The organism is Streptomyces sp. NPDC107454 (genome assembly GCF_055582885.1).
The window spans coordinates 1-55412 of record NZ_JBVJPA010000033.1 but is presented as its reverse complement, the minus strand read 5'-3'; the positions used below and the strand labels follow the sequence as shown (position 1 = coordinate 55412).

At 69.1% G+C, this 55412-nt stretch carries 54 protein-coding genes, 1 tRNA gene and 9 pseudogenes (1 of these 64 running past the window's edge); 29 read left to right on the top strand and 35 right to left on the bottom strand.

Translation table 11 applies throughout. The annotated features are described in order from the left end of the window. Window positions 1-388 carry the beginning of an LLM class flavin-dependent oxidoreductase gene (locus tag ACZ69M_RS48690; RefSeq protein WP_470060137.1) on the bottom strand. It extends 476 nt beyond the left edge of the window, so 388 of the gene's 864 nt are visible here — the first part of the coding sequence; the start codon lies at window positions 386-388; its stop codon lies beyond the left edge, outside the window. A 417-nt stretch (window positions 389-805) separates the two neighbouring features. Between ACZ69M_RS48690 and ACZ69M_RS48685 the strand changes: the two are divergent. Beyond that, window positions 806-901, top strand: a pseudogene (locus ACZ69M_RS48685) (DUF6233 domain-containing protein); the annotation flags it as partial. 167 nt (window positions 902-1068) lie between these two features. Here the strand turns inward: ACZ69M_RS48685 and ACZ69M_RS48680 are convergent. After that, the gene (locus tag ACZ69M_RS48680; RefSeq protein WP_470060136.1) at window positions 1069-1467 is read right to left on the bottom strand and encodes a MerR family DNA-binding protein; all 399 of its coding nucleotides are present in this window, start codon (window positions 1465-1467) and stop codon (window positions 1069-1071) included. A gap of 557 nt (window positions 1468-2024) precedes the next feature. On the opposite strand from ACZ69M_RS48680, the gene ACZ69M_RS48675 reads away from it, so the two are divergent. After that, window positions 2025-2591: an alkylmercury lyase family protein gene (locus ACZ69M_RS48675; protein ID WP_470060152.1), complete on the top strand. Its 567-nt coding sequence runs from the start codon at window positions 2025-2027 to the stop codon at window positions 2589-2591. A gap of 210 nt (window positions 2592-2801) precedes the next feature. Here the strand turns inward: ACZ69M_RS48675 and ACZ69M_RS48670 are convergent. Continuing rightward, window positions 2802-3071, bottom strand: a pseudogene (locus tag ACZ69M_RS48670) (L-serine ammonia-lyase, iron-sulfur-dependent, subunit alpha); the annotation flags it as partial. On the opposite strand from ACZ69M_RS48670, the gene ACZ69M_RS48665 reads away from it, so the two are divergent. Continuing rightward, window positions 2998-3222, top strand: a complete 225-nt coding sequence (locus ACZ69M_RS48665) for a hypothetical protein (protein ID WP_470060154.1) — start codon at window positions 2998-3000, stop codon at window positions 3220-3222. The pseudogene ACZ69M_RS48670 and the gene ACZ69M_RS48665 overlap by 74 nt on opposite strands. A gap of 23 nt (window positions 3223-3245) precedes the next feature. Here ACZ69M_RS48665 and ACZ69M_RS48660 read toward each other — a convergent pair. The 6 genes and pseudogenes from ACZ69M_RS48660 to glyA all read right to left on the bottom strand — a co-directional run. After that, window positions 3246-3585, bottom strand: a pseudogene (locus ACZ69M_RS48660) (serine dehydratase beta chain); the annotation flags it as partial. A gap of 68 nt (window positions 3586-3653) precedes the next feature. Then, complete coding sequence (locus tag ACZ69M_RS48655; protein WP_470060151.1) at window positions 3654-4205, bottom strand: sarcosine oxidase subunit gamma; 552 nt, start codon at window positions 4203-4205, stop codon at window positions 3654-3656. An 82-nt stretch (window positions 4206-4287) separates the two neighbouring features. Continuing rightward, window positions 4288-7155, bottom strand: a complete 2868-nt coding sequence (locus ACZ69M_RS48650; protein WP_470060135.1) for a sarcosine oxidase subunit alpha family protein — start codon at window positions 7153-7155, stop codon at window positions 4288-4290. Beyond that, the gene (locus ACZ69M_RS48645) at window positions 7152-7451 is read right to left on the bottom strand and encodes a sarcosine oxidase subunit delta (RefSeq protein ID WP_352052631.1); all 300 of its coding nucleotides are present in this window, start codon (window positions 7449-7451) and stop codon (window positions 7152-7154) included. Before ACZ69M_RS48645 ends, ACZ69M_RS48650 begins: the two co-directional genes overlap by 4 nt. Before the next feature lie 10 nt (window positions 7452-7461). Further along, complete coding sequence (locus tag ACZ69M_RS48640; RefSeq protein ID WP_470060134.1) at window positions 7462-8682, bottom strand: sarcosine oxidase subunit beta family protein; 1221 nt, start codon at window positions 8680-8682, stop codon at window positions 7462-7464. Further along, window positions 8679-10010, bottom strand: a complete 1332-nt coding sequence (glyA, locus tag ACZ69M_RS48635; RefSeq protein WP_470060133.1) for a serine hydroxymethyltransferase — start codon at window positions 10008-10010, stop codon at window positions 8679-8681. The genes ACZ69M_RS48640 and glyA overlap by 4 nt, the downstream gene beginning before the upstream one ends. A gap of 96 nt (window positions 10011-10106) precedes the next feature. On the opposite strand from glyA, the gene ACZ69M_RS48630 reads away from it, so the two are divergent. Beyond that, a complete protein-coding gene (locus ACZ69M_RS48630; protein ID WP_470060132.1) occupies window positions 10107-10778 on the top strand; it encodes a GntR family transcriptional regulator in 672 nt (223 codons plus the stop codon). Window positions 10779-10814: 36 nt separating this feature from the next. On the opposite strand, the gene ACZ69M_RS48625 is transcribed toward ACZ69M_RS48630, so the two are convergent. Continuing rightward, entirely contained in the window at window positions 10815-11153 is a 339-nt protein-coding gene (locus ACZ69M_RS48625; protein WP_470060131.1) for a hypothetical protein, read from the bottom strand. A 96-nt stretch (window positions 11154-11249) separates the two neighbouring features. Here ACZ69M_RS48625 and ACZ69M_RS48620 point away from each other — a divergent pair, with 96 nt between their 5' ends. From ACZ69M_RS48620 to ACZ69M_RS48610, 3 genes are read left to right on the top strand one after another with little or no spacing between them, the layout of a single operon-like run. Next, entirely contained in the window at window positions 11250-12623 is a 1374-nt protein-coding gene (locus tag ACZ69M_RS48620; RefSeq protein ID WP_470060130.1) for an aldehyde dehydrogenase family protein, read from the top strand. 54 nt (window positions 12624-12677) lie between these two features. Continuing rightward, the gene (locus ACZ69M_RS48615) at window positions 12678-12902 is read left to right on the top strand and encodes a hypothetical protein (protein ID WP_470060129.1); all 225 of its coding nucleotides are present in this window, start codon (window positions 12678-12680) and stop codon (window positions 12900-12902) included. Further along, window positions 12902-13768 carry an oxidoreductase gene (locus ACZ69M_RS48610; protein WP_470060128.1) on the top strand — a complete coding sequence of 289 codons (867 nt, stop codon included), beginning with the start codon at window positions 12902-12904 and terminating at the stop codon, window positions 13766-13768. The genes ACZ69M_RS48615 and ACZ69M_RS48610 overlap by 1 nt, the downstream gene beginning before the upstream one ends. A gap of 261 nt (window positions 13769-14029) precedes the next feature. Here ACZ69M_RS48610 and ACZ69M_RS48605 read toward each other — a convergent pair. After that, window positions 14030-14104, bottom strand: a tRNA-Gln gene (locus ACZ69M_RS48605). A 418-nt stretch (window positions 14105-14522) separates the two neighbouring features. On the opposite strand from ACZ69M_RS48605, the gene ACZ69M_RS48600 reads away from it, so the two are divergent. Both ACZ69M_RS48600 and ACZ69M_RS48595 read left to right on the top strand, forming a co-directional pair. After that, complete coding sequence (locus tag ACZ69M_RS48600) at window positions 14523-14990, top strand: hypothetical protein (protein ID WP_470060127.1); 468 nt, start codon at window positions 14523-14525, stop codon at window positions 14988-14990. Between the two features lie 111 nt (window positions 14991-15101). Beyond that, window positions 15102-16871 (top strand): S8 family serine peptidase, encoded by a 1770-nt coding sequence (locus ACZ69M_RS48595; RefSeq protein WP_470060126.1) that lies wholly within the window; start codon window positions 15102-15104, stop codon window positions 16869-16871. Window positions 16872-17159: 288 nt separating this feature from the next. Here ACZ69M_RS48595 and ACZ69M_RS48590 read toward each other — a convergent pair whose 3' ends face one another. From ACZ69M_RS48590 to ACZ69M_RS48570, 5 genes and pseudogenes are all read right to left on the bottom strand, one after another. Further along, window positions 17160-17825, bottom strand: coding sequence for a dihydrofolate reductase family protein (locus ACZ69M_RS48590; RefSeq protein WP_470060125.1), 666 nt, complete (start codon window positions 17823-17825; stop codon window positions 17160-17162). After that, window positions 17825-18361, bottom strand: coding sequence for an SRPBCC family protein (locus ACZ69M_RS48585; RefSeq protein ID WP_470060150.1), 537 nt, complete (start codon window positions 18359-18361; stop codon window positions 17825-17827). The genes ACZ69M_RS48590 and ACZ69M_RS48585 overlap by 1 nt, the downstream gene beginning before the upstream one ends. After that, the gene (locus ACZ69M_RS48580; protein ID WP_470060124.1) at window positions 18345-18710 is read right to left on the bottom strand and encodes an ArsR/SmtB family transcription factor; all 366 of its coding nucleotides are present in this window, start codon (window positions 18708-18710) and stop codon (window positions 18345-18347) included. Before ACZ69M_RS48580 ends, ACZ69M_RS48585 begins: the two co-directional genes overlap by 17 nt. Window positions 18711-18889: 179 nt before the next feature. Beyond that, window positions 18890-19660 carry a DUF6368 family protein gene (locus tag ACZ69M_RS48575; protein ID WP_470060149.1) on the bottom strand — a complete coding sequence of 257 codons (771 nt, stop codon included), beginning with the start codon at window positions 19658-19660 and terminating at the stop codon, window positions 18890-18892. Between the two features lie 331 nt (window positions 19661-19991). Beyond that, window positions 19992-20516: pseudogene (locus tag ACZ69M_RS48570) on the bottom strand (methyltransferase domain-containing protein); the annotation flags it as partial. Between the two features lie 255 nt (window positions 20517-20771). Here ACZ69M_RS48570 and ACZ69M_RS48565 point away from each other — a divergent pair. Continuing rightward, the gene (locus ACZ69M_RS48565; protein WP_470060123.1) at window positions 20772-21794 is read left to right on the top strand and encodes an LLM class flavin-dependent oxidoreductase; all 1023 of its coding nucleotides are present in this window, start codon (window positions 20772-20774) and stop codon (window positions 21792-21794) included. Window positions 21795-22374: 580 nt separating this feature from the next. On the opposite strand, the gene ACZ69M_RS48560 is transcribed toward ACZ69M_RS48565, so the two are convergent. From ACZ69M_RS48560 to ACZ69M_RS48550, 3 genes are all read right to left on the bottom strand, one after another. Continuing rightward, window positions 22375-22803, bottom strand: a complete 429-nt coding sequence (locus tag ACZ69M_RS48560; RefSeq protein WP_470060122.1) for a hypothetical protein — start codon at window positions 22801-22803, stop codon at window positions 22375-22377. Window positions 22804-23075: 272 nt separating this feature from the next. Next, window positions 23076-23225: a hypothetical protein gene (locus ACZ69M_RS48555; RefSeq protein WP_470060121.1), complete on the bottom strand. Its 150-nt coding sequence runs from the start codon at window positions 23223-23225 to the stop codon at window positions 23076-23078. Between the two features lie 18 nt (window positions 23226-23243). Then, window positions 23244-23441: a hypothetical protein gene (locus ACZ69M_RS48550; RefSeq protein ID WP_470060120.1), complete on the bottom strand. Its 198-nt coding sequence runs from the start codon at window positions 23439-23441 to the stop codon at window positions 23244-23246. Window positions 23442-23829: 388 nt separating this feature from the next. On the opposite strand from ACZ69M_RS48550, the gene ACZ69M_RS48545 reads away from it, so the two are divergent. Both ACZ69M_RS48545 and ACZ69M_RS48540 read left to right on the top strand, forming a co-directional pair. Continuing rightward, on the top strand, window positions 23830-25569 hold the full coding sequence (locus ACZ69M_RS48545; protein ID WP_470060119.1) for an exo-alpha-sialidase: 1740 nt from the start codon (window positions 23830-23832) through the stop codon (window positions 25567-25569). Continuing rightward, window positions 25566-26699, top strand: a complete 1134-nt coding sequence (locus ACZ69M_RS48540) for a golvesin C-terminal-like domain-containing protein (protein WP_470060118.1) — start codon at window positions 25566-25568, stop codon at window positions 26697-26699. Before ACZ69M_RS48545 ends, ACZ69M_RS48540 begins: the two co-directional genes overlap by 4 nt. Before the next feature lie 574 nt (window positions 26700-27273). Here ACZ69M_RS48540 and ACZ69M_RS48535 read toward each other — a convergent pair. The 4 genes from ACZ69M_RS48535 to ACZ69M_RS48520 form a co-directional block, all read right to left on the bottom strand. Beyond that, the gene (locus tag ACZ69M_RS48535; RefSeq protein ID WP_470060117.1) at window positions 27274-28215 is read right to left on the bottom strand and encodes a phosphotransferase family protein; all 942 of its coding nucleotides are present in this window, start codon (window positions 28213-28215) and stop codon (window positions 27274-27276) included. 104 nt (window positions 28216-28319) lie between these two features. After that, window positions 28320-28928: a GNAT family N-acetyltransferase gene (locus ACZ69M_RS48530; RefSeq protein ID WP_470060116.1), complete on the bottom strand. Its 609-nt coding sequence runs from the start codon at window positions 28926-28928 to the stop codon at window positions 28320-28322. Window positions 28929-29421: 493 nt separating this feature from the next. After that, window positions 29422-30033, bottom strand: a complete 612-nt coding sequence (locus tag ACZ69M_RS48525; protein WP_470060115.1) for a hypothetical protein — start codon at window positions 30031-30033, stop codon at window positions 29422-29424. A 637-nt stretch (window positions 30034-30670) separates the two neighbouring features. Further along, on the bottom strand, window positions 30671-32098 hold the full coding sequence (locus ACZ69M_RS48520; protein WP_470060114.1) for an MFS transporter: 1428 nt from the start codon (window positions 32096-32098) through the stop codon (window positions 30671-30673). Between the two features lie 204 nt (window positions 32099-32302). Between ACZ69M_RS48520 and ACZ69M_RS48515 the strand changes: the two are divergent. Together ACZ69M_RS48515 and ACZ69M_RS48510 are read left to right on the top strand one after the other, a co-directional pair. Then, window positions 32303-32954, top strand: a pseudogene (locus ACZ69M_RS48515) (IS6 family transposase); the annotation flags it as partial. A 377-nt stretch (window positions 32955-33331) separates the two neighbouring features. After that, window positions 33332-34032, top strand: a pseudogene (locus ACZ69M_RS48510) (NF041680 family putative transposase); the annotation flags it as partial. On the opposite strand, the gene ACZ69M_RS48505 reads toward ACZ69M_RS48510, so the two are convergent. Together ACZ69M_RS48505 and ACZ69M_RS48500 are read right to left on the bottom strand one after the other, a co-directional pair. Further along, complete coding sequence (locus tag ACZ69M_RS48505; protein ID WP_470060153.1) at window positions 33938-34510, bottom strand: hypothetical protein; 573 nt, start codon at window positions 34508-34510, stop codon at window positions 33938-33940. The pseudogene ACZ69M_RS48510 and the gene ACZ69M_RS48505 sit on opposite strands and share 95 nt — an antisense overlap. A 117-nt stretch (window positions 34511-34627) precedes the next feature. Beyond that, on the bottom strand, window positions 34628-34861 hold the full coding sequence (locus tag ACZ69M_RS48500) for a hypothetical protein (protein WP_470060113.1): 234 nt from the start codon (window positions 34859-34861) through the stop codon (window positions 34628-34630). Window positions 34862-35568: 707 nt separating this feature from the next. On the opposite strand from ACZ69M_RS48500, the gene ACZ69M_RS48495 reads away from it, so the two are divergent. Both ACZ69M_RS48495 and ACZ69M_RS48490 read left to right on the top strand, forming a co-directional pair. After that, complete coding sequence (locus ACZ69M_RS48495) at window positions 35569-36300, top strand: DUF4142 domain-containing protein (protein ID WP_470060112.1); 732 nt, start codon at window positions 35569-35571, stop codon at window positions 36298-36300. A gap of 205 nt (window positions 36301-36505) precedes the next feature. Next, window positions 36506-36993 (top strand): annotated as a pseudogene (locus ACZ69M_RS48490) (IS5 family transposase); the annotation flags it as partial. 143 nt (window positions 36994-37136) lie between these two features. On the opposite strand, the gene ACZ69M_RS48485 reads toward ACZ69M_RS48490, so the two are convergent. Next, entirely contained in the window at window positions 37137-37268 is a 132-nt protein-coding gene (locus ACZ69M_RS48485) for a hypothetical protein (protein ID WP_470060111.1), read from the bottom strand. A gap of 1044 nt (window positions 37269-38312) precedes the next feature. Between ACZ69M_RS48485 and ACZ69M_RS48480 the strand changes: the two genes are divergently transcribed. The 3 genes from ACZ69M_RS48480 (at window position 38313) to ACZ69M_RS48470 (ending at window position 41635) form a co-directional block, all read left to right on the top strand. After that, the gene (locus ACZ69M_RS48480; RefSeq protein WP_470060110.1) at window positions 38313-38801 is read left to right on the top strand and encodes a hypothetical protein; all 489 of its coding nucleotides are present in this window, start codon (window positions 38313-38315) and stop codon (window positions 38799-38801) included. A 398-nt stretch (window positions 38802-39199) separates the two neighbouring features. Then, complete coding sequence (locus ACZ69M_RS48475; protein WP_470060109.1) at window positions 39200-39397, top strand: hypothetical protein; 198 nt, start codon at window positions 39200-39202, stop codon at window positions 39395-39397. Window positions 39398-39490: 93 nt separating this feature from the next. Further along, window positions 39491-41635 (top strand): GDSL-type esterase/lipase family protein, encoded by a 2145-nt coding sequence (locus tag ACZ69M_RS48470; RefSeq protein ID WP_470060108.1) that lies wholly within the window; start codon window positions 39491-39493, stop codon window positions 41633-41635. A 134-nt stretch (window positions 41636-41769) separates the two neighbouring features. Here ACZ69M_RS48470 and ACZ69M_RS48465 read toward each other — a convergent pair whose 3' ends face one another. Beyond that, window positions 41770-41952, bottom strand: coding sequence for a hypothetical protein (locus tag ACZ69M_RS48465; protein WP_470060107.1), 183 nt, complete (start codon window positions 41950-41952; stop codon window positions 41770-41772). 87 nt (window positions 41953-42039) lie between these two features. Here ACZ69M_RS48465 and ACZ69M_RS48460 point away from each other — a divergent pair, with 87 nt between their 5' ends. Together ACZ69M_RS48460 and ACZ69M_RS48455 are read left to right on the top strand one after the other, a co-directional pair. Next, window positions 42040-42201 carry a hypothetical protein gene (locus tag ACZ69M_RS48460; RefSeq protein ID WP_470060106.1) on the top strand — a complete coding sequence of 54 codons (162 nt, stop codon included), beginning with the start codon at window positions 42040-42042 and terminating at the stop codon, window positions 42199-42201. A gap of 227 nt (window positions 42202-42428) precedes the next feature. Further along, complete coding sequence (locus tag ACZ69M_RS48455; protein ID WP_470060105.1) at window positions 42429-43262, top strand: PIG-L family deacetylase; 834 nt, start codon at window positions 42429-42431, stop codon at window positions 43260-43262. Here ACZ69M_RS48455 and ACZ69M_RS48450 read toward each other — a convergent pair. The 3 genes from ACZ69M_RS48450 to ACZ69M_RS48440 form a co-directional block, all read right to left on the bottom strand. Next, the gene (locus ACZ69M_RS48450; protein WP_470060104.1) at window positions 43168-44352 is read right to left on the bottom strand and encodes a hydantoinase/carbamoylase family amidase; all 1185 of its coding nucleotides are present in this window, start codon (window positions 44350-44352) and stop codon (window positions 43168-43170) included. The two genes, ACZ69M_RS48455 and ACZ69M_RS48450, sit on opposite strands and share 95 nt — an antisense overlap. Window positions 44353-44421: 69 nt before the next feature. Then, window positions 44422-45042, bottom strand: coding sequence for a LysE family translocator (locus ACZ69M_RS48445; protein ID WP_470060103.1), 621 nt, complete (start codon window positions 45040-45042; stop codon window positions 44422-44424). A 134-nt stretch (window positions 45043-45176) separates the two neighbouring features. Further along, the gene (locus ACZ69M_RS48440) at window positions 45177-46298 is read right to left on the bottom strand and encodes a diaminopropionate ammonia-lyase (RefSeq protein WP_470060102.1); all 1122 of its coding nucleotides are present in this window, start codon (window positions 46296-46298) and stop codon (window positions 45177-45179) included. A 118-nt stretch (window positions 46299-46416) separates the two neighbouring features. Here ACZ69M_RS48440 and ACZ69M_RS48435 point away from each other — a divergent pair, with 118 nt between their 5' ends. From ACZ69M_RS48435 to ACZ69M_RS48425, 3 genes are all read left to right on the top strand, one after another. After that, entirely contained in the window at window positions 46417-47337 is a 921-nt protein-coding gene (locus ACZ69M_RS48435) for a LysR substrate-binding domain-containing protein (RefSeq protein WP_470060101.1), read from the top strand. A gap of 288 nt (window positions 47338-47625) precedes the next feature. Then, window positions 47626-47928, top strand: a complete 303-nt coding sequence (locus ACZ69M_RS48430; RefSeq protein WP_470060100.1) for a hypothetical protein — start codon at window positions 47626-47628, stop codon at window positions 47926-47928. Window positions 47929-48196: 268 nt separating this feature from the next. Beyond that, window positions 48197-48583: a hypothetical protein gene (locus ACZ69M_RS48425; RefSeq protein WP_470060099.1), complete on the top strand. Its 387-nt coding sequence runs from the start codon at window positions 48197-48199 to the stop codon at window positions 48581-48583. Window positions 48584-48627: 44 nt separating this feature from the next. Here ACZ69M_RS48425 and ACZ69M_RS48420 read toward each other — a convergent pair whose 3' ends face one another. Together ACZ69M_RS48420 and ACZ69M_RS48415 are read right to left on the bottom strand one after the other, a co-directional pair. Continuing rightward, complete coding sequence (locus ACZ69M_RS48420; RefSeq protein ID WP_470060098.1) at window positions 48628-49035, bottom strand: hypothetical protein; 408 nt, start codon at window positions 49033-49035, stop codon at window positions 48628-48630. Between the two features lie 392 nt (window positions 49036-49427). Further along, window positions 49428-49613 carry a hypothetical protein gene (locus ACZ69M_RS48415; protein ID WP_470060097.1) on the bottom strand — a complete coding sequence of 62 codons (186 nt, stop codon included), beginning with the start codon at window positions 49611-49613 and terminating at the stop codon, window positions 49428-49430. 147 nt (window positions 49614-49760) lie between these two features. Between ACZ69M_RS48415 and ACZ69M_RS48410 the strand changes: the two genes are divergently transcribed. From ACZ69M_RS48410 to ACZ69M_RS48400, 3 genes are all read left to right on the top strand, one after another. Continuing rightward, window positions 49761-50015, top strand: a complete 255-nt coding sequence (locus tag ACZ69M_RS48410) for a hypothetical protein (RefSeq protein WP_470060096.1) — start codon at window positions 49761-49763, stop codon at window positions 50013-50015. A 432-nt stretch (window positions 50016-50447) separates the two neighbouring features. Beyond that, window positions 50448-50642, top strand: a complete 195-nt coding sequence (locus ACZ69M_RS48405) for a hypothetical protein (RefSeq protein ID WP_470060095.1) — start codon at window positions 50448-50450, stop codon at window positions 50640-50642. Window positions 50643-51003: 361 nt separating this feature from the next. Next, window positions 51004-51693, top strand: a complete 690-nt coding sequence (locus ACZ69M_RS48400; protein WP_470060094.1) for a DUF4232 domain-containing protein — start codon at window positions 51004-51006, stop codon at window positions 51691-51693. Between the two features lie 42 nt (window positions 51694-51735). Here the strand turns inward: ACZ69M_RS48400 and ACZ69M_RS48395 are convergent. Further along, window positions 51736-51972, bottom strand: a pseudogene (locus ACZ69M_RS48395) (IS5/IS1182 family transposase); the annotation flags it as partial. 113 nt (window positions 51973-52085) lie between these two features. On the opposite strand from ACZ69M_RS48395, the pseudogene ACZ69M_RS48390 reads away from it, so the two are divergent. Further along, window positions 52086-52778 (top strand): annotated as a pseudogene (locus tag ACZ69M_RS48390) (IS5 family transposase); the annotation flags it as partial. Window positions 52779-52847: 69 nt separating this feature from the next. Here ACZ69M_RS48390 and ACZ69M_RS48385 read toward each other — a convergent pair. Then, window positions 52848-53753: a LysR family transcriptional regulator gene (locus ACZ69M_RS48385; protein WP_470060093.1), complete on the bottom strand. Its 906-nt coding sequence runs from the start codon at window positions 53751-53753 to the stop codon at window positions 52848-52850. Window positions 53754-53839: 86 nt separating this feature from the next. Between ACZ69M_RS48385 and ACZ69M_RS48380 the strand changes: the two genes are divergently transcribed. Continuing rightward, a complete protein-coding gene (locus ACZ69M_RS48380; protein ID WP_382125134.1) occupies window positions 53840-54289 on the top strand; it encodes an ester cyclase in 450 nt (149 codons plus the stop codon). Here the strand turns inward: ACZ69M_RS48380 and ACZ69M_RS48375 are convergent. Continuing rightward, the gene (locus ACZ69M_RS48375; RefSeq protein WP_470060092.1) at window positions 54219-55268 is read right to left on the bottom strand and encodes an IS701 family transposase; all 1050 of its coding nucleotides are present in this window, start codon (window positions 55266-55268) and stop codon (window positions 54219-54221) included. The two genes, ACZ69M_RS48380 and ACZ69M_RS48375, sit on opposite strands and share 71 nt — an antisense overlap. Window positions 55269-55412: the final 144 nt, after the last annotated feature.

Below are 55412 nucleotides of genomic sequence, written 5' to 3'. Positions count from 1 at the left end.
CCAGCCGCTCGGCGAGGAGACGTGGCTCGGCGGAGTCGCCGAAGCTGCGGTATTCATCCTCGACGGGACCGCCCAGGCCCGCGGCAAAGGTCACCCTGCCACCGCTGAGGTGGTCCAAGGTGGCCACCTGCCGGGCGAGTTGCTGCGGACGGTAACGAGGGACCGGCGTCAGCAGGGTGCCCAGTCGGATCCGGGAGGTCTCCAGCGCGGCCGCGGTCAGCAGCATCCAGGGGTCCCCGAAGGGACGCCCCTGGTGCTGTCGGTGCAGTACGTGGTCCCAGACGAAGAGCCCGTCCCAGCCTGCCTGTTCGGCGGCAGCCGCCACGGTCGCGACGTTACGCGGGTCGGCGAAGTCGCCGAAGTTGGGGATGTTGATGGAGAAGCGCATCCCAGCAGCATGCGCAGCCGGTCATGACGATGCAATCGGATTCGGATCCAGGCGTCACGGCAGTCCGCCGACGGGGCAGGACTACGCCGCTTCATCACGGCACCTGGGCCGCGGCTGGACTGGCAGGACTGACCCGTCAGGCTCGCGCGTCGCGAGCTGGGCCCGCCTGCTGCCTTTGAGGAGGCAGGACGGCAAGCGGACCGCGGCCTCGTCGGCCCTACACGCCGACAGACAGGGAAGAAGGAGCTCACGGTGAGTGGATGCCGTACGAGATGCCCTCGCTCTCGCTGGACGTCAGCCGCCGAGGCGGTCGCAGCGCCGGCCGAAGGGTGCTGGTCCCCTGCCCACCTTCACGCCCCCCGTCGACGAAATCGGGCTACGTCGTCCAGCTGAAGCGCGCACCGACCGGGCCCGAGCCCCCTGATCCACATGGCCGATCGCACCACGATCGAGGGCAGCTCTCATCCGATCCGGGCCGATGAAGCACGTGCCGCACTCGCGGACCCGCACATCACGGCGTGCCGGCAGCGCGTCGCGCCGGACACAGACCGGGCAGCCGCCGCGATCCTGCTGGGGTGCGCCCCTGGGGAGGTCTGCTACTGCCCGCGATGCCAGGGGCTCACGCGCCGCTATGGGCCCAAGGCCCAAGGTTCTCTGGCCTGCCTGTCCCAGGGGCTGCGTCAGCCGGCTGTGAGGATGCGGCAGATGTCTCCCTCGGCGCAGCTGGCGGGGTCGGTGGCGGAGGCGGTGCGGGTCAGTTCTCGCAGCATGGCGCGGGTCGCGTCCAGTTCGGCGATCCTTCGCTCGACGTCGGCCAGGTGCTGGTCGAGCAGTGCGGTGACGTGCGCGCACGGTGCCTGGCCACCGTCGCGGATTGCGAGGACGTCACGGATCTCGGCGAGGCTGAGGCCGGCCGCTTGGGCGGAGCGGACGAAGCCGACCCGGCTTGGGGCGTGGGCCGGGTAGTCGCGGTAGCCGCCCGGGGTGCGGGGCGGCGCCTCCAGGAGTCCGGCCTGCTCGTAGAAGCGCAGGGTCTTGGTAGTGGTGCCGGTGGCGGCGGCGAGGGCTCCGATGCGCATACCTTCACCGTAGCCCTTGACCTTCCAGTGTGGTGGAAGGTCTAGCGTGGGCCGCACGGCCTGGAGGTGCCACTGATGCGCGTGGAGATGTTGACGGTCGCGGATTGCCCGAACGGCCCGGTACTCAAGGAACGGCTGGCGCTCGCCCTGGCCGACCGAGCGGACGTGGAGCTGACCGTGCACGTGGTCCACGACCAGGCGGAGGCCGAACGGCGCGGCATGCGCGGCTCGCCGACGCTGCTGGTCGACGGTCGCGACCCGTTCGCCACCCCCGGTACTGCGGCCAGCGTGTCCTGCCGTCTCTACCGTGGCCTGGACGGCCGGATCGGCGGGGCACCATCCCTCGAGGAGCTGCGGCAAGCCCTCGACACGACAGCCCCAACCGCCCCAATCGCCACTACCGCCACTACCAGGCAGCAGGCCGCGCCGGACAGGGCCGCCTCGCCCCGATCGAAGGCGGCCTACGCGCGGTCCAGCAGGCCGTCCTGCGCTCCTTCGCCACCACCGGCACCGCACCCGGCGCGGGCGAGCTGGACTCGGCAGCCGAGCCCTTCGGCATGCCGGCCGCCCGGGTGCTCGCCGAGCTGGCCACCGAGGACTTCCTCACCCTGGACGACACCGGCCGCATCCAGGCCGCGTATCCGTTCTCCGCCACCCCCACCGAGCACGTCGTGCAGATCGCCGGCGGGCCGACGGTGTGGTCGATGTGCGCGATCGACGCGCTCGGCATACCGGTCATGCTCGACACCGACACCGTCATCACCTCCACCGACCCGGTCACCGGTGAACCCGTCCGCGTGGAGTTCACCGACGGGAAGACCAGGTGGCAGCCGGCCACCGCGGTGGTCTCCTACGGCGCCCGCCCCGGCACCGGCCCGGCCGCCGCCGTGTGCTGCGGCTACCTTCGTTTCTTCACCGCCCGGACCACGGCCGAGCAGTGGACCGGGCCGCAGGCCGACCTCAGCGGCGCCGTCCTGAGTCAGGCCGAGGCCGAACGCCTGGGTGCGGACATCTTCCGCCAGTTGCTGACCGCACCGGCGGTCCGTCCGGCGGCCGGAGCGACCTCGCGGACGGGCCCGGATGGAGACCAGGGGACACAGACACCCACGCCAGCGCATCTCTGACGCGTGGCTGAGTCCCCGCAGTCGGTCGCCGCCCGGGTGAGTGCGCGTACCAGCGGAGTCACGCGGTCGGTGCGCCAGATCAGGGCCCACTGGACGGGCGGGGCATCGTGGAGGGAGAGGTGGACGACATCGGTCTGCGCGTTGTACGAACCGCACGTAGTAGTGCAGTACGGCCGGGATGATGCCGGCCGCCCCGTTGGGCGGGGCGGTCACGATGCGGCCGCCGGAGGCGTTCTCCTCGTTGACGGCCAGGGCGAACAGATTCACCCAGTCCATGACCTGGAGGGGATCCCCGCCGTCGGTCTTCGCGTTCAGCCCCCGGAACAGGCCCGGTGCGCGGCGTGGCACGCGCAGGCCGCCGGGCAGCACCCCTTCGCGCCGGCATCCGCGCTCCACGGATGCTCGCATGACCGACCACAGGTGCAGCAGTCCCGACCGCACCTCGGCCTCGGGACGCCAGGCCTGCCCGTTGGCGAGCACGATGTCGCTGACGGCGAGGTCTTCCCGGGCGCGGAGCGCGAGCAGTTCGACCGCCGAGTCGAAGGGGAAGCGCACCCGTGTCGTGTCCGCGACGACGCGTGCGCTGCCGGTGGCGGCCTCGTCGACGACGAAGCCTCCGCCCATGGAGTAGTACGTCCGCTCGTCCAGCAGCCGGCCGTCGTCCGCGAAGGCATGGAACACCGTGCCGTTGGGGTGCGCGGGCAGGGACTTGCATCGGTGCAGCACGAGGTCGGCATCGCCGTCGAAACCGATGCGGTGCTTGCCCGCCAGAAGCAGTGCTGCCGGCCCGCACCTCCGCCACCCGGCCATCGGCCCGTCCGGTGTCCACGGTTGCCGGATCCTCGTCCTCCAGGCCGAGCACCACCGCCTTGTCCGAGCCGTGCCCGTGGCCCGTCGCACCGAGCGACCCGAACAGTTCGGCCCGCACTCGGCCGACGAAGGTCAGCAAACCCTCGTCGTCCAGGCGCTGGACGAAGCGCCGCGCCGCGCGCATCGGCCCCACCGTGTGGGATGAGGAGGGGCCGATGCCGACCGAGTACAGGTCGAACGCGCTCAGCGCCCTCAGGGCGCTTCCGGGCCGCGGTACTCACTCATCGCGTCGATGAGCCAGCGGGCCAGGTAGTCGGCGAACGAGGAGCGCGGCAAGAGCTGGTACGTGGGTGCGTCGTCGACCTGCCGGAGCAGTACCGCGACGGGGCCCACCGTGGTCGACACCGCCTGGCCCGGTGCGAAGGACCGGGGGTGCAGGTCCAGTGGGCAGCCCTTCTCCAGTACCTGCCGGGCCGTGGGGCCGCTCAGCTCCAGGGTGGTGCGGTTCGCCGAGACGTCCACGACCGAGCCCGGGTCGCCGCCGAGTGCCTCCCGCAGCTCTGCGGTCACGGCGGTCGCGTCGGACCGGGACAGCACGAGCCACTCGTCGGGGCCGAGCCAGAGGGCCGTGTGAGGGCCGGACGCGGTGGTGTGGCCGCATTGGAGCGGGAGCGGCGCCCCCAGGGCCTTCTCGATGCGGTCGGCCGCTTCGGACGCGGGATCGACACGCACGTTGACCATGCCGGTGAACGGCCGCTCGGCGAGCGTCACGCCGCGGGGGCCGGTGACGGTGGCGGCGCGCATCCGCTCCACCAGATGTGCCAGGGGGCTGGTGCGCTGGGCCACGGGGCCCGCGCCCGCGCCGAACGTCGGCTCAGTCGTCTCGTCAGCCATCTCGCTTGGTCCCTTCGGGGTCGTAGAGGACGAAGTCGGTCACCTCGACGGGCACCAGTTCCTCGCCCACCGGGGCGAGGAGGGTTTCGCCGATCCTTGCCCGTCCGTCGGAGACGAGGGCGAGGGCGAAGGGGCGGCCGAGGGCCGGGCTGCGGTAGCTGGAGGTGACGTGGCCGAGCATCGGCACGGGCACCGTCTCCAAGGCGACGTCCGGCGCGACGAGCTGGGTTCCCTCGGGCAGCCGGGTCGTGCGGTCGGCCGGCAGCAGGCCGACCAACTGCTTGCGGTCGGTGCGGGCGGTGTCGGCGCGGGAGTAGGACCGCTTGCCGATGAACTCCTTCTGCTTGGAGACCACCCAACTCATGCCCGCGTCCTGCGGGGTGACGGTGCCGTCGGTGTCCTGGCCGACGATGATGTAGCCCTTCTCGGCCCGCAGGACGTGCATGGTCTCGGTGCCGTACGGGGTGATGCCGTACGGCTGCCCGACCTCGTACACCTGCTCCCAGACGGCGCGGCCGTACCAGGCGGAGACGTTGATCTCGTAGGCGAGTTCGCCGGAGAAGGAGATCCGGCAGATGCGGGCGGGGACGCCGGAGGCCAGGGTGGTCTCGCGGAAGGCCATGAAGGGGAACGCCTCGGCGGACAGGTCGACGTCGGGCGCGAGCCCCGCGACGACCTCGCGCGCCCTCGGGCCTACGACGGCGATCGTCGCCCATTGTTCGGTCACCGAGGTGCAGTGGACGTCGAGTTCGGGCCACTCGGTCTGGAGCCACTCCTCCAGCCAGTCCAAGACCCCGGCGGCGCCGCCGGTCGTGGTGGTCATGAAGTAGCGGTTGTCGTCGAGGCGCAGGGTCACGCCGTCGTCGAAGATCATGCCGTCGGGCTTGCACATCACGCCGTAGCGGGCGAGGCCGGGCTTGAGCTTCTTGAAGGCGTTGGTGTAGACGCGGTTGAGGAACTCCCCCGCGTCCGCACCCCGGATCTCGATCTTGCCGAGGGTGGAGGCGTCCATGACTCCCACGCCTTCACGGGCCGCGCGGCACTCACGGGCCACGGCCGTGTCCATGTCCTCACCGGGCAGGGGGAAGTACCAGGGGCGCTTCCACTGCCCGACATCCTCGAACACAGCCCCCTGAGCGACATGCCAGCTGTGGATGGACGTGGTGCGCTCCGGATCGAACAACTCGCCGCGCTCACGCCCGGCCAGAGCGGCGAACGCCACCGGCGTGTACGGCGCCCGGTAGGCCGTCGTACCGATCTCCCCCGGTGACGCACCCGCGCCGAGCGCCTCGGCGATCACGCCGATCGCGTTGACACCGGACGTCTTGCCCTGGTCGTTGGCGGTGCCGAGCGAGGTGTAGCGCTTGACGTGCTCGACACCGCGCATGCCGGCGCCGGTGGAGCGCCAGACGTCGGCGACGGTGACATCGCGCTGGAGGTCGACGAAGTGGGTGTCCCAGGTGCCGGGTTCGCCGTCGGGGGCAGGCACCAGCCACAGCGCGCGGACCGGGCCGGAGCCTTGGTCATCGCTGGACGACGGTACGGAAACCGGGAACCCGGCCTCCGTCGCGGCCCGCGCACCGGCCCGCGCCCCCTGCGCCCGGCAGCCGTCGAGGTCGTACGTCCCGCGGGCCGCACCCACGACCTGCTGGTCCCGTACGGCGCCGTCGGGAACGAAGGCGACCAGGTCCTCGTCCCAGCGCAGCCGACCCTGGCGCTGGCTGTGCAGGTGCACCACCGGGCTCCAACCGCCCGACACGGCGAGGAGGTCGCAGTCGAACGCCTGGGAGATACCGGCGAGTTGGCCGTGCTCGTCGAGGGCCTGGACGGTGACTCCGGTGAGCCGGCCGTCGCCCGCGGTGTCGACCACCGCGCTGCCCGTCAGCACCCGCACCCCGGTCGCCACGGCGACCTCGGCGGCCCGATGGGACAGCTCGGCGCGCGCGTCCACGACGGCGGCGATCTCGATCCCGGCGGCGTGGAGGTCGGCGACCGTGTCATAGGCGCTGTCGTTGGTCGTGCTCACCACGGCCCGCGAGCCCGGAGCCACGGCGTACCGGTTGAGGTACGAGCGCACCGCCGCGGCGAGCATCACCCCGGGGCGGTCGTTGCCGGCGAAGACCAGCGGACGTTCGTGGGCGCCGGTCGCCAGGACCACCTGGCGGGCCCGAATGTGCCACAGACGCTGGCGCGAGACGCCTTCGGACGGGTCGGGGGCGTCGGCTCCGAGATGGTCGGTGCGCCGCTGGAGGGCCAGCACGTAGTTGTCGTCGTACGAGCCGAACGCCGTGGTGCGCTGGAGGACTACGGCCTCGGGGGCGGCGTCGAGTACCGCGTGGACCTCTGCGACCCACCGGAGGTCGCTCTCCGCACCGGAGAGCAGCGAACCGCCTGGCTCGGGCTGGTCGTCCAGGAGGATCACGCGGGCGCCGGAGCCGGCCGCAGCGGCGGCGGCCGCGAGGCCGGCCGGTCCGGCGCCGACGACCAGGACGTCGGTGTGGACGTACTTCTTGTCGTAGACGGCGGGGTCGGGGGTCGGGTCGAGCCGGCCCATCCCGGACAGAGTCGTGGCGGACAGACCGTCGTACAGCTCCACGGTCGTCGCCGGGAGCATGCCCTCCGCGCACGAACCGTCGAGCTGCACCAGGGCGTTGGGCTCCTCGACGCCCGCCGAGACGATGCCGCGCGGACGGCTTCGGTAGAGCGACGGGGCGACCTCGACGCACCCGTTCGCCAGCATCGCCGAGGCGACGGTGTCTCCGGGGTGCCCGGTCAGCTCCTGCCCATCGACGGTGAACCGCAGCACGCGGTCACGGTCGACACGGCCCCCCTGCCGCAGCCGGAATCGCTGGTCGGTCATCGGTTGTTACCTCCGGCCTGGGGCAGTTCGGGGCGGGGCTCGTCGAGCCGGTAGGCGGCGAGCACCTCGTAGGTGACGGTGTCGCGCAGGACGTTGAACCAGCGGCGGCAGCCGGTGCTGTGCATCCACCGCTCGGCGAAGGGGCCCTTGGGGTTGTCGCGGTAGAAGACGTACTCGGCCCACTGCTCGTCGGTGAGGTCGGCGGGGTTCTCGGGATAGGGGACGTGAGCCTGTCCCCCGTAGTGGTACTCGGTCTCGTTCCGCGGACCGCACCAAGGGCAGGTGATCAGCAGCACGGTGTCCTCCTCAGTGGGCCACGGCTGCCGCGCCGTGTTCGTCGATCAAGGCGCCCGTCGCGAAGCGTTCGAGGGCGAAGGGGGCGTTCAGCGGATGCGGTTCGCCCGTGGCGATGGTGTGCGCGAAGGTCCAGCCGACGGCCGGGGTGGCCTTGAATCCGCCGGTGCCCCAGCCGCAGTTGACGTAGAGGTTCTCCACGGGCGTGCTGCCGACGATCGGTGAGGCGTCCGGGCTGACGTCGACGATGCCGCCCCAGGTCCGCAGCACATGCGCGCGGGCGAAGATCGGGAACAGCTCGACGGCGGCGGCCATCTGCTGCTCGATCACGTGGAAGGAACCGCGCTGCCCATAACCGTTGTACGCGTCGACGCCCGCGCCCATCACCAGCTCACCCTTGTGGGCCTGGGAGACGTAGACGTGCACGTGATTCGACATGACGACCGTCGGATGCACCGGCTCGTGCAGCTCGGAGACCAGCGCCTGGAGTGGGTGTGACTGTACCGGCAGCCGTACGCCCGCCCGCTCGGCCAGCACACTGCTGTGCCCGGCGGACGCGAGGCCGACCCGGCCTGCGTGGATGCGGCCGCGACTGGTCTCGACGCCCACGACCCGGTCGCCGTCCTTGAGGAAGCCGGTGACCTCGCAGCCCTGGATCAGGTCCACGCCCATCTCGTCGGCCCGGCGGGCCAGCGCCCAGGCGACGTGGTCGTGCTTGGCGATCCCGGCCCGCGGTTGGAAGGTGCCGCCGAGGACCGGATAGCGGGTGCGGGGCGAGACGTTGAGGATGGGGCAGACCTCGGCGACCTCGTCCGGCTCCAGCCACTCGGCGTCGACTCCGTTGAGGCGGTTGGCGTTGACGCGGCGCACGCCCTCGCGGACGTCCTGGAGGGTGTGCGCGAGGTTGAGGACGCCGCGCTGGCTGAACAGGAAGTCGTAGTCCAGCTCCTCCGGGAGCCGCTCCCACAGCTTGAGCGCGTACTCGTAGATCGCCGCGCTCTCGTCCCAGAGGTAGTTGGAGCGGATGATCGTGGTGTTGCGGGCCATGTTGCCACCCGCCAGCCAGCCCTTCTCCAGGACGGCGACGTTGGTGATGCCGTGGTTCTTGGCGAGGTAGTAGGCGGTGGCCAGGCCGTGGCCTCCCGCGCCGACGATGACGACGTCGTACGAGGAGCGCGGCTCGGGGTTGCGCCAGAGGAAGTCCGGATGCTCCGGCAGCGGCTCGGCGGTCATGCCGCGTCTCCGTTCACGTGGGGCAGGTGAGGCAGGTGGGGGTAGAGGGGGAACGCGTCGGCGAGCTTCTCGACCCGGTCGCGCAGCAGGCCCGCCCGCTCGTCGCCGAGCCGCTCGTCCTTCAGGGCCTGGGCAATGATGTCGGCGACCTCCCGGAACTCCGTCTCGCCGAAGCCGCGGGTGGCCAGGGCGGGGGTGCCGATCCGCAGCCCCGAGGAGATCATCGGCGGGCGGGGGTCGAACGGCACCGCGTTGCGGTTGACGGTGATGCCGATCCGGTGCAGCCGGTCCTCGGCCTGCTGACCGTCGAGCGCGGAGCCCCGCAGGTCGACGAGGACCAGGTGGACTTCGGTGCCGCCGGTCAGCACGGTGATCCCGGCCTCGGCCACGTCGTCGGCCAGCAGCCGTCCGGCGAGGATGCGGGCGCCGTCCAGGGTGCGCTGCTGGCGCTCCTTGAACTCCTCACTTGCCGCCACCTTGAAGGCGACCGCCTTCGCCGCGATGACGTGCTCCAGCGGGCCGCCCTGTTGGCCCGGGAAGACCGCGGAGTTGATCTTCTTGGCCAGGTCGGCACGGCTGAGGATCACACCGCCGCGCGGGCCGCCCAGGGTCTTGTGCGTAGTGGTCGTCACGACGTCGGCGTACGGCACCGGGCTCGGGTGCAGGCCTGCGGCCACCAGACCGGCGAAGTGCGCCATGTCCACCATCAGATACGCGCCCACCTCGTCGGCGATGCGGCGGAAGGCGGCGAAGTCCAGCCGGCGGGGGTACGCCGACCAGCCGGCGACGATCATCTTGGGCCGGTGGGCGAGAGCGAGCTGCTCGACCTCGTCCATGTCGATACGCATGTCCGACTCGCGCACGTGGTACGGCACGACGTTGTACAGCTTGCCGGAGTAGTTGAGGCGCATGCCGTGAGTCAGGTGCCCACCGTGCGCCAGGTCAAGGCCGAGGATCGTGTCGCCGGGCTCCAGCAGCGCGAACATCGCGGCGGCGTTGGCCTGCGCGCCCGAGTGCGGCTGCACGTTCGCGGCCTCGGCACCGAGTTCCTTCACCCGGGCGATGGCCAACTGCTCGATGACATCGACGTGTTCGCAGCCGCCGTAGTAGCGGCGGCCCGGGTAGCCCTCGGCGTACTTGTTGGTCAGGACCGAGCCCTGGGCCTCCATGACGGCGGCCGGTGCGAAGTTCTCCGAGGCGATCATCTCGAGGGTGGACTGCTGACGGTGCAGCTCGGCGCCGACGGCGGCGGCGACGTCCGGGTCGAGCCTGCTGAGCGGGAGGGAGAGAGGAGAGGCGACCGTGGTGATCGACGGGTTCGTTGCCATCTGTGCACCATCCTGAGAGCCAGCTAATGAGCAACTGATATATCAGCCTGTGCGGTACGGTATGGGAGCTCGTCGGACAGGTCAAGGGGGCTTTTCATGCAACAGGTGGCGACCGACCCCATGGGCGAGGTCGAGGAACTGTCCCTCGCCGAGCGTGCCTACCGCGCCATCCGCGACCGGCTCGTCATGCTCGAGATCCGCCCCGGCGCGCCGATCAACGAAGAGCAGCTCGGGCAGTCCCTCGGCGTCGGACGGACGCCGGTGCGCGAGGCGCTCAAGCGCCTCCAGTACGAGCGCCTGATCACGACCTACCCCCGCCGCGGCACCTTCGCCACCGACGTCAACATCACCGACCTCGCCCACATCTCCGAGGTCCGCCAGGAACTGGAGCCCCTGGCCGCAGCGCAGGCCGCGCGGCGCGCCACGGCCACCGACCGCGCGAGCCTGACGGCTCTGGGGCGGGAACTGGAGGGTGCCGGTTCCTCCGGGCAGGACGCCGCCGGGCTCATGCGCCTGGACCTTCAGGTCCACCGCGCCATCTACGCCGCCACGCACAACCCGTACCTGGAGGACACCCTCGTCCGCCACGACAACCTGGCCACCCGCATCTGGTGCCTGTTCGTCGACCGGCTGTCCGACATGGCCGGCCACGTCGGAGAGCACGGACCGCTGATCGAGGCGATCGTCGGCGGTGACCCCGACCGGGCGGCACAGCTCGCCCGCAGCCACGTCGAAGGCTTCGAACGGGCCATTCGCGAAGCCATCTGAGACACCGGCCGAGCCGGTCCCCGGCTCGTCGGGAAGTCAGTGCGCGACGCCCCGTGGTTCCCCGGGGCGCATGCGGGGCCTGCCCGCCAAGGTGGTCCACAGATACGGGGCGACATCGTCCTCGGGGAGCTGCGCGATCATGTAGCGGACGCAGCGTTCGATCTTCACCCGCCACAGCCGTGCCGCCTCGTTCCCGTCCGCGTTGCACAACGCGTCGTGGACCGCGGCGTCCTCGTTCCTGATGGTGTCGCAGGCCTGGCTGTAGTCCATGTCCAGGACCGCGACGAACATGCGCAGGCGGGCCATCAGGCGCTCGAAGGTCTGGGCGGCCTGCGGAAGGTCCGCGATGCGGGCGAGAGCGTCCTGGTACCTCAAGTCGTCTTCCCGGATGCGGAGATGATCGTTGTCCCGCGCGGCGGCCCGGACCTCCGCCAGGGCCGCTGAGGCCGGGCCGAGGCGGTGCGGGCCAATGTGGTCGATCCGAGCACCGAGACCGCCATCGCCCGGATTCCCGAGGGAACCGCCGAGGACATCGACCGAGCGGTCGCCGCCGCCGTAGCAGCCAAGGATCGGTGGGCACGGCTGGTCCCCAAGGACCGCTCGGAGGTGCTGCACGCCATCGCCGACCGGCTGGCCTCGGCCGAGAAAACCGACCTCCTGAGCAGGCTGGAGTCCGCCAACACCGGGAAGCCGCTCGCGGTGTCCCGGGACGACGTCGGCATGACCGTCGACACCTTCCGCTTCATGGCCGGTGCGCTGCGCGCGACCACCTCCATGGCCGCCGGCGACTACGCCGAGAACCACCTGTCGGTCATCCTGCGCGAACCGCTCGGCGTGATCGGCGTGATCACTCCCTGGAACTACCCGCTGCTCATGGCGGCCTGGAAGATCGCACCGATCCTCGCCGCAGGCAACACCCTGGTCATCAAGCCGTCCGAGCGGACCCCGCTGACCACCCTGAAGTTCGCCGAACTCGTCGCCGACCTCCTGCCGCCCGGCGTACTGAACGTGGTCGACGGCTACGGCGCGGACGCCGGCGCCCGGCTCGCCGAGCACCCGGACGTGAACATGATCGCCCTGACCGGCTCGGTCGCCGGCGGCCGAGCCGTCGCGAGGGCCGCCGCCGACACCCTCAAGCGCGTCCACCTCGAACTCGGCGGCAAGGCCCCGGTGGTGATCTTCGAGGACGCCGACCTCGCGGCCACCGCCTCGTCGCTGCGCGTGGCGAGCTTCTGGAACTCGGGCCAGGAATGCGGGGCCGCCTGCCGCGTCCTCGTCCACGAATCGGTGGCCGAGCAGTTCGTCGAGCAACTCGTCGGCGAGGTACTGGCCCTGGTCGTCGGTGAGCCGACCTCCGGCGAGGAGGTCGAAGTCGGGCCCATGGTCTCGAAGGCCCACTTCGACCGCGTCATCGGGTACTTGGAGCGTGCGACGAAGGAAGGCGTGCGTGCGGCGACGGGTGGCGGGGCCCTCGACGAACCCGGCTACTTCGTGGCACCGACCGTACTGGTCGACGTACCCGAGGGAGCCGAAGTCGCCCGCGAGGAGATCTTCGGCCCCGTGGTCACGGTCGAGACCTTCGCCGACGAGGAGGAGGCGGTGAGGCGAGCCAACGACGTCCCCCTCGGTCTGTCGGCGTCCGTGTGGACCGAGAACGCCCGCCGCAGCCACGACATCGCCGCCCGCCTCGACTTCGGCACCGTCTGGGTCAACTCCCATCTCGTGCTGGCCGGCGAAGTCCCCTGGGGCGGGTTCAAGGGATCCGGCTACGGCCGGGATCTGTCGATCTACGCACTGGACGACTACTCGCGCACCAAGCACGTCATGCACCACCACGGGCGCTGACCCGTCCTTCCGTCCGAATCCATGGAGGTGCGGGGTGACCGTCAACACCCCCTGATGAGTCCGTTTGTCCTGAAGAACCTGACTCTGCGCAACCGCATCGTCAGCATGTCCCACGAACCTGCCTACAGCGAGGACGGCCTGCCCAAGGATCGCTACCGCGCCTACCACGTCGGAAAGGCCCGTGGCGGCGTCGAGTTGACCGTGATCGGCGGCAGCGCTCTCGTCAGCCGTGGCTGCGCCGGCTCGCCGACGAGGTGCACGAGCAGGGCGCGGCTGTGATGACTCTGCTCACGCATCTCGGTCACCGCACCAGCAGCTACACCGACAACTGGCTCCCGGCGATCTCTGCCAGCAGCGTCCGCGAGCCCGCACACCGCGCCTTCACCAAGGCCGCAGAGCAGTGGGACCTCGACCGGGTGCGGCAGGACTTCGTCGACGTCGCACAGCGTTGTCAGACTTCGGGACTCGACGGCATCGAACTCATGGCCTGGGGCCACCTCCTGGACTCGTTCTGGACCCCGTTCTGGAACCACCGCGAGGACGAGTACGGCGGCTCCTACGAAAACCGCATGCGCTATCCGCTCCAGGTCATCCGCGCCATCCGCGCGACGGTCGGCCCGGAGTTCGTCATCGGCACGCGCCTGACCTTCGACGAAGAGCGTGCGGGCGGCCTCAAGACGGACGAGGCACTGCGCATCGCCCAGGACATCGCCCAGGACATCACCGAGGCCGGCATCGACTTCATCAGCCTGGTCAAGGGCTCGATCGGCACCGACGCCGACCTGGCCCGCACCATCCCGCCGATGTCCACGCCCGCCTCTCCTCACCTCGAGTTCGCCGGGCGCATCAAGCAGAAGCTCTCCGCCCCGGGCGCTGATGGCCGACCCCGAACTGCCCAACAAGGTCCGCGACGGGCACACGGACCGGATCCGCCGGTGCGTCGGAGCCAACATGTGCATCGACGGCATCTACGCCTCCGGCGCGGCGTTCTGCATGCACAACCCGTCACCTCTTCGAGGCCGCCGACAAAGTGGGCGCTGCGCCATCAGATCATGGTGCTGGAACGGCAACTGGGCGGGAACAGGCCGCGGGACGTGGCGCCGCCCGGACCGTCGGCGGCCAGGAGCTGGCCGCGATCGCTATAGGTGTAGGTGTTGCGGGTCAGGCCGTCTGCCGCGCCGACCGCGGTGAGGCGGCCTGTCAGGTCATACGCCAGGGTCCGGGGTGGTCTCTCCGCGCCCGTTCCGGTTTCGTGGACGGTTCGACCGTGGACTCGGGCAGGCTCCAGCTGTCGAAGGTGCAGACGGTCTTGTTGCTGCGTCCGTCGGTTACCCAGGTGCGGTTGCCCGCCGCGTCCAGGCAACGTCTGCCTTCGTCGGTGCCTCCCGTGATGGCGGCGTCCGCCGTGGCTGGGATACCAGGACTCGAACCTGAACTAACGGAACCAGAAACCGTCGGGCTGCCAATTACCCCATATCCCATTTGCCCCGAAGGCCGCGGGAGCTCGGCCAGCCAGGGCGCGTCCCACTCGCGTGATCACAACGCAGTAGGGCCGTGTGCCTAATCTATGCATTCTCTCCGTGATGCTCGGTGATGTGCGGGGAGTGTCGATCAGAATTTTGGCAGGTCTCTGCTGGGAAGGCTTCGGAGGGCACCTGCGCCCGCGCCGGCCTGAAGTACCTGCCGTCCACACCGTCGTCCGCCGACTCCAGCTGCCCATTCTGCAGCGCCGACGACGGCTCGCCACTCGACGGATCCGATCGGGGGGATTCTTCCCTCCGAGCGGCTCGCCCGATTGCGGTCAGGGCGACGCCATCTTAGCTTCATCGCGTCGGAATCATTCCGAAAACCTACATAACCTCTTATGTAGCGTTTCCCGTGGCGTTGAATGGAGCATTCATGTCGGTGATGACCGGTGCCCCGCCCCTGCAGCAGTTCGGCCAGCAGTCCGCCGGGCCGCAGCAGCTCGCACAGGTGGTCCAGCAGTCCATCCAGCAGGCCTGCCAGCAGGCGAGTCAGCAGATCGCGCAGCGCATGCAGCAGACGCTGCAGCAGATCCAGCAGGTCCAGCAGCAGCTGGAGCAGCAGGGCATTCCCCAGCAGCACGCGCACCCGTACCTGGCTGTCGCGCTGCACACGACGCTGCTCCAGGGTGTGCGCAGCGCGGTGGAGCAGTCCGTGCAGCAGGCGCTGCCGACCGCGATCCTGACGCTGCTGCAGCAGAGCCAGCACGGCCAGCACGGCCAGCACGGCCAGCAGCAGTGGGGCGGCGGGTACGGCCAGCAGCAGTTCGGCCAGCAGTTCCCGCAGTTCCAGCAGCCCGGCTTCGGTTACGGCCAGATGACTCAGCCCTTCGGTATCGGCTGATCCTGGCGGCGCGCGATGCGGTGTGCCCGGGAGTCGTTCCCGGGCACACCGCATCACCATGGACGCGTACCGCCCGTGATCCGGATCAGAAGCACAAAGACCGACGTAGGCATGGTGAAGGTGGACGTGATGGTCAAGGACAGGCCCGGAAACAAACCCCGAAACAACCGCCAGAGCGAATCCGAGGGCGCGGGTTCCGGCGGCAAGCTGGGCCCCGAGAGCAAAGAGGCGGCGCCACGCAAGAAGAGCGCACCGTCACCGGCCGTGGTGCAGCCGCGCCGGCAGCGGTACATGGTGACACCGCTGCCCCAGCAACTGCTCCCACCAGGAGTGCCCGAACTCAGCATGGACGCGGTGTGCGACCGGCTCGAGGGCATGCCCGACATCACGGTGATCCGCAGACTCCAGCCGTCCGAGAAACTGCAGTCGGCCGGGGTCTTCCCCTCCTGTCCGGAGATCGCGGTCGTCGAGGCAGCCGAGACCCAGCTGCCGGCGATGCGGACACTGCACGTGCACATCGAGCCGGACCTGCCGCTGTCCGGCGCCGGGCCGGCCGCCACGCAGGCCCCGGGGGTGCTACCGCTGTACGACCCGGGGCTGGTCCTGCCGATGGAGAAGCCTGCGGAGATCTCGCTGCGCGTCTGCGGCCCGGACGGCGAACCGCTGGCCGGCGCAGGGGTGTTCCTGATCGGGGCGACCTGGCCGAGCCAGGGCATCACCGCCGCCGATGGGACGGTCACCGTCACACTGGCCACCGAGACCGAACAGTCCGTCCAGTGCCTGTACGTCCGCCCCAGGGCCAACTACACGGACCGCTGGATCCACCGTCCCGACCTGTCGGCGGCCCGGGAGAACGTCGTCACCCTCACCCCGCTGTCCAAGGTGTACCCGGAACTGGACGAACGCCAGCAGTACAGCTGGGGCCAGCAGGCCATGCGGCTGGACCGGCTGCCCCCCACGTTCCGCGCCTTCGGCATCAAGATCGCTGTCATCGGTACGGGCGTCAGCACCGAGCACCCCGACCTGAAGCAACGAGTGCGCTCGGGCGCCGATCTCGTGCACGGCACGGAGGAGGGCTGGACGCACGACCTGGACGGCAGCGGTACCCACGCGGCCGGCATCATCGCCGGCACGGACACCGGCACGGGCATCATCGGCATCGCCGTCGACGCCGAGCTCGACGTCTGCCAGGTGCTGCCCGACGGCCACTTCAGCGACCTGATCGCAGCCCTCGACCACTGCATCGAACGCGAGACCGACCTCGCCCACATCGCCGTGGCCACCCCCTACCCGTCGGCGCTGGTCTCCCGCAAACTTGCCGACGCCAGCGCGGCAGGCATCGCCTGCATCGCCCCGGCAGGCGACACCGGCGGGCCGATCGCCTTCCCCGCCTCGCTGCCCACCGTCTTCGCCGTAGGCGCCCTGGGAGCCTTCGGCACCTACCCGCCCGACACATCCCAAGCCACCCACACAGGGCCGCAGCTGACACCGGAAGGACTGTTCGCCGCCCCGTTCAGCAGCTACGGCCCTGGCATCGACGCAGCCGCCCCCGGTGTGGCCGTCCTGTCGTGCGCCCCGGAAGGCGGCTACACGGCCCTCGACGGCACCGGCACGGCCTCGGCCCACGTCGCGGGCCTGGCCGCCCTCGTTCTCGCCCACCACGAGGACTTCCACGGCCAGCTGCTGCCCCGCGGTCCCGGCCGGGTACAGCGCCTCTTCGACATCATTGCCGCCAGCTGCCGCCAACTGGCCACCCCGGGAACAGTGGAGGCCGCACGCACCGGGCGCGGCCTGCCCGACGCCCTCGTCGCCCTCGGCCTGGCCCCCGGCATGCAGCTGGCTCCGGCCCTGTTGCCCTACGCCCCCTCCATGGCCGGGTAGATCTCCCCCCGCGGCCTGATCTTATGGTCGTCGGGTTCGGGGACCGAGGCCCAGTCGGCGGGCGGGGCCGCCGGGCCAAGGGAGGATGGTTGGACCCAGGTCCGGGCGCCCGGCCACGACGCCGCCCAGGCCCGGGTCCACGCGCAGATCGGCGTCTGCGAGGCCCAGGCCGTCGCAGGCTCCTGCAGACCGAGGAGGCGCCCGCGCGGACCTCACCGCCGGGCAGCGTGGCCGCACCCGCGAGACATCCAGCGGCACGCCGACACCTCAACCCTGCGGGAACGCGGGCTACCGCTTCCGGACGGTGTAGGTCAGGTGGGTCACCCGGGATGATGCGTCCGTGCGGGCCTGGTCGAGGGCGAGACGGCCCGGGTCCACTCGGTCGAACAGGCGGATGCCGGTACCGAACAGCACGGGCGCGAGGGTGATCGAGAACTCGTCGATCAGGCCGCTGTCCAGGTACTCCTGGATCGTCTCGGCGCCGCCGGCGATGCGGACGTCGCGGTCGCCGGCGGCCTCGCGGGCCTGGTCGAGCGCGCTGGTGATGCCGTCGTTGACAAAGTGGAAGGTCGTGCCGCCCAGCCGCTCCCACGGGTCACGCTTGGTGTGGGTGACGACGAACACCGGGGTGTGGAACGGCGCCTCCTCCGGCCATGCCAGCTCGCCGGCGTCGAACATCCGCTTGCCCATGATGCTCACGCCGGTGCGCTCGTACGTCGCCCGAGCGATGTCGTTGTCGAGCCCTTCCTCGCCGCCCTCGCCGAGCTTGAGGTTCTCCCGGAACCACCGCTGCGGGAACAGCCACCCCTGCAGCTCCGACCACTTCGTCATCCAGCGTTGGACCCTCGGGTCGTTCTGACCTTCGGGCGAGAAGACGTCCTCGACGGGCACGGCCTCCGGCGCCATGAAGCCGTCGAGCGACATCGTCACGCTGAAGAACACCTTCCCGGCCATCAGCCCTCCGTTCCCTTCGGTGTGGTCTCGTTCCGGGCGGTCTCGTTCCAGGTGAGTTCGGCGACGTAGGCCGCCAGGCTGCGCAGGGTCTGCTCGCCGCCCTCGACCGCGTGGTACTTCTCCACCGCCTCGTCACGGAGTTCCTTGGTGGGAAACACCGCGCGCATCACGATCCGGGTCCCCTCGCCGGCCGACTCGAAGGTCAGGACCGACTCAAAGGCGTTGGGGTCGTCGCGGGACTCGCCGTGGACCATCGCGATCCGCTCCGGCGGGACGATCTCGGTCCAGGTGATCCACTCCTGGTAGTCGGTCCCGTCCGGCCCGTGCATCACGAAGTCCCAGGCCCCGCCCGCGCGGAATTCGAAGGACCGGGTCGTGGTCGTGAACCCTTCCGGTCCCCACCACCGCGACAGGTGCCGGACCTGCGTGAACGCCTCGAACACCAGCTCCCGTGGGGCGTCGATGGCCCGGGAGACCACGATCTCGCGGTCCGCGGCCGCGTGGCCGGGTTCGCCGCCGCTACTGGTCGTCGTCATCATCCGGTGGTTCCTCCTGCCTTGCCTGTTTCAGATCCCGCACGTACTCGTCCAACCGGTCGAAGGTCTCGTTCCAGAACTGTTCGAAGCCGCCCACCCACTCGTGGACCGGTCGCAGCCCGCTGGCGTCCAGGCCGTACAGCCGCTGCTTGCCCGCCCCGCGGACCCGCACCAGCCCGACCTCGCGGAGCACCCGCAGGTGCTTGGACGCCTGCGGCTGGCTCATCCCCAGGTCCCGCGCCAGCTCGGTCACGGGCCGCTCGCCGCCCCGCAGCAGCGCCAGGATCGCCCGCCGCTGCGGCTCGGCAATCGCGTTGAACGCGTCCGAGGTCGTCGCCGCTCGTGCCATGGGACCATCATATGCCCATATCGGAATGCGTCAACGGCTGTGTGAGCAGCCGGGACGGAACGGCACACGGATACAGCAGAGCAGTTCAAGAGACGTCGACGCGGCCGCCACCGCCTTGCTTCGGTTCGCCGGCAACGTCGACACCGCTAGGCACGGTGAACCCGCCGTGCCGGGTGTCATCACCATTGCGGGTTACGTCGACCGGCGGGAGGACGGGTGCTCCTCGCCTGAGCCGACTGACCGAGTTCCGACCATTTGAGCAGCCGGAAGCCGGGCTGTTGAGCCCACGTCCTGAGAAACTCCGCCGAACCGTACGCGGCGGGCCATGGATGGATCATCGTCGCGAAGACGCCCGGAAGGCCGGCCACGATGGGCACCTGGTCCTCCCTCAGCTCGGCGCTGGCGACGCCACCGATCACGTCCATGACGGCGGCGGTCAGCAGGGCCGTGACGACGTGGTCGACCGGGCTGTCGCAGAACGCGACAACGTCGACGGCGTGGGTCGGGGTGAAGCCGATGAGAGGCTCCTGATCGACTTCGTCGGCGTGCTCGGCCTCGAAGATTGACTCGTCGCCGATGCCAGGCCCCATGAGGGAGACCAGGAAGGGCCGCCATCCGTCGACGCCCCCGGTGTCCGAGATGCCGAGACTCTCCGAGTGAACGTTCAGGTCGTACTCGCCGACCCGCTTCTCCTCAACCAGTGCATCGCCGTCGACGCGGGCCAGCAGTCGGCGCACCGTCGGTTCCGCGGGCACGAGCCGCCAAGGCAGCAACGGATCACGACGGACACCAAGGCGTTCGAGCACGCAGGGCGGGGCGTCGGCGATCCACTCGCCGACCGCCAGCAGTGAGGTGGCTCCGGTCAGTACGGCACACGCGCTCAGCGCGAGCACGGCGGCCAGGGCGTGGCGCACTCCGCGCGGGTCACGTGGGTCGGGCACTTCGGCCAGCCGCTCCAGCAGTCCCGGGATCTCCTCGGGGCAAGGTTCGGGCTACTCGCGGAGTAGGTCAAGAGCAGGCGGGATCGGGGATGCTGCGTCGGCAGGCACGGTCTTCCACTCGGAGCACGGGGCGTCGAGAACTCCGTGATCTTCGAAGCCCGTGCCTGTCTGTCGGTGTGTGGTCTCAGGACTTGGTTGACGTCTTGTCGTCGGGAGATGTTTGACGGGATCTCGGGGTGGCCCCAGCTTCGGTGACGCGCGGCGCGCGCCTGCGCGAGCTGCCTGGCCTCCCTCGACGAACAGCGCTCTGGGCAGGGTCGGACATCGCCTGGATCTGCACCTAACCGAGTGTCGGCGGGTGCTCGGCTGGACGGCGTCCCCAGGCCGAGATCAGCGGCGCGAGTGTCAGGTCGAGTTCGCCAGCGTGGATGGCGGCCAGGTGCGCGTCGATCTCGGCGTCGTCGGCCAGGCCGGCCGCGAGCAGTTCACCGCGCACGTGCCGGATGGTCGCCGCCTCCAGCCGGTCGCAGGCCAGCCCGCCGAATGGGAAAGAGCCCCCCGCGGCGACATCTACCAAGCCGGCCTCACGCAATGCCCGCGGCAGTGTCCGGCCGTAGCGCAGGTCCGCGCCGCGGCGCGTCAGCAGCTCCCGGACCGCGTCGCGCAGCCGGTTGGCCCGCCGTTGCGTAGGGCCGCTGTCGTCCAGGCATGCCAGTGGCTGCAGAGCGGTATCGGCGTCCTCGACCAGCAGCCAGCCGCCGGGCCGTAGCGCTGCCGCCATCGTGGCCAACGCCCGAGCCCGGTCGGGTACATGGACCAGCACGAGCCGGGCGTGCACCAGATCGAACGTCCCCGGCTCCGGGGGCGGCCGGGATGGCCGTCAGCGAGGAGACACGGTTCCGACTTCCCGCCTGTCTCCACCGCTGGCGTATGGGCCGGGCTGCCAGCGCCGTGTCAGATCTCCCGCAGCGCCCAGCCGTCCCACTCCGGCCAGAACTCGCTTTCGGCGTTGCAAGCCTGCCCGTAGCCGCAGATCTGGTGGAGGTCATCGGCCGTTCGGCCTGATCACACCATGCCAATGCGGGGAATCAAACGCGGCTGCCGGATGCTTTGACCTCAAGTGAAGAAGATAGGTTTCCTCTCGTTCGGCCACTGGTCACCGAGTGCGCACTCCAAAACCCAATCCGCGGCCGACTTCCTGCACCAGTCCATTGACCTGGCGATCGCTGCGGAGGAGCTCGGCGTAGACGGTGCGTACTTCCGCGTGCACCACTTTGCGCGGCAGGCGGCCAGCCCGTTCCCGCTGCTCTCGGCCATCGGTGCACGGACCTCGAAGATCGAGATCGGCACCGGCGTGATCGACATGCGCTATGAGAACCCGCTCTACATGGCCGAGGATGCTGGCGCTGCCGACCTCATCTCCGGCGGCCGCCTGCAACTCGGCATCAGCCGCGGATCACCGGAACAGGTGATCGACGGCTGGCGCTACTTCGGGTATGCCCCCGCGGAGGGTGAGACCGGCACGGACATGGCCCGCCGACACACCGAGGCCTTCCTCAAGGTGCTCGAGGGCGAGGGCTTCGCAAAGCCGAGCCCGCGGCCGATGTTCCCCAACCCGCCGGGGCTACTGCGCGTCGAGCCGTACTCCGAGGGGCTGCGCGAGCGGATCTGGTGGGGCTCCGGTTCGAACGCGACCGCCGTCTGGGCCGCGAAGCTGGGGACGAACCTGCAAAGTTCCACACTGAAGGACGACGAGACGGGCGAGCCGTTGCACGTCCAGCAGCGCAAGCAGATCGAGGCGTATCGCGAGGCGTACAAGGAGGCAGGCCACATGCGAGAACCGCGTGTGTCGGTCAGCCGCAGCGTCTTCGCCCTGACCAACGACCTGGACCGGGCCTACTTCGGCCACGATCGAAACTCTCGGGACCAGGTCGGCATGATCGACGACACGACCAGGGCGATCTTCGGACGCTCGTACGCCGCCGAGCCGGACGTACTGGTGAAGCAACTCCAGGAAGACGAGGCCATCCAAGCCGCGGACACCCTGTTGCTGACCATCCCGAACCAGCTCGGTGTCGACTACAACGCCCATGTACTGGAGAGCATCCTCACTCACGTAGCACCGGAGCTCGGCTGGCGCTGAGTATCCTGCCGCCCTGCGTGGGGGCCGACTCGGCACCGTGGTGGCCGGGCTCACGGCTGCGCCGAGACCTGGGCCAGGATTCGGCCTGGGCCCGGACTCGGCCCAGTTCGGGCACACCGACCGTCCGGACAGCCGTCGCGGTGCCGGCTTCACGGCAACGCTGGACACGGGCCACCTCGATCGGGGCCGGCTGGTCGCCCGAAGCCACCTCCGGTTCCCCACGTGCGAAGGGGCTCTGGACAAGGAAGACCAGGCACTCGTCCTGCAGGCGCGAAAGACCGAACAGGAAGCCCGGCTACGGGCTGCCGCAGATGAAGCCCGACTGGCCGAGGCAGGTCCCCATTCGAGTATCCGGAAGGCCGTGAGGCCGGTGGTGCGTTCCTGACCGCCCAAGAGGGCTGGCTGGACGTCGAGAGCGTCGGCCATACGCACACCGCCGCCATGACTGCCGAAGTGTGGGACGGGGAGCCGCCGCCCGCCCCCGATGACCGCGGCGGCTGGGAGGAAAACGCGGAGCCCAGCTTCACAAGCCCGTCAGGTGAACTGGCGCTGAGGGGTGCGGCGGCCGGTCGATGGTCACCTACGTGCACCTGTCCGACGCGGACGGCACATGGCAGGTGCGGGTGTACTGCGAGGGCCGCCGTGAGGTGGCACGCCTGGTGCAGGAGGGCGTGCCAGAGGGCATCCCAGTTCTCCGCGTGAGAGGGCGACCAGGCCCCTGCATCGGGGTCCCTGCCGCCCGAGCCGACCATGAGGTGATCGTGACGAGGAAGCCGTCGTCCATGCCGTCGATGATGCGGCTCTTTGTGTAGAACTGGCCGAGCAGGGTTCCGGCGTCCCCGTACTGCTTCTTGTTCACGGGCAGGACGGAGAAGTTGTTGTGCTTGGCGTGTACGTCGTACTCGCGCTGTGCGCAGCCCTCGTAGGTGGTGGCGAAGGAGAACTCGTCGCAGTCCTTGGTGCTGTTGCTGCTGCAGCCAGGGCCGAAGTAGCGGCGGCAGTTGCTCACCGCCCGCGCACGGTTGCCCTTGCGGCGCTGGACGTCCGAGAACAGGCGGTGCAGCGGGTCGGACGGTGTCTGCCCAGCGATCCTCTGTTGGCGTTGGTCGGCTTCGTCGCGCCCGGTGTGGTGTAGGCCTTCTTGACGTGCGCGGCCACCCTGCGCTCCGGCGCGGTCGCCTTCGTGCTGTAGACGAGAGTGGCCAGGGAACTGAACGATCCGGCGCCCTTGTTCGCCAGGTCGCCGCCCCCGGTGGGGTTACCCAGATACTCCCCCGCGCCTCAGCGAGGCGCGATCATCGCAGGCTTGCCCAGCGCGGGACTGTCGCCGACCCGGCCAGGCGGCACGGTGGAGGTGACGACGGGCCGGTAGACGGCGAAGACCACGTCTGCGGACCTGGCACCGCTGACCTGGCCGGGCGCGCAGCGCATGATGTGAGTGAAGTGCGCCTAGGGCATCTGCCGCAGCTGGTCGAAGGTCTTCGTCACCGGCAGGTCACCACCCAGCTTGGGGTTGGCACGCGAAGGCCCGTCCTGCGGGACGGCCCCCTCGATCTTGATCTTCTGACCGCTGGCCGCCCTGGTGTTGATGTTCTTGAAATCGATTGCGTCGTAGTCGAAGCGGACCGCGCGGTCGTTCTCCTTCACCGTGCCCCGGATGTAGGGGGCGAACGAACTGGTGCCGATCGGGTTGCCGTTACCGCGCGTCCATCCAGATCGTCGTGACCTGAAATGCCGGTACACACCGCGAACCGCAGGACTTGGCTCGTGAGACAAGGACACGGGCAACGAGAACCCGCAAGGAATGCAGGTTCCCGTGAGCCATGTCGTTCTGAAGCGCGTTGAAGTGCGGTTTCGTGTTGTCATCCCGGGGCTGTGTCGTCGGAGTCGTCCCGTCATCGTGTCGTTCACCTCGGGACAGATACTTGCCCGGTCGCTGGCCGGACGAGGCTCCCACATCGCACTGACAGCACAGATTCGCGGGCCATAGTGTTGGCCGGCGATCACGAGAATTTTCCATAGAGGTGGAGATGTGATGCCACGTCAGACGTTCCGAAGAACGCCGCTCCAGGCGTTGGGGACAGCCCTGCTCGCCTTGCTGACGCTGATGGGCCTGGCGACAGCGACGGGCCGAGCCCAGGCGGCGAGTGCCACCGATTCCGGTTCGTTCTCCGAATCCGAGCTGTGGGATTCGACCGACAACGACGCGTACGCGAGCTTCCACGTGCAGGGCCTCGGGGTGGTCCCCGCGGGCATCGTGCCGCCCGCCGGAGGCGAGGCGTTGCCCGCCGACGTGGTGCTCACGTTCACCGAGGGCCGGTTCAGCATGCAGGACGGGGGACCGAAGGACCTGCTCCTTCGCCGCAGCGTGGACGCGGGGCTCACCTGGTCCGCCAGCACCATCGTGGTCCCGCAGGACGTGACCCAGAGCTGGGGCGACCCGACGCCGGTGGTGGATCAGCAGACCGGCCGGGTGTCCCTGTTCTGGAAGGGGGACGGCTCGAACATCTACGTCAAGCGGAGCGACGACGCCGGCGCCACCTGGTCGGCCACCGAGGATCTGACCCCGTTGTTCGCCTCGAATCCCTACGGCTGGACGCGCGACGCCCCGATTCCGGGCCATGGAATACAGCTGAGCAGCGGTCGGCTGCTGATGCCCGTGATGCACCGCGCCGCCAGTGACGCCACGGACGCCAACTACGGCATCGACATGTTGTACAGCGACGACCACGGCGGTTCGTGGCATCGAGGCTCCCCGTTCATGGATGCCAACTACCCGATCAACGAGAGCCGCATCTACGAACGCTCCGACGGATCGGTCGTCATCAACGGCCGCTGGGGCGCGGGCGGCACCCGTTACCGCATCACCTCGACCAGCACCGACGGCGGGGAGACCTGGTCCGCACCCGCGATCGACGGCTCGACCGGAACGTTCAGCTCGGTCGACGCGGGCATGCTCCAGTACAACAGCGGCTCGGTCGACCGGCTGCTGTTCAGCCGGCCGGATTCGTCCGCCCGCGAGAACATGACCGTCTCGGTCTCCTACGACGAGGGAGCGAGCTTCCGGTACAGCCGAGTGGCCAACCCGGGCCCGTCCTACTACTCCGACCTCGCACGGCTGTCCGACGGGACGATCCTGCTGGTCTACGGCCGTGACGGCACCGTGGCCAACTACCCCGAGCGCATCAGTGTCGCCCGGTTCGACCTTGCGTGGCTGACCAAGGGCAGGGACAGCCTTGCCTCCGGCCCCGGGTTCACCCAGCACACGTACGAAATGGCCACCTCGGACGCCCGTACCGACACCGGTGCCGCCGTGCCGATCCTGACGGATGCCAACGCCGGAGGCGGCAAGGCCCTGCGCTACGGGGCTTCCGATGTGGGCAACTACATCGACGTCCCGTTCGATGTCGCGCAGGCGGGTGACTACGAAGTCTCCGCGCGCTTCCATCGCAGCTTCGGCCAGGGGCAGATACGCGCGAGCATCGACGGCACAGCACTGAGCCAGGGCCTGTTCGACCCGACGCTGACATCCGGCTCCGACAGCTATGACATCGACGGCTATCAGGTCTACCAGCTGGGATCGATGACACTGGCCGCCGGGCAGCACACCGTCCGGTTCACTCTGGCCGCCGTCGGGCGTGCCGGCGGCAAAGCCATCGCCCCCGACCAGTTGACCCTCATTTCGGGCGGGCAGCCCGCGGATGTGCCGAAGACCGTGGCGGACAACGACTTCATACCGGGCTTCGACACCCTCTCAGGCACCTGGACGACGTGAACTCGGTCACCGGCGCCTACGGGAACAGTCATGACACGCACGCCGCCGGAACCGGCACCGCCAGTGTGGAGTTCCGGCCCGATGTGCCGATGAACGGCGTGTACGAGGTCTCCGCCTGGTTCAAGGCGGCGTCGGGCCAGGCCTCCAATGCGTCCTACGTCATCAACCACGCCGACGGCCAGACGGCGGTGACGGTGAACGAGACATCCGGCGGCGGTCGCTGGGTACGACTCGGCGAGTTTCCGTTCTCCGGCGGCGGCGACGGCACAGTGACACTGTCGGACGACGCCAATGGCACGGTCGTCGCCGACGCCGTCCGACTGTCCTACCGGGGTGCCGTCACCGACAACGGCTCGTCCGGCTTCACAACGGTCTCCGGCACCTGGAACGCCGGGACCACCGTCGCCGGGTACCAGGGGGCGAACTACCTCACCCACGCCGCGGGTACCGGGACGTCGGTCGTGCGCTGGCAGACCGACGTGCCGACGACCGGGACCTACGACGTGGCCGTCTGGTACACCCAGCACACCAACCGCGCCTCCAACGCGCCCTACACCGTCACGGACGCCAAGGGCTCCACGCTGGTGCGCTTCAACCAGCAGGAGAACGGGGGCCGTTGGGTCTCCCTGGGCAAGTACTCGTTCACCGCCGGAACCCGGGCCGTCGTCCAACTCTCGGACGACGCCAACGGATACGTCGTGGCCGACGCCGTGCGGATCACGGCCCAGGGCCTGGTCGCCGACAACGACGACGCCAGTACGTACAGCGTGGTCTCCGGCACGTGGAGCGGCCCGGCGACCATGATCGCCGGTTACTACGGGGCGAGTTACCGCACCCACGCGGCGGGTACCGGAACCTCGGTCGTGCGCTGGCAGTCGGACGTACCGGCGAGCGGCGTGTACGACGTGGCCGTCTGGTACACCCAGGACAGCAACCGGGCGTCCAACGCCGCCTATACCGTCAGACACGCGGGCGGCTCCACCGTCGTCCGCATCAACCAGACCGAACGCGGCGGCCGGTGGGTGTCGTTGGGTAGCTTCTCGTTCACCGCCGGAACCCCGGCCGTCGTCGAGCTCTCCGACGACGCCGACGGATACGTCGTGGCCGACGCGGTTCGCTTCATCGCGTAGGCCGGGATCAGGAGCAGTACGGCGCGGGCCCGCCGGATCACCTCCCGATCCGGCGGGCCCGTCTCGCTTACGCCGACGTGCCGGCCGTGCTGTTGAGGGAGAAGGCGGTCGGGACGGCGGCGTTGCCGGCGTAGGTGGCCTGGTAGCCGATGTCCCTCATGGCGTGCCTCCTGCCCGGACGCCGACGGTGGCCTTGACCACGGCGGATGTGACACGCGCGGCGGGGCCATCGGCAGACCCGGAGCATGTCGAGGCCGGGGCTCTCCCGGCCGTGCCAATTCCTGGGAGCCGGATTGGCAGCCCTTCAACATCTCCCGGAGGTGCTCAGCCCGCTCAAGGACGTCCTTCCCAACTGTTTCACCGTCGAGTCGCAGGCGCGTACTGACACCCAGCTGTGGACGATCACGTATTTCGGCTCTGGCGAGGATCTTGTGAAGTCTCGTACGCCGTCAATCAGTTGCCGACGGGCCCACACAGGCGGTCGCCCGGGCTTCTTCCCCTTCGGCGACAGCGGCTCCAATACTGCCTTTCGGTGAGGTGTCGGTGGTTCAGAACCTGTATTCAGTATCCAAGATCAGGCTGCCATCCGCCGGATGTCGTCGGTGATGTCTTCCAACGGCGTCGTGTTGCCGATGAAGGCGAACCAGTCCCACAGCTCCAGAGCGTGGTAGAGGCGGTAGAGGCCGACCCGCTCGCTCCAGTCGGCGGGCATCGTGCCGTAGCCGTCGCAGAGCGCTTCGCGCTTGTCCTGGTCGACGTGGACGGAGTAGTAGTCGGTCTTGGCCACGTCCATCAGCGGATCCGCGGCGATCGCGTTCTCCACGTCGATGAAGCCGCTGACCTGCCATCCGCCGCCGTTCTCGGCGACCAGGACGTTGCCCTCGTGGAAGTCGTTGTGGCACAACACCGCATGCCGGCACGCGCCGAGCAGGTCAGCCTGCCGAGCGACCTTCGCTTCGATGGCCGTCGCGAGCGCCGCATCGCCCCCGTGATCGGCGTACTCCCTGAGCTTCTTGTGGAACTGCCGTGTCATATAGGCGGTGTTCGTCGGCTCGGGATCCAGAACCCTCGTGGTGAGGTATCCGTAGGCGCCCTGCGGGATCTGGTGTACCGCGGCCATGCAGCTCCCGATCTGACGGTAGACCTCCCGCAGCGATGCTCTGTCGAGGGCACGGCTGACGGCGGACAACGGCTGGCCCCTGAGCAACGTCATCACCGTGTAGCAGCGTCCGAGCGCGTTGTCGGCGTCCCCATGGTGCAACACGGCAGGCACCGGCCCGACACCGTGCTGCTCAAGCAGCTGGTAGACGTAGATCTCCTTCTCCTGTTTCCAGCGCCATTGATCGTCATAGATCTTGATGACGACCGGCTCGGCCGCCCCGACGAACCGGATCTCGAAGATCGTGCTCAGTTCCCCGCCAGTACGCAGAACGATCTCCCCGACGGACGCAGCGGGAAGGACAGGATGCAGGAGTTCCTCGGCCATCGCCGGCGGCAGCGTTGTCAGAGCGGACACGCTCAAACCGTAGATGCGGCAGGGCGGACGTCGCGAGCGAAATATGGGTGGAGCGGAGAGCGTCGACGGAGAACGCCGGGAATGCCTTCTTCAGCAGCAAGTGCTCAGCTTGCCTTTTGAGCTCGGTCGGCGGTGGTCAGGGTGTGTTCCCAGGTGAGCAGGTTGTAGGTCCGGCCCTTGTCGGTGACGGTCTCGGCGGCCGCGTTGGAGGGGCGGAAGCCGACGGATCGTGCGACGGCGATGCTGGGGTGATTGTCGGGTTCGATCTCCAGGATCACCCTCGGCAGGGCGACGGTGGTGTGCGCGAACTCAGTCATCGTGCGACAGGCGCGCACTGCCAGCCGCTGTCCCCGGTGAGCGGCACCGACGATGTAGCCGATGCTGCCGGTGACCCGATTGAGCAGGACTTCTCCCAGTGCCTGATGCCCATCGGTGGTGATGGCCAGGTGGATCCGGTCGTTCGCGTGCCGGGCTTGTCGGGCGCTGTGCAGGTATCGCACTACCGCGGTCTGGCCGAACGGTGACTCCAAAGGGGTTCGGTAGGCGACATCGGGGTCGTCGAACAGCTCTTGCATGACGGCGAGGTCATCGTTCGTCCATTCACGAAGCACGAGGCCGTGATCGGTGAGCGGGAGGGAATACGTGTCCATGGCCACATCATTGTGTCCTGAGATTGCCGACTGCGGCCCGGTCTCGAACAATGCACCGAACATGCTCGTCCGTACGGGAATTCCCCGGCCGTGAACGCCGGCGCAACGAGCGAGCGATCGCGCCGCGCCACTTGAGAACGCTCACCATGACTCCGCCTCTTTCGAGCGTCGGAGGCGTTGGCTTTTCAACCGTTGAACAGTGGTGCCTCACCACTGCGTGAACGACTGGCCGGTCTCCTCCCACCCGCCACCAGCCGTGTTGACCGGTACTCACCCCTGGGCCCCTCTGTACCGACCTTGGTCAGTCGACCGCCTCCCCGCGCGGCCGAGAACCGGGCTGGCGCCGGACCGGTCATCCCGGCCGCCGATCAGGACAACCGCCCCGGCATCGGTGCGGTATCGGGTGCGGGTGGCGGCCAGCCCACCGTGCGGCGCGAAGCGGCGCCGGGAAACGGCTTGACGTGGGACCAGTTGTCCCGTCTCAACTGATCGATTCAAGACTGGAGTTGTAACTCGCGACGACCACATCAATTGAGACGCCTGGGTGCCGGAAATCTCAGTTGATTTGGTCTGCTTCCGGGGTTTCGAACTCGTACCAGCTGACACCTTCGCAGTGTGGGGCACGTCCGGTGCGCGTCGACCTCAGCGAGCGGACCGCCAGTACCGTACACAGCGTCGCCATGGGCAACTCGGCGCCCAGGGCCATCGCGACGGCCGTGGTGAACTCGGTGCCCGCTGCGGAGGTCGTCACGTCGAACCAGGCATCGGCGACCAGCAGGGTGGCGGCGGCCGTGGCCGTGAGTGAACAGCGGGGATCCCGGCGCAGCAGCAGCCGGCCGGTGGTGGCCAGGCCGAGCGCCTCGAGCGCGTCGAGTCCCACCCAGGCGGTGGACCAGTGCTGGACGCGGGTGGTGGCCGGCAGGGTCTTCGCGAGGACGACGAGCCAGGGCAGCATGGCGACGCCGCAGCCGACCAGCGCCAGGCCGACGTAGCGGGGCTCGCCCCCGGGCCACCGACGTCGCGGCCACGGCCCGGGAGCGGACGCCGCGTCCCCGGTGTACGGAACTCCGGTCTCCGGGAGCTCCGCGACCGCCCGTCCCGCCGACTGCGGCTGCAGCGGCGCCCGTTCACGACGGGCTCCCGGATCTTCCGCGTGCTGTGCGTCCATCGTGTCATCCACCCCGTTCCTGTGACGTACCGCAGCCGGTCTGCGGCCTGTGGAACAGCCTGGCCGCCGGGCCCGCGACGGTCAGTAACGGCCGGATCCGGATCCGGGGTGGCGCGGGCTTCACCATCGATCCTGAAGTCAGGTACATGGCCCCCGACCCACCTGGGGTTCTACGGTCGGTCCATGACGCTCCCCTCCGTACTCGGGCCACCCGCCCGCCTACTGCGACGACGGGTCAGTACGGCTCGGCAGAACACCGCCTTCCTCGCCGCGGGCGTGGTGCCGCATCTCGCCGCGGCACCGGTGTGGCTCTGGCTCGGGGCCAGGCCGGTGATCAAATCGGTGCACACGCCTTGGGACATCGTTCCCGCGCTCGTCGCCGTCCTCCTCCTGCTCCTCTCGACGTCGTCAAGGGCGGACTTCGCTGCGGCCCACAGAGCCTCGTGCGTCGCGGTGAGGGTGCCGTCGAGCCGGGTCTGGTCGAGAACCTCGGAACCAGCCAGGGCACCGGGTTTTCGCAGCAGGACCTCCAAGTAGTGGTCCAGTAGCAGGCGTTCCTCGCCCCGGCCGGTCAGGCGCTGATGACGGGCGATCTCGGCCAATGCACTTGATCACGAAAGCGCGGGCGGAGCCAGATTCACGAAGGCTCATCACCCATGGGCTTCGGCGGCACGCACAGCCACGCCAGGCCTGCGGCGGTCAGGTAGGCGAGCGCCCCGACGGCCATGCTGGTGCGCAGTCCCGCGTCGTAGTCGGGGGCTGTGGCGAGCAGGGTGCCGCCGAGTGCCACGCCGGAGGCGCTGCCGATCTGGCGGGTGGTGTTGAACAAGGCCGAGGCGGTTCCTGAGTACCCCGTCGGCGCAGCCCCCATCACGGTCGTGGTGGAGCCGGTGAGGGCGAAGGAGGTGCCGAACCCCGCGGCCATCATCGGGGCCACGAGCAGCGGGTAGGCCGGGTCGGTGCCCGCCGCGGCCCAGCCGGCCAGCCCCAGAGAAGCCAGGAGCATACCGGTGATGACCAGCGGGCGATCGCCGGTTCTGTGGGCCAACCGCCCCGACAGCACCGAGGCGAACATGGTCATCGCCACAGCAGGGAGCAGCGCCGCCCCGGCGTCGAGGGCGCTGAAGCCGCGTTGGTGCTGAAAGTCCAGGCTGGCGGTGAACACCATGCCGTAGAAGCCGAAGTTGAACAGCAGGCCGATGGCGGCTCCGCCGCTCATCGCGCGCGAGCGCAGCAGGCTCAGCGGAAGGGCAGGAGACCGGGTCAGCCGCTCGCGGACCACGAACGCCGCGGCAGCCAGCACAGCCAGGCCTGCCCCCGCGAGGACCGCGGGATCGGACCAGCCACGCCGGCCGGCCTCATTGAGCGCGGCGATCAGCAGGGCCACCGCCGCCACGATCGCGCACTGCGCCGGCCAGTCCACGGCCCGGGTTTCCAGCCGTGGTGAGGGTGCCACCCGTCGCAGCGTCAGCACCAGGCAGGCGATACCCACGGGCACGTTGATGAGGAACACCCATCGCCAGCCCACGGTGGAGACGAGCAGCCCGCCGAGCAGGGGCCCGGCGGAAGCCGCGATGCCCGCCATCGAACCCCACAACCCGATGGCCCGGGAGCGCGTGGCCGGAGCCGGGTACGCCTGCTGCAACAAGGCCAGGGAACCGGGCACGATCAACGCCGCGCCCAACCCCTCCAGCAGCCGGGCGGCCACCAGCATCGGGGAGTTCTGTGCGAGCGCGCATGCGACCGAGGCCATGGTGAACACGGCCACCCCGGTGCAGAAGATCCGGCGGTTTCCCAGCCGGTCGCCCAGCGCGCCACCGGTCAGCAGCAGTCCGGCGAAGGCCAGGGTGTAGCCGTCGGTGATCCACTGGATTCCGGTGAGCGAGGCCGACAATTCCCGGCCCACGACGGGCACGGCGACGTTGATCACGGTCACGTCCAGGATCACCATGAAATACCCGGCGCACACCGCCAGCAGCGGCGCCCGGGACCACCGCCCTGAGCCCTGCGCCGTCTCAGGAGGGGGTGTCGGCTCGGCACCGCCGACCGCCTCCGCGAACGGCACGCTCCCCTCTCCAATCCCCTATACGAAGGTCGACAATAAATAGCACAGTAAGGGAAGCATGCCCCACATCATCTCCTTCCGAGGCGTTCGCCACCCCGGGAGAACTCACGTGACAACCGACGGGCCGGCCCATCCCCAACAGAAAGGTCGAGGTGTCAACCGAGCCGAGTGCGGACCCGTCGGCGGCGTCATCACGTCACGTCCTGGCTGTCAGGCCGGCTGCCAGTCGAGAAGCTGATGCTGCAGCGCGGTGCGATCGTCTCTCCTGCGAGACCGTGCGCGGATGGCGTCTGAAGTTCGGGCAGCCCGATGGCGACGGACTGCGCCGCCGCTGGCCCCGCCCCGCACCGCACCGCCCCGGGGGACAAGTGGCACCTGGACGAGGTCTTCGTCAGGATCAACGGGCGGTACGAGTACCTGTGGCGGGCCGTCGTCCAGGACGGCACCGTCCTGGACATCCTCGCCCACAACCGCCGGCACAAGGCCGCGGCCCGGCGCTTTTCCCTCGGGCTGACGAAGAAGACGCGCGCGGTGCCGAGGGTGGTCGTCACGGACAAGTTCCGCTCCCACGGCGCCGCCCACCGCGAGGTCATGCCTTCCGCGGAGCACCGCTCCCACGAGTGAGGGAACAACCGGGCCGACAGCAGCCACCAGCCCACCCGTCGGCGTGAACACGCGACGAAGAGTTTTCGCAGCGTGGCGGAGCCCAACGGTTCCCGCGTTCAGCGGCATCCCAGCCCACTTCCCACCCCGTCGCCACCCGATGACAGCCTCCGGCCACCGCGCCGAGATGACTGTCCGCTGCGCCATCTGGGACCAGACCACCAGCGCTGTCGGCCGACCCACCACGAACTGAACACAGACCCGGACCGCGGCCCGCCATGCCCCGACACACCATCACACACCCACACATCCAACAACCCGACGGCGCCCCTCCACGCCCTCCGGCATACCCCGCCTTCGGCCCGACCTGTAGCGGCCCGGTGTGCACAAGGGACCAGACCACCACCGGCAAGGCGAGATCCCCCGTCGCGTCGCCACCCTCGCGCCGAACCGCAGACTTCTGCGCGGATGAGCCGTGTACTTCCTGCTCGACCAGGCCCAGCACCCAGGGGACTTGGCCTGTCCGCAGTGCCACAAGCCGTCGTTTGGCTACGTCGACGCGCCCGCATCCGCATCCGCCTCCCCGGGACAAGGCCCATCCCACCCGTGCTGGTTCGTAGGCCCGCACGCAGGCTGCGGTCTGACCGGGTGATGCGGCGGCCGACCCCGCCGAGGGTCTACGACCCCAAAGGCGGCCGATCACCGAAGCACGGAGGTGAGTTCGTCTTCGGCCGGCCGGACACCTGAGGCGAGCCTCACGTCCGGACGGTCACCGAGACACAGTGGTACGGCACCGCGGTGGCCACCGCATTCGACCGGCTCCACCCGAGACTGACCCGCGACGCGGCCTGGCTCTCCCACGACACAGCACTCCCGATCACCGAGGGCACCGTCATCCGTCTGCAGGTCTACCGGCTCCCAACCGGTGGTGGGCCCAAGCCGGTCTGGCTGTGGTGGTCCGACACCGACGCGGCCCCGTCGACGCCGACCGGCACTGGCACCGGCACCGGCACCGGCACCGGCACCGGCATGCCTTCCTACGTCGTTTCGATCTGGAACACACCTTCAGGACGATCAAGCAGACACTCGGCTGGACCCGGCCGAAGCTCCGCGATCCCGAAGCCGCGGACCGCTGGACCTGGTTCGTGCCAGCGGCCCACACCCCATTACGGCTCGTCCGCGGCCTGACCGCCGACGTCCGACGCCCCTGGCAACGCCTGGCCTTGCCGAACAAACTCACCCCTGCCCGGGTCCGGCGGGGATTTCGAAACCTCCGCACGGCAGGAGGGAGGCAAGCTTGCTCTCGGCGTTCACTCTCTCCGTGCTCCGGTAATCAGGGTGACGTCCGAATCGCTGGACCAGCTGGGCGAAGCCTGGCTCCGCCATTTCGCCCCGGTCTGCGGGAACAGTGCTCTCGTCCAGCGGGAGAGGGCCGCCGTCCGATCCTTCCCGGGCCACCGCGACGAGCAGGGGCAGGCCGGCGAGTGCTTCGAAGTTGGCGGTGGAGGCGTATCCGTAGTCAGCAAGCCATGCCTGGACCTCGTTCGTGATCCCGCCCGCGATGCAGTCGCGTTGACTCTGCGTGACCATGGAAACGAGAGCGGTCATGCCGGAGGGGCTGCCCTGAAGTCCGATTGCAAACAGTAACTGGTTGCACGCACAGGCGAGTTGCAGGTTCCAGCCCTGCACGTAGCCTCCGCGTTTGCTGAGCATCAACCGCGAGTCGGGATCACTCAGGCGGGCACGGGACTCCGGCGAGGGGACCGGCCGCGGATTGCGGGCTCGCTCCAGCCAGGCCCGCGCCTTCACCAGCCGAGCCTGCTGCCGGACGAGGACGTTTTGTGTTCTATCGAGACCGGCGGGCGGCCGTTCGCCCCGCGGCGGCCTGCTGGTAGGTCTGTTTTCCCGCCCGCGCTTCGTATTTCCTCAGCTTCTCCTGGTGAGTCGTGCTCTCCGCGGCCAGACGCTCCTCCGCTCTGTCGCTTCAACCTTGATCCTTACGGTGTCGCTCTCGGTTCCTTCGAAGTCGTCGGCTTCAACGGCTCCCGCATGCTCGAGTGGATCCCCCAGCAGCGTGTCGATCTCGTCCTCGCACAGGAAGATGACCGTCTCAAAGCGATGCGAGCGCTGGTTGGAGTCACGGGATACGTTCGCGTCCATCGGAGCCGTCCACGGCCACTGCCGAGAGATCCATCGGACCGCGCCGGCCGCACAGCGCGAGCACCGACCAATTCGAAGGGCAACTACAGGAAGCATCTGGCATGCTGAGCCCGTGAAGAGCCAACGCAGAAAGGCTGATGCCGCGTAGACGGCCATCCCAGCTCCGCGCCGCCAAGCCCGGCCGGAGCCACCGATCGCTCGCACATCGCGAGCCGGGTCTAGCCCGCGCTTCCAGCACGCTCGCCGCAGCGGTCGCTCTCTTGGAACACCAGCGTCTATGGCCCGGCGCGGTCGCACAGGCCCTGCGGCAGTGGTCGCGCACAGCCCACCGGCCGGCGCTCGTCCTCTCCGGCGGCTGCGGCTGCCCGCTGTGCAATCCCTTCTACTCGACCGACGAACGCGCGGTACTCGAACTCGCTCTTCACGCGCTCCCGCCGCGACCGGCCCGTGAACTACGACGCGCAGTCGAACCACTCGATGATCTGTACCTCTCACGAAGCTGGCCCGACCCCTTTGCTCCGTCCGACGAGGGATGGTGGGCACGCCGAAGCTGGGGTTGACCAGCTGTCCAAGGCTCCCGCGCGAGATCGAGCGGCTGGGTGGACGTTAGACGACTAGTTGAACCTGAACGGCGCCGCGCACGTAATTCTCTTCGTCCGCCCCATCCAGGCGATGACGGATCGACGGATTTCTTGACAGCAGGAGGAATGGTGCAGCGTTCGCTGAACATGGTGGGCGGTATCTTCGTAGGGGGCGCGCTGGCCCTGACACTTGGCGCGCTGATCTACCCGTCGATGCTCGGAGTTGACACCGTGTCGACCTCGAACGACCGGATCATCGCCAACACCCAGTGGGGGCCGTTGACCGAGGGTGACCGGGCCTTCGTGGTGGCGGTGCGCGCTGCCGGTTTGTGGGAGCACCCGGTGGGACAGATCGGGCTCCAGAAGGGACAGAGCAAGGGGGTCCTCACCGCCAGTCAGCACCTGATCGACGGGCACGCGGCGCTGGACGAGACCTGCCGCAAGATCGCGCCGATGCTGAACGTGACGCTGCCCAACGTGGCCAGTCCGCAGCAGGAAGGGTTCGTCACCACCCTCAAGGCGGACAGCGGCAAGCAGTTCGACATCGACTTCGCCAACATTCTTCGCCAGACGCACGGTTCGATCTTCAACACCGTGGCAAAGATCCGCTCGACGACGAAGAACACGCTGGTGCGCGCCCTGGCCGACCAGGCCAATGACACCGTCCTGGATCACATCACGGTGATGGAGAAGACCGGCCTGGTCGACTTCGACACCACGCTGTTCAAGCAGACCACGCCGCCGAAGCTGCCCAAGTCGGACATGACTCCGCCGGTCCCGCCCGCCGGCCAGCCCCCGATCGTCCTCCCTCCGCCGCCGAACCCCACGTCCACCCCGGTGGACCTGGCCCGGCTGTGAAGGGCCAGTCCGCCAACGGCAGACAGGCGCGTTTCTCGCATCTCCCGACGTGGGTGGGGTGTGGGGGTAAGGCCGGTTGTACGGGGTGTGGGGACCTGGCGAATGCGGAGTGGGAACGGCTGATGTCGTTCTTGCCTCGTAGTGATGCGTGTGGGGTGGTGGAGTGATCACCGTCGGGTGATCACCGTCGGGTGATCACCGTCGGGTGATCAACGGGGTGCTGTACTGGGTGCGCACGGGTGTGCAATAGCGGGATCTACCGGAGCGTTCGGGCCGTGGGAGACGGTCCATGAACGTCATCGCCGCTGGTCAGCTGAGGGAACCTGGGCGATGCTGCTGTCGCGCATCCAGGCTGCCGAGGACGCTGTGGGCGGCATCGACTGGGACGTGCCGGTGGACTCGAGAGCGGTGCGGGCTCACCAGCATGCAGCCGGCGCGAGGAGAGCGCCCCTGGCCGCGGTTGTTGAAAAAGGGGGCTGGGCGGGGGTCGAACCAGGCCGATCCAGTGCTGGGGAAACTGAACGTCCAGCTGGAGAAGGCGGTCAGAGTGGCAGGCGTCTGGACGGTCCCGCGGAGGCTTCACCACCAAGAACCATCTCGCCGCCGAAGGGGCGCTGCCGACCTCTCGCCTTCGTCCTGACACCCGGACACTACGGTGACGGCCCCCAGCTCGAGCGGGTTCTCGAGCAGGTTTCCATCCCAGGTCGAACCGACCGCCGTACAGAGGGCGTTCTGGCTCCGCGACGACCGGATACTGGACGGTGACGCCTCTTACCTGAACGTGAAGTAGCCGCCGGCGGCGGGGCGGGTGCGTGTGAGCCGCCCTGCCGCCGGTCTCACGTCCACAGCTGGATCACGAAGCGCTCGAAGAGACGGTAGGCATCGAGCTCTTCCTGGGGGTCTTCCTCTTGAGGGCCCACCCACACACGCGCCCAGTAGGGGCCCGGCACCGGAGAGTTCATACTCATCTGCCTGCGGCTCCTGCATCAGGCAGACAAGCTGGATCCGCTCCGACTCAAAGGAGACGGAGCTCGGCTCCCCCATGCTTGCGAAGGCCTCTCCATACGGCTATCAGACGGCGAGTCCCAGAGCTCCACCCTCACTCTGGCCCTTTGGTCTTCCAGATCGGATGCAACCACTACGGACCCTTCGTGGGCCAGGAACGCCGAGTTGTCCGGGATCCGCGAGAACGGCTCCTCCCTCTCCGGATCGGTGTCGCCCAAGGCGAACAAGTGCCGTTCCACTCGCACGACCGCCGTGAACGAGTCCACCAGCCCCACTTCAGCCTCCTGCCACCGAACGCTGCGCGAGTATGCCAAGGACACCAAGCCGGCCAGCGTCTGGGATGGACCCAGCACCTTCAGAAAGGGGTGAACTCCTCAGCCACTGACCTTTCGTTGGCGGCCGCAGTCAGCTCTCCCCGGTACACGATGGCGTCGACGGTGGGAACCCTGGCCATGCTGCCCATGCCGAAGCACCAGGGCCCGCGGTGTGCGCTTGTGGTCGTGGACGGACACCAGGCCGAGCGTGCTCGTCGGCACACCGGCGTAGACGCCTTCGCACACCGGGCACTTGGCCCGGGGACACCTCCGGACGCTGCCCCTGCTCGCCGGCCACGCCGACCCAGTAGGGCCGCGCGTACAAGGCCGGGTCGACGTCGCGCTCGTCGACGTAGCCAAGGCCCTCGACCGTCTTCTGCGTCGGTAGGGGCAGCACGGCACAGATCTTCGTCGAGGAGCACCACCGTGCGGCCGTCCGGCCGCTCCCGGCCGCGCGCGATCTGCGACTTCGGGGCTTCGACATCCTCCCGCTCGCAGACGACCTCTGGTGCCGGATGGACCGTCCTCGACGATGAGTTCCGGGTGGTTCCTGTCGCAGATCAGTGGCTGCAACTTGTTCGCTTCGGCCGGAGCCGGGCGAGTTGACGACGCGGTCGTACGCTGGCGCGGCAGCGTTCTGTTTCCGCTGGTACCAGGCGACCGGGCCGGGAGTGGCCGGAGGCGGCCCGGGACATGGGGCTGTTCGTGGCATTGCTGCGCTACACCCCGTCACACGTGGATGGCGAGCCCGGACCGGTGATGGGTGGCCCGGGGATGCGGGCGGTGCGGCACGAGCGAAGGGTCAATGGTGTGCTCGCGGCTGTGCCGCGACTGATGTCGTACGCGGTGTCGGCGGATGCGCCGCCCCGGTCGGTGCTGGGGCTGATCTATGAGCTCGCGGGCGGCCAGGACCTTCCGGAGGAGGCCAAGGACGAGGACACAGACCTGTATTACCGGCTGCGGGCACGGCATCGGCTGCAGGAGCCGCATGCGGATGCCGACCGGGCCTGGTCGAAGTCGGAGAAGGAGTGGATCCAGCCCCTGGACTTCCTCGTGGTCCAGGGTTTCGACCAGTACCTGGATGAGCGGTACGCGATCCTCGGAGCGGGCGGCCGTGACTTCCTGCTGGTGAGCCTGTCCCGTGAGCAGGTAGGGGGCGATCCAGCCGGAGGCGAGGGGTGAGCTGTTCGAGCGGCTGGGTCGGCGGGCGAAGCTGTCACGGAAGGTGCCTCCGCACATGGCCCGGCGCGCGCTCGGCAGCTACGTCGCGGACGCGGGCGGGTCGTGGGACGAGGTGCAGATGCTGCTGGGCCAGTCCCATCCGTTACCTGTTCGTCGATGCCCCTCGGTACGTCAACTTCGCCTGGAGCAGAGGGAGTTGGTCGCCGTGTCACGCCGTCAAAACCTCTCTGTCATCCGGGGTGTCCACTCTTGACAGGGACATCACAAACCATATTCACCACCGTTTCTCCGTTGCCTCACGGCCACCCCCCAGGAGCCCCCTTGAAGAGACCAGTGACCCCCAACACGCCCGCTCCGCGTCCATGCGGGCCCAGTGAGCCGGGAGCGGGGTGCACGGGGTGCTGACAGCGCGTCTCGGGCGACGCGACACTCGCCCACGGCAGGGCTGGCGCCGATGGCTGACGCTCCTGATGGTCGGCACCCTGCTCAGCCTCGGACAGATCGCCCTGGCCCCGCACGCGAGCGCCGCCGACATCCCCACGCAGGACCAGGTGCGGGCCGCGCTGAAGAGCGCCCCAGGCAGCAACCTGTTCTGAACCGGGCGGGAAGGCTCCTGCGAGAGTGAGAAGGACGGGGTCAAACCGCTCGCCGAGAAGTTCGCGCGCGAGCGCGGGCAGGAGACGCTGGAGATGCGTCTCGCGGACGCGGGCCTCAAGATGCCGCCGTTCGACACCCCGGACAACAACGCCAAGGAGATCTGGCGGTTCGCCTCGGCCGAATTCGCCCGGCAGACCTCCGACCAGGCGTGGGTGATCAAGGGCAAGTGCGTACGGGACGGCAACACCTGGGAGACCCGGGAGCTGCCCGAGCTGGAAAACAGTGGCAAGGTCAAGTGCATCTGGCAGATCAACGCCGGCGACCTCGCCCACGAGACGCTGATCTGGAACGCGTGGTGGTGGGGCAGCACCTGCAAGAGCCAGGTGCACCTGCACAACAAGGCCGCGCTGGGCTGCGTCGCGTTCGACGAGCAGGACATCGAAGAGGGCTTCAAATGGGCGCACTTCAACGAGCCGATGCACGACAGCTGGAGCTCTCTGTACGGCTGGTGGTACATCGGCGGTGAGCCCTGGTTCGGCAAGCGTGACTCCAGGATCGATCCCGACGCCTACGGATACCAGTATTCGATCGAACCCGATGACAGCGGTCCGTCGAATCCCAGCTACCACGTGAACCATTCCGACAGGCTCATCGCCTGGTTCCTGCACGCCAGTGACAAACGGCCGTACCTCATCCAGATCTACAACTACTCGGGCGGCTACTCCCCGTCGCGGCCCGAACGGTACAACGACGTCTGCAACTTCGAGACCGGGCTCAGGACCACGGACGTGTCCACCTCCACCGAGCAGTGCGGCTCGGCGGACGGCAAGACGTGCAATGTGATGGTCGTCGGCGACTCGATCAGCAACGGGTACGAAGGCGACAACACCTGGCGCTACCGGCTGTGGGAGTGGTCCCGGGACCAGAACTGGCAGGCTCACTTCGTCGGACCGCTGACCGGGACCGAGAAACAGCAGGACGCGCACGGACCCCAGGCGCCACCGCTGGTGGAGAACGCCCAGGACCCGCCACCGGCACAGCCCGACCCCGCGCAGTTCACCGGCGCCTACGCCCAGACCGACGACCCGGCCTTCGTGCAGGGCGATTCAGGCCACTACGCCATGTGGGGCCGCACCCTGGGAGCGGACGTGGGCACCATCGAGCTGGTCATGGCCGCGCAGGGCGCCCAGGGACATCTGCCCGACGTGCTCCTGGTCGAACTCGGCTTCAACGACATCGGCTGGCAGGGTGCCGGCGCCGGGCTGGTCGCCACCATGAAGAAGTTCGTGGACAACGCCCGCAATGCCAACCCGAATGTGAAGATCGTGCTCGCCAATGTCCCGCAGCGCACCACACTCGGCGACGCCAACCCACAACTCCCCCATCGCACAAGGGACTACGACACCGCTCTCGCGGCCGCGGCACCCGACTGGTCCACCCCCGCCTCACCGGTGGTGATCGCCGACATCGACAAGGCGATGGGCTGCGATCCGTCCTCCAAGACCTGCGCCACGGCCTACGACGGCCTGCACCCCAACCCGCTCGGCGAGTACCGCATCGCCTCCGCCTTCGGCATCGCCCTGCACGACGGGTTCGGCATCGGCACCTCGGAGCCCGAGGCACCGGCGAACGTCCCCGACCGGCAGGTGACCACACCCACCGGCCTGGTCTTCGACGGCACCAAGCAGGGCGTCACCGTCACCTGGGACAAGATCGTCGGCGCGCACAGCTACGACGTGCAGTGGCGCGAAGTGGTTTCCCGCTCCGAGAAGCCCTGGGAGACGGCCGTCCCGTCGGCCGGGTTCAACCGGTGGGACCTGCCCTGGCAGTTCAGCTTCCAGCCGGTCGACGGCCATCAGTACCAGGTCCGGGTACGGGAGGTCGCGGGCGACGCCGACGGCCTGAAGTCGCCCTGGTCGGAACCGGTTTCGGGCATCGCCCACCCGACCACACCCAAGCCGCCGGACAAGGTGACCGCCGCCGTCGCGGGGCCGGGCGAAATCGACGTCAGCTGGACCCCGGTGTACGACGACTCCCTCACCCGCTACGCCGTCTACGTCTACGACACGGACACACCGTTCGTCTTCGCCAAGGTCTACGGCTACGCCCCGACGGTGAACCCACTGCGCCGCATCACCGGCCTGACCCCCGGCCACCATTACCAGGTGTACATGTGCAGCTGGAACGCGTCGGGCGAGGGGATGCCGCACATCGCCGAGGGAACGGTGATGCCCTGACAGCGGGCGCTGCCGCCCACCGTGAGCGACTGTCTCGGAGATGAGTGACGGTCCGAACGGAAGGAGTCACGGGCGCGTGCCCGCTACGCGTGAGCGTACGCCCGTGACTCCGCGCAGGCGTGGTGCGAGGCGGCTCAGTGCAGCGGGATCTCGCCCACGTGGACGGCATGGAAGGCCCGCTCGACGGTCTTCTGGTTCTCGCCGACCGGCGCGACGGCGACCGGTACTGCGGTACCGGTCAGCGGATCCCCCGCTCCAGCCGTGGCGCCACACCTGTTGCACACGAAACGGTCGCTCACACTGGCGCTGAGCGGCACCGGCTCTTTCCCTCACGCCTCGCGCCACACTCCCAGCCCCAGAGAAGCGCCGTCACTGGCGTGGACCTGGTGGAAGCCGGATCCGACATGGCGCAGAGGCATACAGGTCGCGCCTGTACCTCGTTCGAGAAGGCGGGCGCCCTGCTCCGCCAGAAGTACGTGAAGCCCGGCTCGGCGACTGGTACTCCGCGCTCACCCGTCGGCCGCCACGTACGGCATCCCGTCATGGGCCTGGCGATCACCTTCTGATTCCGGCGCCCCCGACCGCCCTGCGACCCAAGGTGTCGAGGTGTTCCGTACGCGTCGGGAACAGTTGGTCCGGTCGGCACTGTTGCATCGACCGAGGGACCGGCGCCGCACGGTCGGGGAACACGGAGACCACAAGGTCGTCGCCCCGACAGGAACCGGGCCCTCGGGATCGCGGTACGCCCGCCGCGCACTCGGACCGAGACGTATTTCTGCAGGAGGACTGTTTCGTGACTAACCGGCCCTTGACGCTCATGGCAGTGCACGCACACCCCGACGACGAGGCCACCGGAACCGGAGGGGTCCTCGCGCGGTACGCGGCGGAGGGCATCCGTACGGTTCTCGTGACGTGTACCGACGGCGGTTGCGGTGATGGACCAGGAGGTGTCAAGCCGGGCGATCCCGGGCACGATCCCGCGGCCGTCGCCTTGATGCGCCGTCAAGAACTCGAAGCGAGCTGTGACGTCCTGAAGGTCAGCGATCTCGAGATGCTGGACTATGCCGACTCCGGGATGACGGGCTGGCCGAGCAACGACGCCCCCGGATCCTTCTGGCAGACCCCCGTGGAGAAGGGCGCAGCCCGGCTCGCGGAACTCATGCGGCACTACCGGCCCGATGTGGTCGTCACCTACGACGAGAACGGCTTCTACGGCCACCCCGACCACATCCAGGCCCACCGCATCACGATGGCGGCGCTGAAGATGACCGCGCTGACACCGAAGGTGTACTGGACGACGATGCCCCGCTCGGGGATGCAGCGGTTCGGTGAGATCATGCGCGAGTTCCATCCGGACATGCCGGAGCCGGATCCTGCCGAGGCCGCCGCGATGGCAGAGATCGGCCTCCCCGACGATGAGATCACCACGTGGGTGGACACCACCGCGTTCAGCGGTCAGAAGTTCGACGCGCTGGCCGCGCACGCCAGTCAGGGCGAGAACATCTTCTTCCTCAAAATGGGCAAGGAGAGGTTCAGCGAGTTGATGGGCGTGGAGACCTTCGTACGTGTCCAGGACGCCACCGGCGCGGCCCTACCCGAGAACGATCTCTTCGCCGGACTGCGCTGATCCGCCTGTCCGACCGGGGCCCGGGAAACGCGGGTTGCGCTCGGGCAGCCCGCGACCAGGCCGGCAGGCTCTCGTCGGCGGCGTCGGCGCGTGCCAGGGTGGTCAGCGACAGGCCCGGCCGGCTGTCCTCCAGGTCGTCAAGGAACGCGGCGAGGGCGTGCTCGACGCGGGCCATCTGGGCATCGTCGGGGTTGCGCAGGTCGACGGTCAGCTCGGCGCGGGCGGGGACGATGTCCGTCAGGTCCGGGTGGACGATCAGGTGGCCGACGGTGGCGCGCAGGCCCTCGTACTCGCCGGAGTCGACCATGGCCCACAGGTGGACGACGATCTGCGCGGCAGCGAGGCCGGCGTCGGCACGTAGGTGGGTGGGAGTGGTGCCGGCGTGGGCGGCGCGGCCGTGGATGGTGATCTCCTGCCAGGAGATGCCCTGCACGCCGGTGACGACGCCGATCTCGACGTTGTGCTCGGCCAGGACGGGACCCTGTGCGATGTGGCACTCGACGTAGGCGTGGGGCGGGCCGAGGTGTACGTCGGAGGGGCCGTTGAAGCTGGTGCGGGCGAGTTCGCCGCCGAGGGTGAGGCCGTCGCGGTCCGTCAGGGCGTGGGCGTAGTCCAGGGTGAGGCGTCCGGCGGCCACGGCGCTGCCGAGCATGTCGGCGCCGAAGCGGACGCCTTCTTCCTCGGTGAAGACGCCGACCTCGATGGGGCGGCGGGTGGTGATGCCGCGTTCGTCGAGGGTGCGGATGACTTCGATGCCGCCGAGCACGCCGAGGCAGCCGTCGAAGGCGCGGGCGGTGGCGACGCCGTCGACGTGCGAGCCGGTCAGGACCGGGTTCGCGGTGCGGTCGGTGCCCTCGCGGCGGCCGTAGATGTTGCCCATCCGGTCGATGCGGACGGTCAGGCCCGCCTGTTCCATCCACGTGATGACCTGGCGGCGCCCGGCCGCGTCGGCGTCGGTCAGTGCCAGACGGTCGACGCCGCGCAGGCCGCTGCGCTCGTCGTCGTACGCGCCGATCTCGGCGAGGTCCATCAGTGACTGCCACAGGCGGTCGCCGTTGACGGTGATCTTTTCGGGTGTGGGGCTCGTCATGACCTGCTCTCCCAGCAGTCGTTGGATTCGAGGGCGGACGGCGATGGCAGGGGCGGGGGCCTTGTCGGGTCAGCCGGAGACGGCCGCGACTGCGAAGCCGAAGCCGATCAGCATGACGCCCGTGGTCTGCCCGAGCACATGGCGCATCCGCGGCTTTCGCAGGACCGGACCGGCCTTGGACAGGAGGAGCACATAGCTGCCCAGCCAGGCGAGGGTAAGGGTGGTGTGGAGGAGGACGAGGAGCGTCATGGCCCAGGTGGCGGGCAGTTGGGGCGGGGCCAGTGTGGGAAGCAGCCCGGTGTAGAAGACTGCGATCTTCGGGTTGAGGACGTTGCTGACCAGGCCGGTCCGCCACGGGCTGCCTAAGGCGGCACGGCTGATATCCGCTCGGGGGGCGGGTTCGGCGTGGCGGTTCTGCCACAGTGTCTGCGCACCCAGGACCACCAGGTAGCCGGCGCCGAGGAGCCTGACCGTCAGGTAGGCCGTGGGCGCGGCGGCGAGGACAGCGGCGAGTCCGGCCACGGACAGCGCGCCCCAGACCAGTAGCCCGGTCGCGATCCCGCCCACGGTCCGCAGCGCGTCCCGCGAACCGGCCACAAGGGCTCGCCGGGTCACCACCGCCATGTCCGGGCCGGGCACGATGGTCAGCAGGCCGAGGACACCGATCGCGGCGACGAAGTGGGTCAGCATACGGCCCGCCTCCGCCCGCTCGAACCGATCGGACCAGTCGGACCAGTCGGAGCGATCGAAGCGGTCGAAACGGTCGGCGGCAGCGTGATGAAGAGAGGGTGGTTCAACGCAGGGGTCTTTCAGGTGTCGCGTGTTCAGTGAACGGTGGTGAAGTGGGGGTTGGCAGCGGCGCCTTCGGTGCTCAGCAGCACGACCACCGAGGACGGCCCGAGCCCCAATGCCGTACGGCGTTCCTCGGCGCCCACGCCGGTGAACGCCACGCGCAGACCGGCGAGCGCCGCCGCCCCGCAAGGACCCGAGGAGACACCGAGAACGGCGAGGTCACCGGCCGCGCGGGCGCTGTCGGAATCGGCGACAGCAACAGCGGCGTCCAGACCGGCTCGCAGATAGGGCCACGCAATACTGGACGGGGTGCCGCAGCTCAGGCCGGCCATGATGGTGTCGCCTGTGGTGACGCTGACGGGTTCGCCGCGGGCGAGGCTTTCCAGGACGCAGGCCGCGGCCTCCGGCTCCACCGACAACAGCGCCGCGGCACGCTCGGACGGGAGGCTGCGGTAGTGAGTGACTACGGCCTGGGCCAACGAGCCCACGCCCACCGGTACGGAGACGAGGTCGGGCCCCTCGGCGACCCCTGCGGCCGCCAGCTGCTCGTCGATCTCTGCGCAGAGGGTGGAGTAACCCTCGACGATCCATCCAGGGATGCGTTCATAGCCCGGCCAGGCGGTGTCCTGGATCAGGACCGCGTCCGGAGCGGCCGCCTCCTCGGCCGCCAGGCGCACGGCCTGGTCGTACGGCCCTGGGACCTCAGTGACCTTCGCCTGTTCCGCGACTATGGCCGCCACGGCCTGCGGATGCACACCCTGCGGAACGAAGACGTGAGCGTTCTGCCCAAGGCGGCGTGCCATGCGGGCCAACGCGCGGCCGTGGTTGCCGTCGGTGGCGGTGACCAGGGTGACCGGCCCCTGTGCCACGCCGTTCGCGGCCCGCTCGACGAGGGTGCGGTGGACCGCCCAGGAAACGCCCAGAGCCTTGAACGCGGGCAGGTCCAGACGACACGACTCGTCCTTGACGAAGACCCGGCCCACACCCAACTCCGCTGCAAGTGACGGGAGCTCGGTCAATCGCGTGGGTGAGTAGTCGGGCAGCGCAGCGTGAAAGACCCGCACCTCGGCGGGTGCGGGATCACACCGCCAGGTACGGGCGCCGGGCCGCACAGACCACGGCAGGACATGAAGGGAGGAAGCATTCTCAGACACACGAACAGGGTGCGGCCCCCTCTACGATCGGTCCAGCGAAAGTTTTCGACCTATACCCATCGAAGAAACCGACTATTTAGCCATGGGCTTCGCGGGGCGAGAAGAGAGCGATCCATCGATGTTCGACCTGCACCGACTGCGCCTCCTGCGCGAACTCAAGCACCGCGGCACCCTCGCAGCCGTCGCCGCCGCCCTGTCCTACGCCCCCTCCTCCGTCTCCCAGCAGCTGTCGCAGTTGGAAGCCGAAGTCGGCGTCCCGTTGCTGGAACCCGTCGGACGGCGGGTGCGGCTCACCGAGCAGGCTGAGATCCTCGTCGCCCACACCGAAGCGGTCCTCGAACGCCTGGAGCGGGCGGAGGCGGACATCGCCGCCTCTCTGACCGATCTGACCGGCACCCTGCGCATCGCCTCGTTCCAGACAGCCGCCCTGGCCCTGGTTCCGACCGCGCTCGGCCTCCTGCGCGACGCGCACCCGCACCTGCGCGTCCACGTCACGCACATGGAACCGGAAAAGGCCCTGCCCGCACTGCAAGCGCGCGACTTCGACCTCGTCCTCGCCGAGGAATACCCCGGCAACCCCAACCCGCGACCCGCCGAACTCGAACAGGAAGACCTGCTCGACGACGCACTCCACCTCGCCATGCCCGAAGCGGCCGACGAATCGGGCGAGGAGAGCCCGATCACGGCGCTGCGCTCACTGGCCGACCACCCATGGGTGATGGAACCCGAAGGCACCACCGCGCGGCACTGGGCCATGGCTCTGTGCCGCAGCGCCGGCTTCGAACCCGACGTACGGTTCGAGACCACCGACCTCCTGCTTCACCTCCGCCTCGTCGAGCAGAATCACGCCGCCGCCTTCCTTCCCGACCTCGTCTGGATCGGACACCCCCCGACCGTCGCCCTACGGCAACTCCCCCGCGGCCAGCGCGCACGCCGCGTCTCCACCGTCGTACGCCGCGGCCGCAGCCGGCATCCCGCCATCCTGGCGTGCCGCGACGCCCTCCTCCGCGCGGTCGCCCTCCGCGCCACCCGGGCGTAGGACAGCACAGCGCACCGTTGGGGAGGTCGTCGCGACGGCCCGGGTCAGCGTGTTGCGGGGGGGGGAGGCCGGGGCCAGGCGGTCGTCGTCGGGCCAGGGTTTCCTCCAGCCGGGCGACGTGGCTGGCCAGGGCCTGGCGGTCGGTGGGCGTGAGGGCCGGGTTACGGCAGGCCAGGTGCTGGCAGTCGGCCATGACCGGCTGGTCGGCGGGACCGGCCGGACCCCGACACAGGGCGCGGTCGGGTTGTAGACGCAGGTGACGAAGGTCCCCGGGTACAGGTGCGGGTCGTGGCGGGCCACGATGCGGCGCAGGCGGGCTTCATCGGTGACGACCTGACCGTCGAAGACGGCGTGACGGGCGAACTCGACGAGTCGGGCCTCGGCCTCAGCGCCAGCCGGTCCGGTCGGGGACGGACGGCCGTCGTCGGCGCCCATCTCCGCCAGCATCTGACAGCGGGCGAGAGCTTCTTCAGCCTCTGCCTCGTCCCGGAAGCCGGAGTCGCTGGTGCCCACGTAGCCCACGAACATCTGGATCCCCTGGTGGCGGTACTGCAGGAAAGGCGATGGTGCCGCCGGGGCGGCTGGCGATGAACCAGGCCAGGGTGCGGCTTGTGTCCGCAGAGGCTGTGTGCGGATGGATCCGTGTGGCGATTGAGCAGGCTGCCCACGGAGGCCGCGTTCGGGACGTCTGCCACTGACCGTGTGGCATTCCAGCAGCGTCGTCATGAGGCAGATCACTCCTTGGGGTGCGGTGGTCCTGTCTTTGATCGACGCGCGATTCCCCGCATAGGTTGGCCTGGTGAGGGGTGGATTACGGGAACGGTGGAGGGGCCGGCCGCGGTGGGTGCGAGGTGTGCTCGTGGCGTACTTGATCGGCTTCCTTGAAGGGGCTGGTGCCCATTTCCTGGATCTGGTCGGCGGTGGGATCCATGTCTATGCGTCCTTTGCCCCGGTGCCGTTGCAGGTGTTCTTCGTCAGCCTGGCGGTCTTGGACCCGCTGGTCGTCGTGCTGGTGGGACTCGTACGGCCGGCGGGAATCTGGTTGGCCTGCGGTGTGATGGTCCTGGATGTCCTTGCGAACTGGATCGTCAACTGGCCGTGGCTGCAGGAGAATCCGGCATGGCTGCTCCGCCCGGTCGGGCTGCTGCCCATCACACTCTTCGGTCTGTTCGTCGTCGCCTCCTCGGTTCCCTTGCTTCGGGCCGTGGAAAGAGCGACGGGGCGTTTCAGCTGCACGACCCGATGACGGCCATGAGTGAGCCGGAAAGGCGGGTGACCCGGCCCCAGACGTCAGCAACTTCGCGGAGGTACGCGGAGGTAGACGATTTCCTCGTGATGTGCGGCGAGCCGGGCCAGGGCCTCGGCGCGGAAGTCCGTCAGCTCGGTGACCTTCTTCTCCGACTGTGCCAGCCGTTCTTTGAGCTTGGTGTTCTCCGTCTTGAGCCTGTTGATCTGGACTTCGCGGGGGGTCAGTGATCTCCCCGGCCTGCTGCAGGGCCTGAGGCGTCGTTCGAACTCGGCGCGGAGGTGAACGTAGGAGCGGGTGCCGTAGCAGGCGGTGCGGTCGACGACCGCTTCGCGGGCAAGGGTTGTGATGTCGCACTTTCCGCCGGGCGGGATCTCGCCGCGCAGGAGGCGGTCCATGGCTGCGCGGATGCGGTTCTCGTTCCCTGTGCGCCGGGCTGCGGAGATTCTCATGCGGACTCCTCGGTCATGCCGGTGCTGGCGGCGTCGATCCCGGCAACGACGCGGCGGGCTCGACCGAAGTCAGCTTGAAGCCGGGTGTGTTCGGTCTTGCGTATGGTGCGAGTTGGCCGATGAAGAGCTTCGTCTTGTCGGCGTGCTCGGCCCAGCCGGGCCGGTGGCGGGGGTAGTGGGTGGCCTGCGAGCAGCGGGCGGAGTCGCACATCCCGATCAGCGATCGGTCTGCGGTGGGGGTGCCGGCGAGCCTGAGGCAGAGTGCGCGGGAGGGGTCGGTGAACCAACAGTAGGCGCGTGGGGACATGGAAACCGTGCGATCGGCCGTAGTCGAGCATCTCCTGCCGGTCCCATTCCACGTAGTCGCGCACATCCCGCGGGGCCGACACCGGTCAGTACACGGCTCGCCCGGAGCGGCCCTTGGCGATCGTATGCGGCAGCATGGCACGGGCGTTGACGATGCCCGACCCCGGTGGCGGCACCGACGGCAGCTTGTTCACCAAACTGCGGCCAGAGCCGTTTTCAAGAATCCCCGTCACGACGACGGCTTCGAGTACACGTGCGGAGACTGCCGCCACGTCCTGGAGTGTCGACAGTCTGGCCTCGTCTCCGACACCCGCGAGGGAACCGCTGCCTGAGCGACCCGCAGGGAGCAGGGCTCCGGCCAATATTCCCGGCAGGGGACTTCACCATGTCCATATAATCCTGCCGCGATGAAGAGACGTGTGCAGTTCACCGAGCAGGTTGCGCGGTTCCGTGACTACATGCCGGCCGCGGATCGGGAGAAGTTCCTGCGTCTCGTCGACAGGATCGCAGCTGAGCCTGAAGGCGACGACAGTCACCTTGCCTACACGACCGACACCGTGACGCGCTCGGCCTGGGAAGACTGCGTGATGGTCCACTACGTCGTGACGCGCTTCTTCGTGGTCGTCATCGAGACGGACATCTACGACGCGTCGCGCGGCTTCAACGAGGTGTAGGGCCTGTCCTGCGGATCTTGCCGGGCGTGCCCTGGCGTCGGCGAGGAGAGCGCGTCGGGGGCATGTGGGGATCAGCCCTCATGAACAAAAGGCCAGCGAGCGCCTCAGCGTGGACCTCGACGCCGAGGGTTCGGCTCTGGGCCAGGGTGGACTGACTCATCGGGCGACCGTAGCCAACTCCGGTGCCCGCAAGGATGGCTTGGTGCTGGGCCACCGGGAGGCGTTCGTCGGGAGCCTGGCCGGGATCGCGGCCGGGTGCGCGGTGAAGGAGTCCGCCCCCACCCGTGCTGCACGGCGCCTTCGAGGCCGTCGCCGCCGGGGCCGATCGCCGGATTCGCGGGCCCGGAGTTCTCCCGGAAGATCAACGAGAGCCCGACGTTCTCCGCCTGCCCGTGGGGCCCGCACGAATGGCGCGAAGAGGTCCTCGCGGAGGTGCACGCCGAAGCGACCGGTGCGGCGGGCGGCGTCACCCCGCGTGTGGCGACGGCGCTCGTCGCGGCCGTACACCGCGTGCTGTTCCAGCCGATCCAGAACCTCACCCTCGATGGGCGGGCCGGCCCCGAGACCGCGGAAAATCGTGGCAGCCGAGGCGAGTCGATGCATGCCTTCGATGTGCTGGAAACCTGACCTCGCGGACCGGGCGGTGCGGCCGGGCGGCTGCTTCCGTGAGCGAGCGGAGCGGGATGAGGAAGGCAGGCGATCGGTTGTGGGCCGTCGGGTTACGGGTCTGTCCCATCGGGCGGCGGCGGCGAACAGGTGCGCGACGGTGGCGGGAACCGCCGTCCCGGCTGGCCGACGACGCGTCCCGGCGCGGTCTGCGGGGTGATGGCACGCGTTGCGCCTGGCTGCGCGTGTAACAGAGATGTCTTATGAGGTGACTGTATGGAACGGTCCACCGGGCAGGGTCGGTCCTGTTGGTCGGAAACGCTCGCTCGTACCGCCCCGCACCGAGCGGCCGACACCGCCAACCGATTCTGAGGAAGAAACGATGCGCGTTCACAAGCTCACCTTCGCCGCCCTCGCCGTCGCCGCCGGTCTCTCGCTCACGGCCTGCCAGAGCGACGACGCCGGCACGGGACAGAGCGACCCGTCGTCCGGGGCCACCGCGTCGTCCTCGGGCGGCGGTTCGAACTCGGGCAGCTCGGACCAGGGCGGCGCGAAGGACTCCGCCGGGACGAGCTCCGCAACGAACTCCGGCGCAACGAGCTCCGGCGGGACGGGTACGGCTGCCGGGACCGGCTCCAACGCGAACGCCAAGGTCGGCAAGTGCCGCACCGACGAGTTGGAGATCACGGCGCAGGACAACACCATCGACGGCGACCCCGACGGCACCGTCGTGGTCGAGCTGACGAACCACAGCGGCCGGGACTGCACGATCTCCGGGTACGCGGGCGTCGACCTGAAGACCAGCGCGGGATCGCTGTCCGCGAAGCGCACCGGCCAGCAGGCCGGTTCGGCCATACTCAAGAACGGGAAGTCGACGGCCTTCCCCATCACCTACCCGTTCAACAAGTCGGGTGGCTCGGGCGTTCGCGTCACCGGGCTGGTGGTGACCCCGCCGGACGAGACGAAGTCGGTCACCCTCAACTGGCCGGGCGCCGCCACGCTGCCCGTCACGGACGGCTCCGGCTCCCCGGTGAAGGTCGGCCCGGTCGGAAGCGCCGGTCAGGGCGGCTGACCCACACGTCCAGGGCCTCCCAGGCCGTGTCTGATGGATCGATCACGGTTCACGGAGCCAGAGGATGAGCGATGCGAGTCGGAGGCCCACGAGGTAGCGGGCGGCCAACTTGTCGAAGCGAGTGGCCACGACCCGGAACTGCTTGAGCCTGCTGAAGCAGCGCTCGCCCACGCTGCGGGCCTTGTACTGCACGGTATTGCAGGCTGGCGGCCGCCCGCCTGCTGATCCTCGGCGTTGCCGATTGACGATCTGGTCGGCTCGTTCAGGGATGAACGCTCGGGTTTACGCCGACGTGGTATCCGCTACACCGACCCGGAACCGGCCGACCCGACCAGCGCGGCCACCGCACGCATGGATGGCGGGGTGTGACATGGGGCAGCACAGGCCGCGGGAGGTCGAGGACGGGCTGCGGGAGGGAGGAACGGCGGGTACTCAACGGGATCTTGTTCGTGCTCTACACAGGGGTCCCCTGGGAGTTCCTGCCGCAGGAGTTGGGGTACGGCTCGGGGAGCACGTGCTGGCGCGGGCTGCGGGACTGGCACCAGGCTGGTGTGTGGCAGGCCCTGCGCGAACTGCTGCTCGCTGAGTTACGGGCGGCTGGCCAGCTGGACTTCTCGCGGGCCGCGGTGGACGGCTCGCACCTGCGGGCAATGAAGGGCGGTGCGAAGATCGGGCCGTCTCCGGTGGACCGGGGCAGGAGCGGCAGCGAGCACCACGTGATCGTGGAAGCGCATGGCATCCCGCTCGCCGCCACGCTGACCGGCGGCAACCGCCACGACGTCACCCAGCTCATACCCCTGGTCCAAGCCGTGCCGCCCGTCAGGGGCAAGCGCGGGCATCCCCGCCGACGCCCCACCGCTCGGTACGCCGACCGCGGCTACGACTACGACTCCTACCGCCGCGAACTGCGCGGCCTGGGCATCCGACCGGTCATCGCCCGCTGCGGGACCGAGCACGGCTCCGGCCTGGGCGTCCACCGCTGGGTCGTCGAAGCCGCCTTCGCGCTCCTGCACTGGTTCCGCCGTCTGCGCACCCGCTGGGAGATCCGCGACGACCTCCACGAAGCCTTCCTCACCCTCGACTGAAGCATCATCTGCTGGCGCCGCCTGAAGACCTCTTCTCATTAGGAGTTCTCAGGCGGTTCCTGCCCGGAGTCAGGCGTTGTGGAGACAGGCGGCCTGGTTCTGCAGGGCTGTCACCATCGCCTGTGTCTGAGCGGAAGGATGCGGCCGGGTCACGACGACGGTCGCGCGGCCGGGCCAGTAGGTGTCGGTGACAGCCACGGCTCGTACGCCCGTCGGCAGGGCCGGTAGGGCCAGGTCGGGGATGACCGTGATGCCCAGTCCGGCCGCGACCAGGCTGAGGCGTGTCGACCAGCTGCGCGCGGTGTGGGCGATGTGGGGGTCCGACAGGGTCGGCCAGGCTCCGAACTGCGGCTCACCCGCCGCGCCGTCCCCGGCGATCCAGTGCTCCTGGGCCAGGTCCGGCACGGTGATGCTGGCGTGGCCCGCGAACCGGTGCGTGTCCGGGACGACCACCAGAAGATCGCCTTGGAGCACGGTGGTCTGCCGGAGTTCGCTCAGGTCGTAGTCCGGCAGGCCGTGGCCGACCCCGATGACCGCCATGTCCAGCCGGCCCACCCGTAGCCGCCGGAGCAGGGCGGGCGTAGCGGCTTCCTCCAGGAGCACGGCGAGACCTGGATGGCCGGAGGTCACCTGCGCCATCGCTCGCGGGACCAATGCCATGGCGGCGGTGGGGTAGGCGCCGATCGTGAGGCGCCCCGCGAGCCGGTCGCGCAGGCCCGCGAGCTCCAGCTCGGTCGCCGCCACGTCGGCGAGAACCTCCGTCGCGCGGCGGACAAGCACCTGGCCTGCCGGTGTGAGCGCTACGCCGCGTCGTGTGCGGTCGAAGATCGGCGCTCCGGCTGCCGCCTCCATGGCAGCGACCTGGCGGGAGACGCCCGACTGTGTGTAGCCGAGCATCTCGGCGGCCCGGGTGAACGATCCCGCGGTGGCGACCTGGTGAACGACGCGGAAGCCAGTGAGGGTGAACTCTGCCATGGCCAGAACCTAACATGCACTTCTGTCATGGATGTGGTGCCACATCATCGTTTGACCGCATGGCTGGTGGCGGACAGGCTGGTGGCATGACACAGCAATTCACTCGTGACGAACTCGTGGCACGCCTGGTCCGGGCCGGCGAACTGGAGGTGTCGGGCGAGGATCTGGACGAGGCCGCGACGTACTTCGACACCGAGAAGTTCCGCTTCCACGGGCCGGACGGCTTCGAGTCCGACTTCGCCGGGCTCAACGACTACTTCGCGTCGGTGCGCGAGGCATTCGACGACCGGTCGATACGGCGCGGCATCGTGGTGGCCGAAGGCGACCACCTGGCCTGCCAGACGTGGATCGAAGGCACATTCGCCCGTGAGTTCACCCAGTCACCGGTCGGCCCGCTGCCGCCCAACGGCAAACGCGTCGTGTTCGACCTGATCAACATCTTCCGCTTCGACGACCGGGGTCGCCTCATCGAGGAGTGGGTGCGCGTCGACAATCGCGGAGTCTTGCGCCAGCTGGACGCCGAAGGAAGCTATTAGCCGGACGGCCGCCGAGGCGTGAGGCCGACGGCGACGTCGCGCAGCGGAACCAAGAACGCCGCCACCAGCGGCGTGACCGTGGTGCGGGTGAGCATCGCGGCGAACAGTCGGACGGTGCGAACCTCGGCGTCCAGAGGGACCAGGGGTGTCGACAGGGCCGTCTGCCGTCTTCGCGCTCCTGCGCTGGTTCCGCCGCCCGCGCACCCGCTGGAAGATCCGCGAAGCTTTCCTCACCCTCGGCCGCAGCATCATTTGGTGACGCCGCCTGAAGACCTCTTTTTGCGACGGTGTCGTGCCGGGTAGTGGCCATGACATGGAAGACGTCGGCCTGCTCGAGTTCGAAGCGCCAGCCCTTGCTGAATCCGTAGGCGGCGTCCGCGGTCACCCACCGAAACGGGATCCGGTCCGCGACGGCCTTGCGGACCATCGCCTTCGCCATGGCCACCTTCGTCTCGAACGCGATCTCGTCGCCGATGCCGGCCCGCCGGCAGCGTTCCCGGTCGTCCGTCCATGACGTGGGCAGATACAAACGCCGGTCGATCAGCGTGCGTCCCCTAGCCGTCGCATAGGCGAGGAAGACACCGATCCGGGAGTTCTCCGTGCGGCCCGCGGTGCCCGAACACTGCCGCTGCACTCCTGCCGAGCGGGTGCCCTTCTTCAAAAAGCCGGTGTCGTCGACGATGAGCACCGCTTCGCGGTCACCGAGGTGGTCGACCACGTAGCGGCGCACGTCGTCGAGGACCTCGTCGGCGTCCCACTCGATCCGGTTCAGCATCCGCTGGATACGGTCCGGCCCGCCATGGCCCGCCTCCTCGGCCAGCGTCCAGCCGTTCTTGCGCTGCAACGGAGCGATCAGCCCCCGCATACAGGCCAGCGCCGACTCCCGCGGCTCCGACCGGTTGAACCGGTGCACGAACCGCCGGTGCACCGCATCCAGTTCACTCACCCACACACGCACATCAGCAAGGTCCCCACCCATAACCACACCAACGACGAGCCTGGCCAGCAGTCACAGTAGACACCGTTGCAGTACTAGTACTCCAGCAGCGGTTCGCTATCTGGCCTGGTCAGAGATGTTGTCCGGAGTGTAGTTGGCTGATGGTACGTCAGGGGCGGTCTTGCC

Coding starts and splice junctions, on each gene's coding strand:
- ACZ69M_RS48655 (WP_470060151.1), bottom strand. CDS start 4,205: ATGCGCGCCGCCACCGTCACCGGCCCCCGCGGCGTGACGCTCGCCGAG.
- ACZ69M_RS48480 (WP_470060110.1), top strand. CDS start 38,313: ATGGGGCTGTTCGTGGCATTGCTGCGCTACACCCCGTCACACGTGGAT.
- ACZ69M_RS48680 (WP_470060136.1), bottom strand. CDS start 1,467: ATGCGCATCGGAGCCCTCGCCGCCGCCACCGGCACCACTACCAAGACC.
- ACZ69M_RS48545 (WP_470060119.1), top strand. CDS start 23,830: ATGCCACGTCAGACGTTCCGAAGAACGCCGCTCCAGGCGTTGGGGACA.
- ACZ69M_RS48495 (WP_470060112.1), top strand. CDS start 35,569: ATGGTGCAGCGTTCGCTGAACATGGTGGGCGGTATCTTCGTAGGGGGC.
- ACZ69M_RS48590 (WP_470060125.1), bottom strand. CDS start 17,825: ATGGCCGGGAAGGTGTTCTTCAGCGTGACGATGTCGCTCGACGGCTTC.
- ACZ69M_RS48675 (WP_470060152.1), top strand. CDS start 2,025: ATGCCGGCCGCCCGGGTGCTCGCCGAGCTGGCCACCGAGGACTTCCTC.
- ACZ69M_RS48650 (WP_470060135.1), bottom strand. CDS start 7,155: ATGACCGACCAGCGATTCCGGCTGCGGCAGGGGGGCCGTGTCGACCGT.
- ACZ69M_RS48380 (WP_382125134.1), top strand. CDS start 53,840: ATGACACAGCAATTCACTCGTGACGAACTCGTGGCACGCCTGGTCCGG.
- ACZ69M_RS48555 (WP_470060121.1), bottom strand. CDS start 23,225: ATGCGCTGCGCGCCCGGCCAGGTCAGCGGTGCCAGGTCCGCAGACGTG.
- ACZ69M_RS48665 (WP_470060154.1), top strand. CDS start 2,998: ATGACCGACCACAGGTGCAGCAGTCCCGACCGCACCTCGGCCTCGGGA.
- ACZ69M_RS48630 (WP_470060132.1), top strand. CDS start 10,107: ATGCAACAGGTGGCGACCGACCCCATGGGCGAGGTCGAGGAACTGTCC.
- ACZ69M_RS48595 (WP_470060126.1), top strand. CDS start 15,102: ATGGTGAAGGTGGACGTGATGGTCAAGGACAGGCCCGGAAACAAACCC.
- ACZ69M_RS48470 (WP_470060108.1), top strand. CDS start 39,491: ATGCGTCTCGCGGACGCGGGCCTCAAGATGCCGCCGTTCGACACCCCG.
- ACZ69M_RS48610 (WP_470060128.1), top strand. CDS start 12,902: ATGACTCTGCTCACGCATCTCGGTCACCGCACCAGCAGCTACACCGAC.
- ACZ69M_RS48375 (WP_470060092.1), bottom strand. CDS start 55,268: ATGGGTGGGGACCTTGCTGATGTGCGTGTGTGGGTGAGTGAACTGGAT.
- ACZ69M_RS48580 (WP_470060124.1), bottom strand. CDS start 18,710: ATGGCACGAGCGGCGACGACCTCGGACGCGTTCAACGCGATTGCCGAG.
- ACZ69M_RS48500 (WP_470060113.1), bottom strand. CDS start 34,861: ATGGACGCGAACGTATCCCGTGACTCCAACCAGCGCTCGCATCGCTTT.
- ACZ69M_RS48485 (WP_470060111.1), bottom strand. CDS start 37,268: ATGAGTATGAACTCTCCGGTGCCGGGCCCCTACTGGGCGCGTGTGTGG.
- glyA (WP_470060133.1), bottom strand. CDS start 10,010: ATGGCAACGAACCCGTCGATCACCACGGTCGCCTCTCCTCTCTCCCTC.
- ACZ69M_RS48435 (WP_470060101.1), top strand. CDS start 46,417: ATGTTCGACCTGCACCGACTGCGCCTCCTGCGCGAACTCAAGCACCGC.
- ACZ69M_RS48525 (WP_470060115.1), bottom strand. CDS start 30,033: ATGGACGCACAGCACGCGGAAGATCCGGGAGCCCGTCGTGAACGGGCG.
- ACZ69M_RS48530 (WP_470060116.1), bottom strand. CDS start 28,928: ATGTTCGGTGCATTGTTCGAGACCGGGCCGCAGTCGGCAATCTCAGGA.
- ACZ69M_RS48615 (WP_470060129.1), top strand. CDS start 12,678: ATGAGTCCGTTTGTCCTGAAGAACCTGACTCTGCGCAACCGCATCGTC.
- ACZ69M_RS48600 (WP_470060127.1), top strand. CDS start 14,523: ATGTCGGTGATGACCGGTGCCCCGCCCCTGCAGCAGTTCGGCCAGCAG.
- ACZ69M_RS48445 (WP_470060103.1), bottom strand. CDS start 45,042: ATGCTGACCCACTTCGTCGCCGCGATCGGTGTCCTCGGCCTGCTGACC.
- ACZ69M_RS48420 (WP_470060098.1), bottom strand. CDS start 49,035: ATGAGAATCTCCGCAGCCCGGCGCACAGGGAACGAGAACCGCATCCGC.
- ACZ69M_RS48585 (WP_470060150.1), bottom strand. CDS start 18,361: ATGACGACGACCAGTAGCGGCGGCGAACCCGGCCACGCGGCCGCGGAC.
- ACZ69M_RS48460 (WP_470060106.1), top strand. CDS start 42,040: ATGGCGCAGAGGCATACAGGTCGCGCCTGTACCTCGTTCGAGAAGGCG.
- ACZ69M_RS48385 (WP_470060093.1), bottom strand. CDS start 53,753: ATGGCAGAGTTCACCCTCACTGGCTTCCGCGTCGTTCACCAGGTCGCC.
- ACZ69M_RS48640 (WP_470060134.1), bottom strand. CDS start 8,682: ATGACCGCCGAGCCGCTGCCGGAGCATCCGGACTTCCTCTGGCGCAAC.
- ACZ69M_RS48450 (WP_470060104.1), bottom strand. CDS start 44,352: ATGACGAGCCCCACACCCGAAAAGATCACCGTCAACGGCGACCGCCTG.
- ACZ69M_RS48400 (WP_470060094.1), top strand. CDS start 51,004: ATGCGCGTTCACAAGCTCACCTTCGCCGCCCTCGCCGTCGCCGCCGGT.